Origin of the sequence: Butyrivibrio sp. ob235 (assembly GCF_900109475.1) — a bacterium.
In the GTDB taxonomy this organism is placed as follows: Bacteria; Bacillota; Clostridia; order Lachnospirales; family Lachnospiraceae; genus Butyrivibrio.
The window spans coordinates 1-55,869 of sequence record NZ_FOBE01000027.1 but is presented as its reverse complement, the minus strand read 5'-3'; the positions used below and the strand labels follow the sequence as shown (position 1 = coordinate 55,869).

Sequence of the window (55,869 nt, the reverse complement as noted above, 5' to 3'; positions counted from 1 at the left end):
TATCACTATTCCTATTGGACGTCCCCAGTTCAAAAAGCCGTACCAGCAAGCGGGACAATAAGATGAAACCAGAAGTTCGCTCCTTGATACATGGAAAAAAGCCCATAGATCGGTCCAAGAAAAAATGCTATTGTCATGAATGTAAGCCCGAGACATACACAAGCCATGAACTTTATCTTTTCTGTTTTTCATAAGCAGTCAGAGCCAAAACAACATCACACAAATTTAGTCTATAGTCTCATCATACAACTCAAGTTCTTCATCTTCTTCATGCTTTGGCACAGCGTGACTTCTAATGGTCTCCCTGAACCTGCTTTTTACGCGCTTTTTTGCCTTTTTCTTTATGATATGGATAAGGATGCCAATAACGACAGGAACAAGAACTATAGCTCCTACCTTTATTCCAAGCTTTATCTTAAGCCACATGAGCTCTTTCTTTTTCTTTTCGATGGCTTTGCTGATTCTTCCCATAAACACCTCCATCTGCATAATCTGCATATTTAACCTTAACATATTTGATCTAATGCAAAGGTTTTGGAAATATTAAATTTCTATAAATACTCATATTTGCAAAGTAATGGATTTTCAGATTCACACAAGAAATATATGCTTCTGTCTTCATACGCATAAAATCCGGATTCTAAGAGACAAGAATCCAGATTTCCTCATTATTCCATGTTTACTATATTTGTAATGTCCTTGATTATATGCAGGATCTCATTTGATATTTCAAAGGAAGCCCCTTCTGCCATGGTAACAAAATGGCGTTCATGCAAAGTAAAAAACTTCCTTTCTATGTGGGCTACTCTGTTCCCTGATGCATCATAAATATCTGTCTTATCATGGATTGAAGGGAACTGTGTCTCAGCCTGATATACCACATTCTCAGAAGAATCTGTTCATATCTATCTTGTGATGAAGTGTAAATACCTTTGATGTTGTAAAAAGAGATTTTGCCGGTTCTCCAAAGCGTTCAACATTGTTGACATTTGCAGCCTCGCCGGCTTCTTTATATCTGTGTACCTTTGAAAATACTCCCATACTTTTTTCATCCTTTCATTTATACCGTTATCATGTGAGGCATCACTTATCATCTGCTCATCTGATGTTTACAGTATATGCGAATTCCTACACGAAATATATATCAACAACGAAGAAACTGTTGCTGTTATTTTGCCAATAACGGGAACATTGTTACATTGTAGATGACATAGTAATATTCAGCTGTAATATAGTCACAATATTGCTATGTAAACCGGAGGTGTTTAAATGCAGACACTAATAAGACCTTCTGCAAAAATAAGGCAGAATTATAATGAGATATCTGCTCTGTGTAAAGAAACAAAATCCCCAGTTTTTCTGACAAAAAATGGCGAAGGAGATCTCGTTGTAATGGATATTGAAGCCTATAATGAAAGGGAACGTACCCTTGCACTCAGGGAAAAACTTGTTGAAATAGAAGAAAAAAGACTTGCCGGAAGGCCAGACTTTAATCTGTTGATATCTCGCTCGCTAAGAATGAATAATGAACCTGTATTGAGTCTTCAGGGTTACAAACGAGGAATACCGTGTTTGTAACCCTGTTTTTTGACGCTTTTCTTCACACAGAATCATTCATCCTTTACCATATCCATCAACTTATCTACTTCCTCGTGTTCCTCTGACTTCTGTTTTGCTGCCTGAGCCATCTTATCCTTCATGACAGCCTGCATGATAAGCCCCTGATCCTTGGCAGAAAACATGCCTATGCTCATGAGAAGATCATCAATGTTATCTCTGTTCACAAGCAAACTCCCGCCTTTTGACAACTTTACCCTGATGCAGTTGCGTTCATCAGAGCAGTTTCCCAGCTCAAGAGTATTATTTTTATGGTTACAGACAAAAACAGCACTCTTGTATGATATGAATCCATTTTGGTCTGCCAGATCAAAATATTCACATGGTCGCTTATCCTGAACATAGTCTTGCGCTCTGCTATTAAAAATTTCCAAAAATGTTGATCTGGAAGCCTTATTGTCTTCCGGTTTTAAACTGTGAGTATAAATATGCCGCTGAGTATCTGTATCCTTAATCCCTTCTATATTCATCCGCTTACCTCCAATACACAAAATGGTAATAAAAAGCCAGACCCTGGTGGATCCGGTCCATCACCACCAATGTCTGGCAATCCCTTGCTATTTTGTTTATCGGATATATTTTCATAATAGTTTACAGCATTCTGCTTGGCATTTTTGCCATATAGCCTAATGGTAATGGATATGTATAGCCCCTGCCACACATATACTAATCATCTTCTGTTATATGAGAGGGGTAAATATGGATAAAAAAGAATAATCCTATTCAACATTATTGCAGTGATTGCCTTTGCTCTTTGTCATGGCTCTTTCCCCGCAAATTAGAAAAAAACGCCTTCTCAAAGTCAAAAAAGATCAGGTATCTTGGCATAACCGGCTCTTGTATCAAATCAATTGATAAGAATGCATTTAAGAAAGGAACCAAGACCATTCTTAACATACGCTCAACCAATGATATGAAATATGGAAAAAAGCATCCAACGCCCCGCAATCCAGATTATTACTGAGGTTGCGGGGCATTATTGTTTTCTATTTTTGTGATAAAAATCCAATTCTACCGGTTATCAATGCTTCTATCAGCAGTATTGTTCCCACAGAGACACTGGCAGTAGAAAAATCATCTCTGATGTTAAGAAAGACGGCTATAACAACAAGAAAAATCGTGATGATCGCACATGCTATTTTTATCTTTTTCTGATGTCTCTCATCTTCAAAATCAACAGCATATATGACAAGTCCAAGGCTGATGCATAAAGCAAGCGTGCCGATGGCTGCTCCTTTTCCTGTTCCGCCGCTCTTATATAGATACAAAAGTCCGATGAACTGTATGAAAACTGAAGCAAAGAGCGATGCCACTGTTGCTATTTTGCTTCCCAGATCACTTTTTACCTCCGGTACCATTGCAGCAAGTCTGAAAATTCCCACAACATTCAGGAAAGTACCTACTACAAACAATATCCAGCCTAAAATACCCATATCATCTGGCATGGCGAAAAACAATGCGCATCCGATTATGATTAAGGAGATGCATAGCATTAACTCTGATAACGAAAAAGTGGGTTTATTCTTTGAATACTTTTCTTTAAGTTTTTCTAAATCGATTCCCATATACCGTAAGTCCATTCTCATTCTATTTTTGCGAAATCCGCCAACATATAAGATTTCCCCATCAGTATACTTCTCCCTCATCCCCCTGTATAACAGCATGTAGGGCATCGGCCAGTGGACGTACCGTCTCTATTACATCATCAATTCCAAGAAGTTCTTCCGCTAGGCCTTCAGATTGCGAACCTGACGCTCTCCCAGCTGAGCTAATGCCCCTTGAAGTCATTATATCAAAAGAAAATGTACTTGTATCAGAAATCCATAAAGCTGCTGATACACTACTGTTTTAATAGCAAAAAATAGAACCCTCCAAGTAAGGAGAGTTCCTAATATTAATACTTATAAACTTCTATCAGCTTACACTCTGGCATTGCGCCAAGTGAGATCGTCATTGCCTCATCACCGTTGAGGATACGACCGCACTTCCATTCTCCGTTATCAAAACGGCCTTCTTCATATCTGAGTATTCCAACTGTGCAATTTTCGCCGGGAAGTGGATGGAATCTAAAACTACAATTTGTACCGGCCAACAGGAATTTATCATGTTCAATTTCGAATATCATACCGCCACCTACAGGCTTTAATCTCTCCCTATGGGCATAGGAAACGTGTATATTATACTCTTTAAACGCAAGATAACTCCCGAAATCAGTATCCCTATGCTGGACAAAGCTTTGAAGCTTATCGCTTCCACGGTATTTTATAATAAGAGGTTTTAGTTCCTCAATCAGCTTATAGGTCCTTGCCAGATAATTCTTGCTCCCTGCAATATCAAACGCGGTAGGGTCAATATTCAGAGCAATCATAACCTCCATCGGCGGACTATTGATCAGCTCTGGATCCATGGCTAATTCTTCAATCCCAAACGGTGAATAGCAAATTGCATTGTGCTTTCCAAAAGCATAAAGGCAATAAGAAGCTGTTACAGCATCTTTGCGTACCTCAGGAATAAACAATGGATTCCCTTCATAATGATATTCATCCATCACATCAGGAACATAGGAAACATATATATCCGGTGCAAGTGCAAACAGCGACGGGGCTGCTGCTTTCCAGATTTTATGCATCTGTGTAACAGGTCCTCCGCTTGGATATGATCCTGCATACCAGGGATACTGTTTAAGCCAGGCATTAGCATAGCACGGCAGAGGATACTCTTCTCTGCCCGAAGCAGTTATCACTTCCACTGCTTTAGCAAAGTGATACGCCATGAATGCCTCCTCTGCATCTCTTTTGAACACATCTCTCCAGGTTCTTTTTTCTGATGTATCATCCTCACTCAGTTTTTCAAATAACGCATCAGGAATGCTTTTTTCAAAAGCAGCCTTAGCTGCATCTGAGTAGTCACAGGCTGTACCTAATAAGCCAATTTCATTTTCGACTTGCATCGTTATGACCGTGCTCTCTTCTTCGTCATAGTTCCTGAGAAATTTCATCAATTCCTTAAAGGCCCTGGCATCCTTCTGCACAGCTTCATCACAAAATGGTGAAATAGTATTTACCAGCTCTCCGTTCACCTTTTTAACGCGGAAATATTTCTCTGTGTCTTTTTTCATCCATCCGGGAACGTACATTGACTCTGCATTTTTCCATAGCCCAAACCACAGAAGTATCAGTTTCATTCCATTATCCCTGGCCTGATCAATAATTCCCCGAACCAGGCTAAAGTCAAATTTTCCTTCCTGTTCCTCGACTTTTTCCCAATATACAGGTACAATGACCGAATTCATATTCAGGTCTTTCAGATATGGCAAAACCTGCTTCTCCATATACTCAAGATCACTGGCACTGGAATTATGAATCTCACCGGCCAGTGCAAAAAAAGGCTGTCCATGAACATAGAGTGTATCAATACCATTATCTTTTCTTATTTCAGGGATCATTTTTCTTCTCCTTCATCTGTTTTGAATGTATGTATTTACAAGGTAATTATATTATTTTGGGTTGACCGGTTCATCAGATTATTATTATATTTATATAAGAATAGTCCGATATTTAAAGGAGTTTTTTATGCTTTATTCATATCCATCACATGTATCACAAAACAATCATCCACTTTCCATAAATCTTTTAGGAATGATGCATAATCAGGAACCGATAAATCGTCCAAACGGGCTTCCATTCTTCCAATGGTTCTATTGTGAATCCGGACGTGGAAATGTAATAATCGAAAACAGAAAATCCATTCTGAATCCCGGGGAGGGTATTCTTATATACCCCGGGATCAATCATTCTTATAATGCAGTCGATGATTCGTGGATCGTAAGTTTTATTGGGTTTTCAGGAGCAAATTGTCTGGAGATATTAAGATCTTTACGCATGCAGGAATCAGGCGTTTATCATTTTAATCATGAAAATCCATTTTTACGTTATGAAAAACAAATTTTGGAGATAACGCATTTGCCAAAATCCGATCAAAGACATCGACTATCTGTTATCTGCTATGATTTCCTCCTGACGCTTTCGGAAAACATAAGATTCATCAGCACATCGGAAGAAGTTGCTGATTCTGGGACTGTACGCAAAATACTAGAATTTCTGGAAGATCATTACTCTCAGACAATAACCATAGATGACTTGGCAAGAACAGTTCATCTGTCCAGGGCTTATACCCAAAGTCTGTTTAAAGCCGAAACGAAAACTACAATAATGCAGCATCTGACTTCAATACGCATTAATCATGCCAGAAATCTACTGATACGATATCCTGAACGTCCCGTCTATACTATTGCTTCAGAATGCGGTTTTAAGGATGCCAGCTATTTTGGGTATATATTTAAAAAACAGACAGGCATTACGCCTGCACAATTTAGAAAATAGAAAAGGAAATACTACTGCATAGACAATAATCTCCAGCGGAGCGTTTCGCGGGATTGAACCCGTGGCCTCCGCGACTTAGTTCACTCAGATGAAAATCGGTCTGAAGCCCAAACAAAAGGACAGATTTTGAATATATGAAGTCTGTTTTTTGTTTGGTCTTACACCGATTGTTCACGTTCCGATATAACTTACTCGTCCCCAAGCATCTTTTTATAATAATCTGACTTGGTAGTTGCATCAAATCCATCCAGTAAATACTCTGTAGGGATATATTTTTCATACTTAAGATCCATGAAGTAGTTGCAAAACAACTGCTCGCCATATATTATTCTGCCGTTACCATCAGTGAGGGCATATACAAATCCATGATAAGAATCTGCGTTTACTGCAAGAAGGTCATAGGTTTTTTCCTCTTTAACGCAGTAATATCCTACGTATTCAGTAGACTCGTACTCTCTAAGCCTCTTTACTTCTTCTGCATAGTCATCGGCTGAATAATCTACAACCAGATATCCAAGGTACTGCGCATCCCAAGGATTATAATAAACCATTTTGAAATCCGCCACATTCATATCATCTGTAATCTTATATGGCCAGATATGTTCATCCATTCCAAGCTTGGTCCATTTGTTTTCTTCATCCTTAAACGGAGCTTCATTTCTGGAAAAAGACATATATTCATTATAATGGGTGATGTCGTCATATTCTTCAATTGGCGCCAAGTGAAAGCCTACACACAAAATTCCAATGATTACATATAATACAATCACTCGCCAAAAGCCAATGATCATCCCGGCCACAGTGGCTATTTTCATGAAAAGAACCAGCCATCTTAGTGGCCACATCTCTTACTTCCTTATCCATCATCTCGCTTTTTCTTTCTCCTTCAATTATTTCTCTGACATCCACATCGTAGAAATCCGCAATCTCAACCAGTAAAGAAATGTCCGGTAGATTGGTTCCATTCTCCCATCGTGATATGGTTCTGGAGCTTACATTAAAAACCTGTGCAAGCTGTTCCTGGGTCATTTCCTTTTCATGTCTTAATTCTTTTAAAAATCTTCCTGCTTTTTGCTGATCCAATAATTGATTTCCTCCTCTCCTTGGATAATTGGAGTATATGAAACCTGTCCACGTATTACCACGACACAAAGCGAGAAATGCCGTATTTTTGCACCGGACAAGGTGTGTCTAGTCCAATATTATTAAATTCATGAGTTATTATATACATAGTAAAAGCAGCGTACAATCCATAATCCGAATCATACACTGCTAATATATTCCTACTAAAGAAATCTCACTGACTCCATGTTGATTCATTTTCAGATGTAGTCAAAGATTCCTTGGATAGCGTCTGTGATATTTATAATGTCAGGATAATGTATCCTATCAATCTTTGAATAACCCCTGATATTCAAATCAAGGAGTGCCATTTTTTCACATTGCACATAACCTTCTACGTCTTCAGTTTCGATATGTATATGTAAAGGTCCTGCTTCCCCTTTTTCAAAAATAGGGCATCCGATTATCTCATAAGTCTGATTAAAGAAATCCTTACTCACAATAAGAACCGGTTTCTTGATATGTTCAATCTTAAGTATATCCCCCTGATGCAATTCTTCCTTCATTCCCAAATCTCTCTTCCTACCGATTCACCCCAGTCAAACTCGCCATCTAAATGGAGCTGCCCACCATACTCTGCAGCACGTTCTTCCAGTGTTCTATGTCTAAATGGTTTAACAAGCATTATCATGCCATTAGATACCTTTACATCAAGAACATCATCAACTGAAATAGCCGCTTCCTGAAGTACCTCTTTTGGTATTCTAATTCCCTGACTATTTCCCCATGTTTTAACTTGAGCTTGCATAATCAGCACCTCCTTTGTATATACATTGTATATCCCTGAAACAAAAAAATCAACTTATTTGTCATCCAGATTAGTACGTTCCGAGTTAATTATCTAAGAAAATATCCACCAAAACTCATATAGTGTATAGTTGTCTCTTCTGTTATCGCACCATCAACGCGGATTGATGTTGGTATAAACTTATATCCTTCTTTGGTTGTTATCTCTTTTGGAACAATAGCTCTGAGTTCATCAATTGACGCGCCTTCTTTATCCTTTTCAATAAGAGCATACGCAACATCCTCAAGATCAAGTGTAGTCAACATCTCTTCAGTATCCGGCACATAAACAAGCAGCTTAGATGGGTCTATTACCGGTCTTTCATTATCACTGTAATAGTTTTGTCTGTTAAGATATGACTTGCCATAGTTCTGGTAGATAATGTAAAACTCGTCATAACTACTTACATCAAATGAATTAACACGACCATTCAGTCTTACATCTATCTGGAAAAAATCAATATCTTCTCTCCCGTCTCTCCCCTTAGATAAAAGAACTATCTGGTCCCGGGTCAGTTTTCCCTTTAGATAATTCTGACCAATGCTTCCGCCTTCTTTTGAGATTACTTTGTAAGCTTCTTTGGCCTGCATTTCATCGAAAACTGTAGCATTATCACCAAGCGCTACAAACTCTTCTATCTCAGATTTCCGGGAAAGAGTAACCACATTTCTTGCATTGGCAAATGGAGATATAAATATCACCATCACAAGAGAAGCAATCGCAAACAGCGCACAATAGGCGATATCTTTTTTGCCAAAAAATCTGATGGTATAAAGTGCAAAGTAAATAACCTCAAACACAATAAACATAATCTCCAGGTATCTGATTGTAGTAAAACCATAATCATCTATTCTGATGAACATGCATATTACCTGAAGAATAATAAATGGAATATACAGAAATGGCAAAAGACCTGCTATCTTCTTGAACAGTCCCTCTGCGCAGCCATAAGCCATTGTCCAGATTCCTATACCAAAAACAAAGAGTACGGCAAGAATCTCAAACACCTCATCAGAAGGCAATGACCTTTGAATAATGATCTTAATGATATAGAGATAGATTATCAAATAGGCAATTGAAATAATGAATACAAATACATAATTAAGGATTGCCTTACCTAACTTGCTGATATCATCTTCAGTATCGGATAAACCTGCAATTGCACAAGGGTAAGCAACAAAACCCAAAGGCAAAAGCTGAACTCTCATAATAGTATCAGAGTCCCAATCTTCAAAGATAAGTACACCAAAGAATACAGTAATAAAAAGTGAACCAATAGCCAGAATAACGTATAAAAGCTCAGACTTCATAATTCCGCAGAAAGCCTTGGCAACATACATTTCAAAGGTTTCACCACTCTTTTTGTAAAAGAAAAAGATAATAAGGCAAAGATAAAGAACAATGAGAGTCACAAAAAGACCACTCATAAAGCCTCTGGCTGTAAGATGAGTAATGTCATACAGGATTCTAACTAAATCAGTCTCATAATTGATAGCATCAATAAGCGCTGTCACTATGCCGGCAGCCATAATAACAACATAGAGAATTATCCTTTTTACACTCTTTTCCTGGTGATAAAGATGGATATTCTCACACAATAGAGCACTGATAGACGCTGCAACTAAAACACTACAGCAGCAATACAGAACCTTCTGCACATTAGAACTTAGATCAAAGCTATCACCATAAAAAATAACATTTAACAGCGTTGCCACCATAAATAATACGATAGACACAGGATGATGCGAAAAGATATTACAGAATCCCCTTTTTGTTTTCTCAAAAATTTTCATACAAACCTCCAAGTTATCCCCAAACTAAGCTATTTTAGTATATGTGAGTTGGGCCTCATCTGTAATACAATTCTTCATCGATATTTGTTGCATATTTTCCGGATTTTAGCTTTGCGAACTGTCAATTTCCCTTCTTCCAAACGCTTTTACTAATTTCATATACTCCGTCATGATACGGACCTTCTCCGGTAAAAAAGGTTTCGAATTCACATTTTTCAAGGACTCTGCCTGATGCTTTATTCTCCAGAAGGCGAATGCCATAAACTTCTGAAATACCAACTCGATCTGTTATCACTGGAAGGAAAGCACTTACTGCCTCTGTAGCATAACCTTTTCCGGTGTACTGTTTTGCTACATGATATCCAATTTCCCATTTTCCATCATCGATTGGGACTAGCTGCACATGACCGATATTCGTCCCTTCTTCCTTTGTAATCAGTGCATAGATAAGAGGTGCTTCAGTAGAATTATACTGTGACATTATGAACTCTATAGTTTCCTTGGCATCTTCAAGTGTCTCAAAAACTTCATCAGGGACGAATCTTCTAATGTCCTCATCCAGTGAGTTTTTATGGACATCCATCGCCATATCCATTGTCATTTCTGTTATTTTTAATCTGTCTGTTTCCAATAAAATATTCATATTTATTTCCTTGCGTAGTTATACTGAAATATTAACATCCTAAAATCCGCTTTGCGGATGATGACTCCCTCCTGCCATTCATATGCCTTTATTCCTGTTTATAGCCACTTCTTTTTCCTGAAAAATAGTAGACTGACCAGTACTATTAAAATGCTAATCGCAATAACCACAGGATATCCCCATCTCCATTCAAGCTCAGGCATATATCTAAAATTCATTCCATACCATCCAACTATAAGCGTCAAAGGAAGAAATATTGTTGTAACTACTGTAAGCACAGTCATTATCCTATTCTGTTTTATATCAAGATGGGCCTTGTAAAGATCCCTAATCTGCATGGTATAGTCCCTGATTGCTGTTGAAGTATCATGCAACCTGTCCATTCTATTAAGAAACAGCCTGAAATATCTGATATTTTCCTGCTTGAAAAAGCTGTTCTCATTTTCTTCAAACTCCTGCCCTAAATCCATAAGTTGCTCGTAATGAATCCGAAGATCCCTGATATTACTCCTTATCTCATTAACTCTGCCGGACGCAATTTTTTCATCTTCATTAAGTATGGCATTTTCCATGGCATCAAGCTCTTTGTCATAACGTTCCATGAGTCGTAGATCATCCTTCACAATCTGGTCAAGAAAATCGTAAAGAAATCTCTCAAGCGAAGGCATACGCCATTTCTTAGTGTTTTTAATCCTTTTTATCAGTTTTGCTGCAGCACCGGAATCATCGATAAATACGATTCCCTTTTCATCAAGAGCAAAGGCAAATCTGCTACTCTCTCCTGACATGTTGGTTCTGTCAGGAATTACAAATGAACCTGTAAGTGAGTCATAATTCACCTCTGCCTTTGTAGTCAGGATATCTTTATCTTCTATATCCATATCAATTCCCATATCAAATATGCCACTACAATTCCTCCATTCCTCAAATGTAAGAATTGCAACATACTGATCTTTTGCGTTCTTTATCTCTTCTGCTGTAACTTCTTCCAGCATTTCCTTAATCAAATAAAACATCGGTTTTCCTTCAACATTATGTTTTTAACTATTTTGTTCTTTATACTTTAAGATAATTTTGAACTTTCAATCTCTATTATACATAAATTGAGCTCTAAAGCATTACTGCTTCAGAGCCCGAATAATTCTATTTGTCCTTATTGTATCGCTCCTGCCACACACATGCCTCCCCACATAATAACTGCATTCTTTGGTTCATTAAATTTCTATTAAAACATCTGGTATTCGTTTAACAAGAAAAGTATAAACCGTATAATCAGATATATACTAATCATTTTCTGTTATATGAGAGGGATAAATATGGACAAAAAAAGAATGATCCTATTCAGCATTATTGCAGTGATTGCCTTTGCTCTTTGTCATGGCTCTTTCCCCGCAAATGCAAAAACCATGATGGATACCGGCACTCCGCTTTATGACCAAGCCGGTGATACATTTGAATTTGGTGGCGTGCTATATGAAATCACGTCTATCGGCTCATCCGGAGAGTATTATGGGACAACAAAAGCAATCGGAAGGGCAAAAGAAAATGACACTTCCCAAACAGTAATAGGTATTTCCAATGCTAGTTTGCGCGTATCTGAAGGAAAAGACGGATTCAAGGACTTCCAGTGCACGGAAATAGCAAAGAACGCTTTCAAGGACGATAAGCTGATATATGTACTCATTATTGACGAAAAAACCGGGGTACAGAAGATCCCGCAAGGTGCATTTTCAAACTGCCGTAAACTCACCTATGTGCATATTCATGGAAATAAGCTTCAGAAGATAGAAAAAAATGCCTTCTCAAAGTCAAAAAAGATCAGGTATCTTGGCATAACCGGCTCTTGCATCAAATCAATTGATAAGAATGCATTTAAGAAAGGAACCAAGACCATTCTTAACATACGCTCAACCAATGATATGAAATATGGAAAAAAGGTTAAGAAACTTCTTAATAAAGCAGGCATAAAAGTAAAAAAAATCTATACCTACTAGACTTTAACATCAACTAAAAAAGCATCAAACGCAGCAATGCCCCGTACCCCAGATTATTACTGAGGTTGCGTGGCATTATTGTTTTCTATTTTTGTGATAAAAATCCAATTCTACCGGTTATCACCGCTTCTATCAGAAGTATTGTTCCCACGGAGACACTGGCAGTAGAAAAATCATCCCTGAAATTAAGAAAGATAGCTATAGCAGTAAGAAAAATCGTGATGATCGCACATGCTATTTTTATCTTTTTCTGATGTCTCTCATCTTCAAAATCAACAGCATATATGACCAGTCCAAGGCTGATACATAGTGCAAGCGTGCCGATGGCAGCTCCTTTCCCTGTTCCGCCGCTCTTATATAAATACAAAAGTCCGATGAACTGTATGAAAACTGAAGCTCTGAAAGTACCCACAACGTTCAAGAAAGTGCCTGCTACAAACAATATCCAGCCTAAAATACCCATACTATCAGGCATGGCAAAAAACAATGCGCAGCCTATTATGATTAGTGATATGCATAGCATTAACTCTGATAACGAAAAAGTGGGTTTATTCTTTGAATACTTTTCTTTAAGTTTTTCTAAATCGATTCCCATATACCGTAACTATTTTAATTAGTTTGCAACATCAATCCACCACATCTCATAGCTGCTGGATACGTCCTTATACTGCTCGACATTTGCGTTAGCGTCGTTACTACCGTAGGCGATGTTAAGGCACTTCCCACTGTTGTGATTTATGATCTTGTAGGTGTTATTTACAGCCGGGTAAATCTCCCACTTCTGGCTGTTGCTGCCATAATAATCCCACTGACATACGTTTCCCCCGTCCCATGTTGCTGAATCCTGGACTGTGAGAACTTTACCTGTTGAAGCAGATTTAATGATGTAATAATCGCCTTCTTTTACGAAGTACCACTTCTGATTAGCATTTCCCCTGAAGGGATACTGAAGGATATTGGTGCCGTTGTCCCTTCTGTTGCCCTGAACATCCAGTGAAAGGCAGCTTCCGGAGTTTATGAGCTTGTATGCCTTAGAACTGTCAAACATTGCACTTGATCCGGCATTATTACCGGTATTGGATGACTGTGAAGGTGCAGGCTGATAACTACTGTTATTATTGCTGTTATTGTTGTTACTATTATTGTTATTGCTGCTACTGTTGTTCGAACTTCCTGTGTGAGCATCATAGGAAGCCCAGTCATAGTAAGCACTTATCCCGGTTCTTCCATCGTAGTGTCTAAGCCAGTTGTCCACTCCTGTTCCTGGCCATACGTTCATCATGATTTTTCCGGGAGTGTTCGGGATATCCCTTGTTGCAGTGAATACAGCCTTGCCATCCACATACCAGGTGATGCTTCCGGCATTCCAGTCAAAACCATAGGTATGGAAACTCTGTGATGCATCAAATCCAAGGTTGTACAAGTATTCGTGGTTACCCTGTCCGTTTGTGTAATAGTTAAACTGGACTTTCGTGGTGTCATATCCAAGAAATTCTATATCGATCTCATCCCATTTTGTACCATCACTCTCACCTGTGTAGGTAAAGAAAGAAGATACAACGCCTGAGTTCTTAATGGGTTTCATATTAACCTGGAACAGCCCGTATCCGTAGTATTTCTTTGTTCTGTACTCTCCTCCCGTGTATCCTTGCCAGTTTCTGTCGATAGTAAGCTTCATCTGGCCGTTTGCAAAGGATACATTATTTGGTGACCAGGTGCAGTCAAACATCCCGCCGTTGCTCCAGCTTGACATCTCAAACTGGCTGCTGTCGTGATAATCAAATGCCATCCCGTCGTGAGTGCCTCCCCAGGCACTTGCAGCTGTGACCGGCATTGCAGAAGCAAGAAGTCCTCCGATTGTCAGCACAGTCCCCAAAACAAGTGAAACTAGTTTCTTTCCCATAAAAACAAACACCTCCTTTTTTGATAATAATAGGCATTATCAAAAAAGGAGGATATTATATTCATGTCCAAAATATCAGAATGCTGATGTTGGATGACGGAATAATGATGATAATTTTGTGCAATAATACTAAAAATCACAAGATATTTATTCCTGCATCCTCAAGCTTTTTAAGTGTTTTCTCATACACTTTTTCATTTCGTGCTCCTACGCACTTTCTTACTATTTCCGTCTTATATCCGAGTTTTGCGGCATCCATCGCCGTTTTAGCGACGCAGGAGGTGCCGTCAACTCCTACAATCTCAAGCTCCGTTGCTTTGAGCCCTTTCAGTTTTTGTGAAAAGGCTTTTGATGAAAATGCACTCGGACTCTTCTTTTCAAAAACCAGATCCGAAACCATGAGAAGCTCATCCGAGAGGTCGTATCCGTCTCTGTTCCCGGTGAGGCCTACGTTTTTCACATAGAAGATTGGAACGTCTTCCTCTTCATGAGCCAGTTTTATCTCGTAGTTAATGTTCGATAAAAGCTTCTCATCGTATCCGCTAAGATACTTTTTCTGCATGTCAATTACAACTAATACCCTCATAAGATCCCCCTCTTATCCGGTCTTTGTACTTAATTGATACACATATTATTTATCATTGTAAAACTGTCGGGGGGAATTTACAAATTAAAAGTTCATGAATCTTTGCAACGAAACCACGGTATAAACTGTATATAATATATAATGATAAACGGAGGAAATGCTGTGAAAACGTGGATGAAGAGACATATTTTGCTAGATACTTTGATTTTAAGTGCCGCCTTTAAGATACTAAATGACTTGCTGCAGGCTCATAAGCTGCGATTCAGATTCTTTGTGATCCAGGTAGTTGTAACCCTGGCTGTTATAGGTATTATCGTTGGAATCATTCAGCTTATCAGACGACAGAATAATAAAAAGGCCCGGAGGCTTGCCTATATAGCAACTACTGCAACAATTGTTTTAGTCATGTTTTATGCGTTTCTGCCCATCACTATATTCTATTTGGGTGAGCGCGAAACTACTGCATATATAGACGGGGTGAAGTATTCTGCTAACACTTCAGAGTTCCTGGACCGATTTGTGTATTACTATGAGTACAAGAACTTTTTTATCTCAGGAAATGTGCTGAAAATAATGGATGAATATCCGGGATTCACCGGCCCCACTCCCATCAGAAGAGTTTATGACGAAGACGGAAACGGAACGGTTGTTATGGGACAGGGAGGCTGAATTTCATATTAATGCAGAAAAGAGCTGAACGATCAGCTCTTTTTGTAATGCAATCAGGGTCTGAGTATAGCCATAAGCCACTCTGAATCCGGGGTATCAAGCGCTCTGTCCATGGTCATCTCTTCCATTATTCCCTGAAATGCAGACCAGAAGCAAAGCGCCAGCAGTTTAGGATCGCCCTTTCTGAATATCCCGGCTTTTTGGCCGTTTTTTATAATCTTTGCCGTATTGTCGATGGCTTCCACCGAATTCGCCAATTTGCGCACGTCTTCCGGCATTCCGGCACGTCTGGCCTGTGCCATCAGGACAAACATATTTGCTACGTATGCATCCTTTTTAGCATAGAGAAATAGTTCATCCAGCATCCCTTTTAGGAATATGTCTGCAGGGATTCCCTCTACAGGAGCTGTTGCCCCTGTAAACTCTTTCCCCATTACGACGAGAGCCATTACGAGCTCTTCTTTTGATTTGAAATAGTGAAACATCAGGCCGGTGCTCATTGGAACCGCAGCCGCAATATCCGCAACTTTGGTCTCATGATACCCTTTTTCCACGAAGAGCGTCAGAGCTGTCATAAGTATTGCTTTCCTGCGTTCTTCCTTCTGTTCTTCTCTTGTCATTGGCTTCCCCTTTAAAATATCCCTTGTTTTTACAAATTCTCTGAATAGCAAACTTGCCGTTTGTCACAGCTATCGGGAGTCCTCCCGGTGAACTGTTCCACTGACCTGCAAAACAGAGATTCTTTATGCCCTTTATGTCTCCTTTTACTCTAAACGGTATTCCGTTACCTGTCGAGATAAAGCTCATGTAACTTCCATGATATGCATTGCAGTATCTCTCATAAGTGAGCGGAGTCCAGGAATCAAGGACGTGGAGATTGCCTTTGAGCTCGGGATATCCGGCCTCTAATCTCTCAGTTACCTCTTTCACCAAAGCTTCCTTAACTTCTTTATATTCCTCTTTGGGAAGTCTCTTCCAGTATTCAAAATCGGCATCGCTCTGGAAAAAGCTGGTCTGAAGTACCTGTTTTCCATCCTTCACAAACTTCGGATCATAACCATACACTTTGACATACATACGGTCTAACGTTCTTGCGCCAATCTTAAGAGGCTCAATATCGATAAATACGGTTTCTCCGGGATTAAAATCCTTATTTACGGTATACGCAACCTGGAATCCGCTTGTGACAGGAAATGCTTCGCGGTTATCGTATGCTTTTTTCATAGCCTTGGGCATATACTTGCTGTCGATCATTTTGCCAAACAGAAGATTTGTATCAACGGTTGCTATGAAATAATCGCCGGTTACCTTCATTCCGTCGTCAAGAATCATAGCAGCGGCGCGCCTTTTCTCAACCAGAATCCTGTCTACAGCCTTGTTATAGTAGATCTTGCCGCCAAGCTCCTTGTATCTCTTCTCCATTCGAATCGACATCTCCAGAGATGCCCCCATTGGTATGTCACCGTTACCATCAGCGATGGATGCATAGGATACAAACAGTGATTCTGCACTGTATTCCTTGGGAAGATAATCACACATAAGCTTCTGAATCAAGGGAGACTTGAAGCGTTTGCTGTAGTCTTCCAGAGATTCCTGCCCAAGATCCTTGATAACCTTCATAAAATCGCCCATGGATTTTCCAAGTCTGATGTAATCTCCGATGCTGAACATGTCCATCGGTTTATCTGCCGGAACCTGACATTGCTTGGAGTATTCCACATATTCGATAAATTTATTTATTTCATCAGCATCTTCCGGAGAAAGCTCTGTGAGCTCTTTTCTTGTTCTCTCAAGATCTGCCCAGAGTGTCGCCTTTTTACCATCAAGACATGAGGTATAAAAGGACTCAAGATGAACGTACTTAGTATTATCCGAAATGGCTCCAACAGTCTCCCATACGTCGTACAACTCTGTTCCCTTCTTGGTTCCTGTGAGCCAGTGAATACAGTTATCTATATGAAAGCCTTCTCTGTTCCATCCTGTGCATTCTCCTCCGGGTGTGGAATTCTTCTCATATATTTCTGCTTCAAAACCTGCAAGTCTTGCATAAATACCTGCAGAAAGTCCTGCAATTCCCCCACCGATTATTACTACTTTTTTCTGCATACCCATAATTGATCTCCTGTTTTATTGAATTAATATTCATTGAATGTATATTCAATATAAATCTTTCAATCATATTTGTCAACTTGTTTTTTACATAAAATAACACATAAAAAAACAAGCCTCACATATGCACTGATATTGGCTTGTTTTACACGATATTGACTTTACTAATTGTTATGCGCCTTTTTATCGCATTTTTGTAAGTTCATCAAGAATGCAGTTTGCTGCGCTATCCTTGCTCATAAGAGGAAGCTCTGTCTCGCTGTCCTTGGTGATAAGCGTAATAACGTTGGTATCAACGCCAAAGCCTGCGCCGGCAACCTTGAGATTATTTGCACAGATCATGTCGAGATTCTTTTTTGCAAGCTTTTTCCTGGAATTCTCGAGCATATTCTCGGTTTCCATTGAAAAGCCACATAGAATCTGACGCTCACCTTTGTGCTCTCCGAGCCATTTTAAGATATCTTCCGTTCTTTTAAGCGGTATGGAGAGATCACTGTCATTATCATTTTTCTTAATCTTGTTATCTGCTACCGTTTCGGGTGTGTAGTCCGCAACTGCAGCCGCTTTTATAATGATATCCTGTTCCTTTGCCCTGGAAGTTACTTCGTCAAACATATCCTTAGCGGAAGTTATCGGAACCACATTTACATAGGCCGGAACCTGAATATCCGTAGGTCCCAGAACAAGTGTGACATCGGCGCCTCTGCCTGCCGCAGCCTTTGCAAGAGCAATTCCCATCTTGCCTGTTGAATGATTGGTTATATATCTGACGGGATCTATTGCTTCTCTTGTGGGGCCTGCAGTCACAAGGACCTTGATTCCTTCCATATCCTTAGGCGCTGCAATTTCATGAATGATGGCATCCACAATATTTGCAGGCTCTTCCATTCTTCCTTTTCCCACAGCGCCGCAGGCAAGGTAACCCTCGTCGGGTTCTACAATAATATATCCGAAGTCCTTAAGAGTTTGAAGATTGCGCTGTGTCACAGGATTTTCGTACATATGTGTATTCATAGCAGGTGCTATTATTTTCTTACAGGTGCAGGCAAGGGCTGTGGTTGTGAGCATATCGTCTGCTATTCCGGCAGCAAGCTTTGCTATGCAGTTTGCTGTAGCGGGCGCGATAACAAGAATATCTGCCTTGTCTGCCAGGGCGATATGTTCCACCTCCCACGGATGATTCCTGTCAAAGGTGTCCGTGACGCATCTGTTGTGTGTCAAAGCTTCAAAAGTAAGCGGCGCAATAAATTCCGTGGCGTTTTTGGTCATTACAACATCCACGTTTGCGTGCTGCTTTATGAGCTTTGATGCCAGATCAGCCGACTTGTAAGCCGCGATCCCCCCTGTAACTCCTAATAGAATATTTTTTCCTGATAGCATGATCTACTTCACTTTCATAACTGCTTGCATTAAGTTCAAATATGGCATTAAGTCCCCGTAAAAGAAGGTCCTTTTCATAGCAGACTTCCCGATTTATCCAGGGAATAACAAGGCTTCCAAGGCCTCCCGTGATTACAAGTGCCATATTATCCAGTTTGTAATCGGCGCTGATTCGCTCTGCTGCGCCCGAAATCATCATTCCGGCTCCGGCTACAGCTCCGCTCATCATGTTTGAGGCGGTGTCTGTTCCCAGAATCTCGGTCACTTCTCCCGCAGACAGCTGTGGAAGCTGCGCAGTCCGCATAGCCTCTGCATCTAGTGACAGCTGCACTCCGGGAGCTATCATTCCGCCGATAAGTTTTCCATTTTCATCTGCTACGGTGATTGTGGAGCAGGTTCCAAGGTCGCAGACCATGACCGGTCTATCCTTAAACATCGACTTTGCTGCGGATAAATCCACGATTCTGTCTGCACCGATTTTACCCTTGCTGTAATTCGAGATATCTATTCCGGTTATGAGTTTGTCACTCATAAGAAGCGGCTTCGTTCCGGTTATCTCCTCCATTGCATAAAGAGTGACTTCGTTTATCTCGGGCACCACCGAAGAGAGAATCGCCCCCCTGAAGGGAGCTTCCTCATACTCTGCTTCTATTTGGTCAAGATAATCCTGTAAAAGGCCGCCAAGAGCCTTCGTTATCTCTTTTTTGCCATAGTCTCTCATAGTCGCGATTCTTCCGGTAAATTCCGGCTCGCCATTATTCAAAACTCCGGCAACTATGCTTGAATTACCTATATCAACAGTCAAAATCCTGCTCATAATAATTACACCTGCTATTTATGTGCTTATGCTCTGTGAAGAACCTTTGAGAGCACCATTCCTACAGTACCTGCAAGGATGCAGCCAATGCATGCTTCCACTGTTGCCTGAACACCAACCATTGCAATTACAAATGCGAAAGGATTGGTTGCATTGTAGTTACTTACAAGACCCTGTACATAGTCTGTGTTGTAGAAGAACAGGCAGAGTGATGTCATGAAAAATACTGTGTTGAATAAGGGCATAAGTGCGCCTGTAATATAATATGATGCGTTTGTGAGTTTTCCTCTGTGGATAAGCTTGTAAATGCCGCTTACAACAGCTGCATCAAGAAATCTTGCTACTATAGCTGTGAAAAATACACCGAAGGGATTAATAGTAAAAAGTGTTGAGAGCATTCCGCTTGCACCTGTGAGTGCGCCAACAAAGCTGTTAATACCGAAAGCAAGACCGCAGATCATGCCTGCAGCAGGTCCGATAAGCATTGTTGCCAGTGCAACGGGAACGGTAACAATAGAAATCTTAAGAAGCGGTGTAGGAATTGTCCCTAAAAATGTGTTGCCCATAATAAGAACAACTGCGATCATAAGGGCAGTCTCCACCATGTAACGTGTTGCGTGACTCAGTCCGAATGACTCCTCTGCGGTCTTACGGCCAAGTGTCCTTGTGTTTTCCATATTTAATTCTCCTTTTGACAAAAAAGCTACCGTTTCGGATCATTCCGAATACAGTGCAACTGTAATATATCAGCTTGCCAGACGGATTGCAACACATATTTTTATGCCTGTTTTAAAGGCGTTTTATCCCCCATATACTGCACTGCTATCCTGTTCTCCGGATGGACATCAACCATGTATATTACTATAAGGAAAAACCACTCCAAGGGTTTCATGATAAAGTAAACGGCGTCTGCAATCCATCTGCTTTTAATAAGCCTTGCAACAGGGAATCCGTACTTATCATAAAAAGCGCGGACAGCCCTGTGAAGGTGCGGAGTTTTTTCCTCCAAAATCTGTTCGAAGGCATTGGCTATGCAAAGCTGTCTGTTTACCGTAACCTCATGTCCGTGGCGGATTCCCTTGCGGATAGGCTTTACAACCCTGCGGTGTCCTCCGGCAGCTACTGTACACAGATAATGTTCGTCGTAATAGATGTTCTGCGGCGATATTTTCGTTGAAAGATTCCACTGACTGGTCTCTGTCCAGGCTTTAATTACGGAATCCGGCGCCTGGCCGAATAAATACAGTATCGCTATCAGGATTCCGAGGAGCGGAATCATAAGGAAAATTGCGAAAAACGGCCATAAGATAACATTCTTCAGGATAGTATCAGAAGTTTTCAAAACAGGATTTTGCTCCAATTTACTTGTATCGAAACGGTTGTCATTCCATTCATAAATCTTCTCAACTATCGTGCGGGCTGTGATAAGTATACAGCAGGCAGGAAGCGGAAAGAGATACACATCCATCTCGTCACCAACACCGAATACCTGCACAGTCAGGATGATAAGCTGAATTATACCAAGGTACATGGCAGCCATTGACAATACCGCAACAAGGGGCGGTAATTCGTTAAGAGGCGTATATTGAAGGATAATATAGCCCAAAATTGCAAGAAGAAAAATAATCATAACGGTTGCTACTGCGCCTGTATAAATAGGTGTATGACGCTGAGCGTTGTAAAGTTGCTCCGGCCAATCATACCAGGTTGCATTTTTTATCTCCCCTATATAGAGCCACTCGTAAGTTGGCCCAATGATGAGAACAAAGGCGTCAAATACCCTGGAAGCAATAATTTTCACTTTATTAATTGAAATAATAAAGCAGATAAATTCATCAATAACCAAAAATACAGGGAATATGAAAATCGGCCCTAACAGTATTCCACCTCTCCTCGCAAAAACTACTCCTATCAGCACGGGTGCAATCAGTGTTATCCATATTGAATGCTTATTAAATAAAGAAAACGGCTTATTTTCCATGACAACTCCTCCAAGTTCACTTTGGGGCTATTATCCTATTTAATGGCCCCGTCTAAATATAATACAGCTGAAAGGGCTTAAAAGTTGCATATTTTTTGAGTTTTTTTAAAAACATGTGTTATAATCTCATGCGTGGTATGAAAAATTATTAAAGGGGAACTAATAATATGAAAAGAAAAAAGCATCTTTTGGTCATCACAGTCATACTGTGTCTATTTTTTAATGCATTCGCAGGAATTACTTCCAGAGCAGAATCAGAACTCTTAACCGGAGAAGAACTCTCGCCTGAAGCGACTTTTAGTGCTGAAGATGAAGTCAGTGCCGGAAATGCGGAAGAAACACAGCAGGAATCATCAGAGGAACCAAATCCCGATGCCGATAATCCATCCGAATCCGAATCAGGTGAAACACGTATCGAAGAAAATGCTGATTCCATACCGGATGATACCGGGGTTTCGGCTGAAGACCCTGAAGCAGGGATTGAAATGCTGCTTCCTGTGGAAACCGAGGAGTTAACCGCACTTGGCAGTGCTCTTTCATCAGAGTACGACAGCTTAAATGACCTTCTTGCAGCTGATATTCCCGTGGGAACAGTTGTAAGCGTCAAAGGCTACGCTTCCGCAGGAGATGGCGGTGCTGCATCATATCAGATAACAGATAGCGCTCCGGATAAAAACATTTTTTATACAAAAATGAAGAACAAAAAATATGCACAGCTCATATTGACCGATACGATCAATGTGGCGCAGGTGGGAATTTTCCCGACTACCGACATATCGGAGCGTCTGAACTTACTTATTACATCATCGGTTGCAAGCAGCGTGGTTTCGACCATCCAGTTCAATGACGGCGTTTATACTCTTGATAAAACTATATACTTGAAATCCTTGAATTACAAAGGAACAGGGAATACCACTTTGAGTGTCAGCAAATCCTATAGATCCGGGTCCAACAGGATAATGTACACGGTTCCGGGTGAGACTAGTCCGACCTTTTCTCTTACATTTTCGGACATCAATTTTTACATGGAAACCACCAAAGATCATCCGCTCAAAGATAAACAGGTAGTCATTCTCAGCCTTTCCGAAATTGACGGTTGTAAGATCACAAACTGCAATTTCTATGCCGCTCCCGCCAAGAAAAACGGGGGATTCATGCAAGTGGATCTGGTGTGGTTCAAGCACAGCAGAAAGCTGAATGACGTTGAGGTAAGCAACTGCTCTTTCCGAAACCTTACCGGCATGGGCTATGAGGGTAACATAACAGATACTTTGGTCGGCGGTTGTCTGTGGTTCTGTGGTAAAGAAAATACGCTGGATTCAACTCTTGAGAATTTAAGTGTGCACGACTGCGATTTTGAAACTACGCTCACTGATGAAATACTGGCTTTTTGGCGCGGTAACTACAGAAATATCAGTGTATACAATTGTAACTTCAAAAACCATACTCATGACTGCCACAACATTTTTACATTATTTAATGGTTCCTTTAAGGACACCAGCATAAAGAACTGCACATTTAATCTGTCAGCAGCCTGCGTCAGAGTTTGTAAGGTTATGCGACTTGCAGGTGAAACGGAAGTTGTTTTTGACGGAATTACTTTCGATCTCGACTCCGGAGTAACTGACACAAAAAGAAATTCCAGCATTTTCTTCACAGGCCCCGATTCAGAGGAGACTACGGGTGAATATCCCGCAAATGTGACAGTTAAGAACTGCATCACTAACAGCAAAAACGGTACAGTATACAGAACCTTCCTGGATGTTCCGGAGACATCACTCAAAACCTATAATGTATCGGATTGCACACTCGAAATGCCCTTTACGACAGGTGTTCTCTCCATGAAAAAGGGCAAAAAGAACACCGTAAATATATCGTCATGTGTTATAAATACCAACGATTATCTTACAAGCTTAACTCAGACAGAGGCATGTAGGGTTTCATTTTGTAATAACACCATCAAAAACAAAATAAACGCAGGCATTTATAATTCCGCAAGCCTTTTCTACAAGTTTTCGGGCAATACCTGCACATATGCTGAAAAAGGAACCGTGTTGTCCTGTAAGAATCTATCCAAAGAGGATTTTGTAGTGCTTTACAATGAAGGCAACAACTATCCTTCCGGCACAAAAATAAATGAGTTTTATATAAACAATAAGCTCAAAGCTGATGATATCGTAGTAAGAACGCAGGATCCTGACGGCGCTGAGTTCTACACATTGACAAATACTAAGCCTGAGGATTTCGTTGCTCCTAATACAAATCAGCCCGCTCCTTCTGAGAATCCCGCAAATCAGGCTACTCCCGAAGATCCGGCAACCCAGACTGCACCCGAGGATAACGGCTCAGGTCAGACTTCCTCCGCTCAGGTGAATTCAGAGCCTGCTCAGCCCTCTGAGTTTACGGTTACAGTGGATGATATCACTTACACCATCGGAAGCGATGGAAATGCTACAGTCGATAAGATCGGCAAGAGAAAGAAGGCTTCCCTCAACAATGTTACTGTTGACGGAATCACCTATCCGGTAACCAAGATTGCAGCTAAAGCCTGCAAAGGAAACGACACGATTAAGAAGGTTGTTATCGGAAAAAATGTCAGATCTATAGGCAAGAATGCATTTAAAGGATGCTCAAACCTTAAGAAGATTACGATTAAAGCCAATAAGCATCTTAAGATCGGCGCCGGTGCATTTAAGAAGCTTCCGGAAGCTTCAAAGATAAAAATAAAAGGTGTATCCGGTAAGACAAAGAGCAGAATTACAAAGGCTGTCGCTAAGAGAACAAACGCAGAAGTGGAATAAAAGAAGTAGAAAGAACAACCCGTGTCAAAAGGCACGGGTTGTATTTTCATAGCAAATATTTAATTTACAATACTAATTCTATCTGCCTCAACATGGCAGCTGTGGCATACGACTTCCACGCCTGCCTTTTTTGCGGCTTCCAGCGCTTTTTCAAATTCAGGCTGAGTCTTGTCGTTTGGAAGCACAGTATATATGCCGTTCATTTGAATAACAAATGCTATTGTGCAATGATATCCCTTCTTTACCGCTTCTGCCAGCTCCTGAAGATGCTTGATTCCGCGCTCTGTCGGCGCATCCGGGAAATAACCCACTCCGCTTTTTTGATCATAGGAAAGTGTACAGCCCTTAACTTCCGTAAGGTATTTCTCGCCATCTTTTTCCATATAAAAATCAAATCTGGAATTCCCGTAAGTATATTCAGCTTTCACATAGTCATATCGCGGCTCAAGGTACTGCTTCATAAGCTTGTTCGGAACAAGACTGTCGACGTTAATCCACTCGAACTCCGGTCTGTAGACGGAAATCAGGTCATACTTCGTCTTCCTTCCGGGATCATCGGATTTTTGAAGCGTCACCTCGGCATTTTCCAGGAGGAGCTCTCCGAGGCGACCGGTATTCTTAACATGTACCGTCTCCCTGTGTCCATCAACCAGGACTTCTGCCGTGAAGCGGTTATTTCGTTTTATAAAAAGTGCGGACACGGTATTTTCATATATAATCATAAAATCAATTAAACTCCAAACACAGCATAGTCAGATCATCAAACTGCTCTGCTTCTCCGACAAATTCACTTATATCGGCTCTTACAGTCTTAACTATCTGCTGCGGAGAAACGTCCGGATCCTTGTTAAGTGCCTCTATCATGCGGGATGTTCCATACATCTTGTTATTTATATCTGTGGCCTCTGCCACACCGTCAGTGTACAGGAACAGCTTATCTCCGTGGCCGATTTCTATCTGATATTCTTTGTATTTGATTCCTTCCATTCCACCGATTACAAATCCGTGCTTATCCTTGAAAAGCTCGAATTTACCGTCCTTTCGCATAATGGCGGGATATTCGTGCCCGGCATTTGCACAGGAAATTATTCCAGTAGAAATCTCCAGAATACCGAACCAGACTGTGACAAACATATCCGTCTTATTGTTGCTGGTGAGGGCTTCGTTCATCTTATTCAGAGCTTCCGCGGCCGATTTTCCAAGCATAGCGCAGCTCTGAAGAATTACCTTGGAAATCATCATGTACAGTGCGGCCGGTATACCTTTACCGGAAACATCTGCCATAACCAATCCCAAATGGTCATCATCTATCAGGAAAAAGTCGTAGAAATCACCACCGACCTCCCTTGCGGGTTCCATCATTGCATAAATATCGAATTCCCTTCGGTCCGGGAAGGGCGGGAAATCATGGGGCAATATACTTGCCTGAATCTCGGTAGCAAGGGCAAGCTCTACTCCTATTCTCTCCTTCTCAGCTGTCGCCGCCTGAATATCGACAATATATTTCTTCATCCTCTCAGTCATAAACCCAAAAGATGTGGCCAGCTCCTGTATCTCATCGCCAGTGTCCTCGGTCCATTCGAAATCGAGCTGATCTCCTTCAATTGCCCGAACCTTAGCCGTAAGCTCCTCTACAGGCTTCACCAGCTGTCTGCTGAGCATATTTGAAATAACTACCGTTATTAGTGCAATGACAACAATGAAGGCAAGAACAGTGGTTAACGCCGTTCTGAGAACCTTTTGCACTTCCGTAAGTTCCATGATTCGATTAATATTCAAAGAATTCAAAAGACTTTCTTTGGGTGCAAGGACGGTGCTTTCCGGAACAATGGATATCAGTGACCATCCTACAACTTTAATGGGGGAATACGCCAGATAGCATTTTTTCCCGTTGATCTCCAATAGTTCGAGACCTCTCTCTCCGGAAATTGCTTTCTCTGAGAGCTTTTTGAGAGAGCTGTCTTTTTTCCCTTCTCCAAGAATTGTCTGTGTCTTGAGATCCCCTTCGTCTTGGGAGGAAAAGATGATCATCCCATGTTCGTCAATAATGCAGGAATTTCCCTGATCACTTATACGGGCATTCATCATTACCGATTCTATTCCCTCAAGATAAATACCTGCGCCGGCAACTCCCACAAATTCACCGTCTCTGTAGATCGGTGAACCGCACATTATTGCCAGCTTTTTGGTATCATAGTCCTCTTTTATCTCGGAAAAGCTGGTTCTCCGTGCATTTTTTGCCGCCAGGTACCAGGGCCTTTGTCTGGGGTCAAAGCTGGCATAATTGCCGTCTTTATCCCATCTCTCAGGAAGTACGGGTCCTGCAAGCAGCATTAAACCTGTCTCCGTACCTATATTGGTTGCTCCAAGTTCTGGAAATTGTCCGTACATGGCAAGAAGACTTCCCTGCATATTAGCCAAAAGGGAAATCTCTTCTTTTACGCTCGGACTGTTCGGGTCAACTTCCTCTGAAAAGAGAAACTGCCCCATGCTTTTTCCGATATCTGACTTTTCGGGTATTTTAACTACAGATGAACCGTATCTTTCAGGATGAGAGTACATATCAGTAGCGGCATCCGCCATGATGGTTACGGTTCCTGCGAAATTTTCAAGATTATCATTAACAATATAGGAACACCCACGAGTAGTGGCACTGAGCTGCTGCAAAAGCTGATCACGCATCGCCTTATCGGAGTATTCATCAACCTGATTCCCTGATTTCTCTGCGTTCTGTATCAGTATAGTTCTGACTCTGAAAATCATTTGTACTGTCAAAAGTACAACTAATGCCAATAATAATGAAGAAACTATCATCATTATTCTCATTATCTTTTTTTTCATAAAATCTTATCTCCCCCCAAGAAGTCAGACTTTCTTATATAATCCGAATATTGTCCTATTGTAGCTTCCCAGCTCCTTTGTAGCCGCTGCAAGATCCTTGGTGACAGCTGTCAGGTCTTTCTGGGTGGAAAGCAGCACTTCCTGCGTCTTTTTAAGCTCAGTCTGCATGGATTCAAGCTGATCGTGCTCCTTATCCGCAAGCAGTAAAAGAGCCTGTGAACGTGCGCGGTCCTCAAGCAGCGTTGAATTCTGCTTCGTCATATCCTGAAGCTCCTTCTGAAGCAAAATAATAGCATCCTTAAGGCGCTCTTTCTCCTCGCGAACCTTCTCCAGCTCCTGCTTCATATCATTATTATCATATTTTACAACGACATTTCTCTTTAGCCTGTGCTGATCAAGAAAATCACAGGCAAACTCATCAAGAACTTTGCGTTTGTCCTCGGTCTTGATATGTCCCTTAAGCTCTTCCTTATATCTGGTGGTCTGAACGCGAACAGTCTCGTAGCTCACGGATCTGCTCTCGGCGTATTCTTTTAAAGTCATCATTTTTAAAATCTCCCCCACACAATATTGGAACAAGTTGTTCAAGTATATTGTGTGTATTTTTTATTTTTCCACTACTTATAGTAGTAGACTATGCAATTATATCAATCAAAACGGTGTCCTTTCAAGAGTTTGAAGGCCTATTTCTATAGCGGATTTACAAAATAAAAGAGCCCCTTCGCCGCCCCGATATTGAGCCGGCAAAGGAACTCCTCGTAATATATATATAACCATAGGTGAAGCAAATTTAATCAGGCATTTTTCTCGCTTTTTTCCTGATTGTCTACTGTAGAAAAAGCTGTATCAATGGTGGATTTCATATCCACATAAAGTGTATTCTTTTTACCACGAATAAGTCTTAAGCCCAAAACAATAATAACAACTGCAATTATTAATCTGGGAAGTGAATATACACAACCGGCCACAGCGTCATATATGAAATTCAGCCCGGTCATATCCGCCAGAGCTTCAACACCACTTAAAATAGGCTCAACAACTATATTCCAGATTATGGAAACGCCTGCAATTATCAGTACCCATGCGGATATTTTCTTCGCTGTTTCGGATTTTAAGTTTATTCCTTTTCCATCAAAGAATTCATTCCAGAAATAATCATCCTGCAGTCCCGCAAATACATCAATTCTGCAGGTAGCCATATTTCTTGCATGGAAAAAGCTGTAAAACCACAGTACAATCGGTATCATCATGAAGGCATCGCTAAGCCCGAGAAATGCAATCAGACCCATCAGTCCGAAAAAAGCTCCCATAAGACTGATTCCCATTTTCATGAAACCCATATACATCTCTGCCGCACCGGGCACAAATGCAAATATAAAATTAAAAAATCCTCTTTTCTGCGCTCTCATAATTAATTCTCCTTATCTGTCGAACTGTTTAAAGTTCCTATTTCAAAATGATTACTTCCGATAGATTCACTTAGCGTGTGATTTCCCAAAAAATCCGAGACATACGTTGTTGTTTCTCTGGGAACTGTCTGTCCAACCGCAGCTTGTGCCTTCCATGCATTATAGTCGTCGTTTGCTGAAAGGAACGGTGAAACGATCAAAAATAGAATTGCAGCAGCCATCGCCAGACAAACTTGAAATCGGAACCTTGAAAACTGTTTCTTTCTCTCTTCAAAAGAAATGACCGTTGATTTTGTCTCCGCCTCTTGGATTCTCTTTAGAACCTCTGCTTCAAAACTGATAGGAGCTTCAAGCAGTCCTGACTCTTCGGTGGAATCAATGAGCTTTTGCAGTTCATCGTCGCTTAAATATTTAAATTCATCATTCATGCTTCCAGCCACTCCTTTCTATAGGATTTTTTCAGCATTTCCTTTGCCCTGAAAATTCTTGTCTGTATAGTCTTAAGATTGTCGCCTTTTTCTTCCGCAATCTCTTTTGCTGTACGCCCTTCAATAAAATGTTGCATCGCTATGTCGCTGTAGGCTTCCGGAAGCTCCTCACAACATTTTGAAAAGCTGTTCATAACATCTTCTGCTTCATATATATCCGCCGGATTGTTGCTGGCTGTCATCCCCATTACCGCGGCGCCTTCTGCAGGCTCCGGCATCTCATCCTCTGCCGTGGGAAGCGTCTTTGCGGCTGAACTTCTGAGGTAATCAGTGCACTTGTTTGCCGCAATTCTGCAGAGCCAAGCCTTTTCATTATTTCCATCGAACTGATCCATGTGCATATATGCCGAGAGGAAGGTCTCCTGTGCAATATCCTCCGCGGTGAAGTAATTGCCGGTCATCCTAAGGCAGATGGAAAAAACAAGGTTCTTGTACTCACTCATCCAACGTATTAAGTTTTCATTCGCCTCTATTTTTCCCACCTCCTTTCAGCTTTTTCCTGCTCTCATTACATATAACGAGTGTAACACAGATAAGTCTTCATAATTTTCTAAGAAAATATTTTTGTCTTATGCAAAATATTAACAAATGCAGATATCAGCATAATTGAATAGATAATCCAGATTAGTGACATCATCAGATTTCCCTGTCCATTAATCAGGCGAATGATATTTAAAATCAATTGGATTAGCGGAAATATCACCATGATAATCACAATTCCAACCGCCAAAAGACGCCTGCAGAGCGCATTTTTCATTAGATTGAAAAATATGGGATATCCAACGAGAGACTCAAATCCGGAATTCAGGCTGATCTCATCAAGAACAGGCAGAATGTCGGGGAATCTCTGTCCCCGGCTCTCTGCCTCTGCAACATATGAAATATATTTATCGGTATCGCTCTCTTCGTAGCCATCTTCGAGCATCTTTTTGCACAGTTGTATTGACCCTTCAACTTTAAGTCTGTCCTCTTCGAGTCTCTGCATCTGTAATCCCAAGAGTTCCCCGATATCCTGCTCATTATCGAGCATTTTCCTGATATCCTCCACCGGCATATCTATTTTTCTGAAAAGAACGATCTTTTTTAATCTTTCTATATCTTCGGGTGTATAGTCCCGATAGTTGCTGTCTTCTCCCCTTTCAGGATTTATGAGCCCCTTTCTCTCATAAAACCTGACGCTGCTTACATCAAGCCCAGCGGCGCTTGCAGCTTCACTTATTTTCATACCTGATCCTCACGCAATATTCTGATCCTTTAATGTTTTTCTGGCGGTTTCCACCACTTCCTTCGGAAAATCATAGCATGAAAGCAGATCAATTGCATTAGTGCCTTCGCCAAATCCTGATTTTATCCTGTAATCGAAGTGGATTCCTTTGTCGGTAAGCCTGCTGTCAAAATGGTAGCCCTCGTATTCATCACTAAGTCTCTCTGCAAGCTCACTGTCATGTGTTGATACGATAACCATTCCGCTTTTTTTACATAAATAGCGAAGTACGGCCTCTGATGCGGCAAGTCGCTCTTTGTTATTCGTCCCTTTCAGGATTTCATCTATAAAATACAGAACGCATCCCTTTTTCTGCGATTCATCCAACATTCTTTTAAGGTATTTCACTTCTCTTACATAGTAGCTTTCTCCGGTGGTAACATCATCACGAACAGCCATTGAGGTCATAACGGTGCTTTTGGGAAACTCCGCTCTCGCACCGCAGCAGGTGAATATTGACTGGGCAAGAATTGCATTGACTGCAAGTGCCTTCATAAAGGTACTCTTACCCGAAGCATTTGCTCCCATTATCATGGAGCCGCTGTGTAAGCTTACGTCATTGGGGACGGCATTCTCTATAAGAGGATGATAAATATCATCTGCTATAATTGTGCCGGTATCTATAAAGTTCGGATAACAGTGTATCGGAAGACTTTTCCTGAAGGATGCCACCGATATCCCGGAATCTACCGCTCCGGCGAAGGCATAGAGGTCCATCACTGCCTTCTCGTTCCCTCTGATGGTTCTCACAATCTTATTAAAAGAGACCAGGTCAAACAGAGTAATTCCCATAATATACATCGCCAGTGCTCCCTGCGGATCCACTGTCGCATAATTTCTTTTTGAAATCAGCGATCCCGACATCCTCCTGATAGAGTGAAGCCTACTAATATCCTCTCTTATGACCTCATTTCCCGGGAAATCCGGAGTACATTTACAATTCAAAAGCTTTTCACATACATTGATAAGACTGCAGATTCCGTACAAGCAATCCATCATATGCTCAGACTGAGATTTTTCCCTCATATATATGAACATATTTATGCCGGCAACTCCTAAAAATGCCAGCATAAATTCACTACTATGCAGTACAATTCCCAAAATTAAAAACAAAAATAACAATGCCTGCAAGATGCGATATGCCCATGCAAATTTGAATTCATAACCTGCCAAAATATGTATAAGCTGTGGCATATAATAACAATCGTTTCTTTTACCGAGTCCCATTAGAAGCTCTTCCGCTTTTACTCTTTCTGTCTCGTTGTTTTCATAGAAACTGACCGTATCCCCAAAGCCTTCAGCCTCCTCCGCATCAGTACAATGCAGTCTGTGGTGCAAAACCTGCTCCCCGACGTAGGATCTTGTGTGATTTATCCTGAAAAAAACGTCATCCATCTCAAGGTCATTCCAGGTAATATCATCAACAGTGCCTTCCCCCACCTCGTCATGGTACTTGGCAATTAGTTTGATTCTATCCTTTCTCATATAGTGATAAGAATCGTGAAGAGGGTTTCTTCCGAACTGCTTTTTAATTAATTCCTGCTGTTTTCTTTTGTTTATGAACATGACTTTTTCCTCCTGATATGCGAAAAATACACCCTTCACCAAGTGCAGAGTCAACAAAATCCTGAAAAAAATTTAAAAATTACAGTTATTATTTTATGAATAAGATTTTGGGGGCAAAAAGAAGGCTCCGATGATTCATTCATCAGAGCCTCAGTTAGATTTGTAAAAATCTCATGTTTTTATCAGCACATCAGTATTACAATTTTATGCTGTGAAGTTGATTGAGTCGATTATGCTTGCCAGTGCATCGGATACTTCCATATCCAAAAACTCATTGCCACTCTTGTGCTCGGTGCATTCAAACATAAGTGTTCCACCCATGTAATCTCTTACAATTGCTGTCATGTAGAGTCCTGAGCCCTCTTCTGTAATAGGAAGCGTTACCCAATAGCCTGTGACATCGTCTGTGCCGGGGAAATTTCCTTCAGATACTGTTGCGTCTGCGCCCCATGTCTTAGCAAGGTCTTCAGCGGTTTCTTTTGCATTCTTTTCCACAGAGTAAGTAGCAGTAATCATGTTTGTTCCGGCACTGACTCCGGTGTATATGAAAGTGGTTACAGGGCCGCCGCCATTTACTTCGAAGGAAGCGGGATCATACTTTACGCTCCAGCCGTTTGCATCATTATAAACATAGTCATTATCGATTGCCTTACCTACATAATTCTCTGCATCAAAGCTTTCAGGATCAACATCTGCCTGAGGTACAAATACAAGCTCTAAGCCGTCATCATAGTGACCTTTTACTGCGCCGTTCTCAACAGCGTCTACTGTGAAGATCTCTTCTCCCATTGCATCCATTCCACCAAAGGAGAACTTTACGATACCGCCTTCCTGCTCGCAGCAGAAGGGTAATCCGATGCCTTCATGCTCTCCGTCTGCTGTATAACCTGCTCCCTCATCATCAAAAACGTAGAAATATGTAAGATCGGGATCCTCAGCTTCTTCTGCATAATTTACATACACACCTCTTTCGAAGTACGGTGCCTCGAGCTCTGTGCTGCTCACCGCTATAACTTCCTTTGTATCTTCCTCTGAATCAGTCACTGCAACTGTATCTTCTGTAGCAGTCTCATCACCACCTATACCAACAAAAGCTGCATCTGCGCTTCCACATCCTGCAAGTATAAAGAGTGCCATTGCTGTTCCAAATGTTACTGACAATACCATTTCTACAAGATTCCTTTTCATTTCTATTTCCTCCGTATGAGATATTTAGCTGTTCTATGTCGTTTTCGTTGTTTTCTTTATCTGTAACACATCTTATCAGGAGAAATATCACACAATTATCACAGCACTTTTCATTCTGCAAAAAATACCACGTAAAGGCATGAAATGAGGGACATTTGTAGCACATTATTTGGTAATATATGTATTGATTACTTATATTAATACGTTATAAAAAATATAAGAGTTCTAAAACTGTGATGTTTTAGAACTCTTATTTTTTCATTATATATAGCGCTGACAGTGCAGTCTTATATCAGATTTCTGAAGAATGCTGTCTCATCGTCATTGCACTGTGTTGCTTCCGGAAGCCTCATATTGCAGTGGAATACATGTCCAAGTTCTCCATTGGGACTTGTATAGTACTTGCAAGTAAAAGGCACGGAATTATTTATCATAACAGCTGCCATCTTGGGAAGCTCATTATTTAAGAAGTCTCCTGTTGCAGACATAAGGAATGACGGAGGATACGCATTTGTTATATATTTTCCCGCATTCATAACATCAAGATCTTCCTCTGTTACCCTCTTACCGAAAAGATCATCCATGAGATTTCCCATGTTTTCATCTGTTTCGCTTACAGATTTAATCTCAAATGCTGCACAGTTAAATGCAATACCCTTGAAATTAAACTTATCGGATACTGTAAAGTCGAATTTCTTCGAATATTCCTTATTTGTAAGGAAAGCAGCTGTTATGCCTATAAGCGTACCGCCTGCTGAATCGCCTACACCAAAAACATTGTTAAGATCAAATCCGTATTTATCCTCGTTCTCTACAATCCAGTTTGCAACTGCGCAAGTATCCTCCAGACTTGAAGGGAATGTGTATTCCGGTGCAAGTCTATATGAATAACAAACTACTGCGAAACCTCTCTGGCAAAGAGATGCAGAATAGTATTTGTAAACTTCCTTATCCCCATATACCCAGCCACCGCCGTGAATAACTACAATCACGGGGAGTTTTTTATCTTCCGGAACATCTGCCGGTCTGTATACATCAAGCATCTGCCACTTGGGATGTTCACCCTTATCACCGTATGTGATATCAGTATATCTTTTTACATCGGAAGGAATTTCAAGTCCTTCATCTCTTATGGCATCGCCTTTAGCAAAATTTGTTCTAATAAATTCGCTTGCTTTTGACATTTCTTTACCTCTTATGATACTAAAATTCTAATTTCTTTACTCTTAATATTCTGCTACTGCTCTCTTAGCTTCTAGATCTCTCTGGATCTGGCCGATGTGCTTATCAATGTTCATGATGATGCACAGTACCAGAACGACAAGTGAAAGGATTGCTCCGAAGTATCCATAACCGAAACGGATAGATGCAAGAGCTGCCTCTGTCTGAACCTCTGCTGTTCCAACATAACCACCGAAAGCGATGATCCATGTGCAGATAGCAGAACCAAGACCAATACCAACCTTCATACCAAAGCTTGTGCAGCTGTTTACAAGACCTTCTGAACGAACGCCTGTCTTCCATTCGCCATAGTCAACTACGTCAGCTGTTGTAGCAAAGATACCTGACATGATGGGGCCTGTACCAAATCCCTTAACAATAAGTCCGACAACTACAAGAGGAAGATTTGATCCTGCAGCACCGATGAGTACTGAACCCAGAGCCATGATAAGAGCACCTGTTATCATAAGTTTTCTCTTACCAAACTTAGCTACGAGTTTAGGCATTGCAAGGTTTACGATCATTGCAGGTATTGTTCCCGCAACAGATGTCCATGAAAGGAATGCGATGTTACCAAGTACGCTGTTGCAGAAGTAGTATGTCATTGAACCTGTTGCAACTACATTGATGTATAAGAACATGAACATAAGTGCCTGAATGAAGAAGTATTTATTCTTTAAAAGTGCAGGAAGTGCCTTGGAAAAAGGTACCTGCTCTACTTTAACATTTCCGTCCTCTCCTGCGTCTACATGCTCTCTGACTCCAAGGAAGCAAAGAATGCACATTACGCAAGCGATTGTTCCATATATAGCTGAGATTGATCTCCAGCCCATGCTTGCAATAAGGTTAGCTGTGATAACGTTTGTAATAAGTGATGTAACCTGAGTCATTACAAATCTGATAGATGCTGTCTGAGCTCTGTCCTGTACATCAAGTGTCATACGGCTGAGAAGTGCATTATAAGGCAGGTTGTTTGCTGTATAGATAATGCAGTTCTGGAAAATGTAAGTAAGGTAGATATATACCAGTTTACCGCTGGCACCAAGCGATGCCGGCACATTGAATATCATGAAAAGCGATATTCCCATAAGCGGTGCTGTCCACAAGAGCCAAGGTCTTGCTTTACCATATTTTGTATTGGTCTTATCAACAAGTGCACCCATGATAAGATCTGTTATACCGTCGAACACTCTGCAAAGGAGCATCATTGTTCCGATGGCTGCAGCAGCGATTCCAACTGTATCTGTATAATATCCTGTCAAAAAGGATGAGGCCAGAGCAACTATTACATTAGCTCCGCAATCTCCGATACCATATGAGAACTTCTCACTGAATGAGAGACGCCCCTGTTTTTCCTGTTGTTGTTCTTCATAAATTATTGCTTCCATTGTAACCTCCAATCTTATATTTGGAAACCATATCCCGTTCAACGAATCTTAATATATAAAAAAATGGCAGGTTACTCTTTACATTCCTTGTCATAAAAATTACGTTTTCTTGACATTAATCAAAAATACACTATAATGACAAATATTGCGATTTTAATTATTTAAAACATATATAAAAAGGAAAAATCATGTCAGATATGCAAAGCAAGGACATATCCTACGAGGTTGTCCATTACCACACAGAGCTGCCCTTCAAAATACTAAATGTTCATAAAAAGGACTTATACCCGAATAAAGATCTCTCTGCGGTCAGCGATGTCCTCGACCACTGGCACAACGAGCTCGAAATAGTCTATTCTTATTCAGATGATGGCGAATATTTTACAGACGGAATCGCCCATCCCCTGAAAAAAGGTCTTTTTATCATCGTCAACACTCGTAGTATCCATAAGGTAATCTCAAACAGGACAACACCTTATGATAAACTGCCACCGACACTTACGACTGTACTTCAGATAAGTGACTCATTCCTTCGCAATTACATCCCAAACTTCGACGAACTTTACTTTATTCCTGTTTTTAAACCCGGCGAAGAAAGACCCGCCGAAATAATGAAGGATCTCGCACAATATGCAGATGGCAAACCGCTTACCAAGTATGAAAACATGCGTCTTTTAGGCCTCGTTCATGAGCTTTTATATTTCATCTGCAAAGATGATCTGAGTCTTAAAGACACCGAATTGCCCGAAAAGAGCAGGAAGAACGCTGATATCCTGCGAAAAATCATTTCATATACTGAAGAAAACTATGACGGTGCCATAAATGAAATGTCTGTTGCAGAGACTTTCGGTTATTCCGCCAGCTATTTTTCCAGATTTTTCAAGTCAAATATGGGAATAACCTATAAAGAATTCCTGACACGAATGCGCGTCAATGCTGCAAAGGACAGTCTGGTACAAACTCAGAAGTCAGTTCTGGAGATTGCCATGGACTGCGGCTTCTCAGACTCCAGAGGCCTTATAAATATGTTCAATAAACTCGAAGGCATAACGCCTCTTCAGTACAGAAAAAAATATGCGGAAACTGTGTAGAGAAAATATCACGCACTGGCATCCCTGTAGTATTTTGCCTGTGCCTCAAATTATGCGCAACTGCTTAGATTGATTTTCCCATAGCATAAGCTTCATCCAACGCCTTATGCCCTTCAATCTCACCACGCTCATTTACGCCGCCGGCAAAAACTTTTCCCTTAAACTCAGCCTTTTCAAAGCAATCAATCCAGCCGTTAACACCACTGACCGCTTTTTCATCTGTATAAGCTTCATCCTCTGCCGCTGTAGATAACAGATAAACCTCTCTGAACTTGTAATCCCTTGGATACAGGGAATTAGCCCTGTCGATCATTGTCTTCATTTGCCCGCTCATCTCGTAATAATAGATTGGTGTAGCCCATACGACAACCTCTGCTTCTAGAATCTTTTCAGTTATCACATTGGCATCATCAGGGATAACGCATTTTCCCAACTTCTGGCAAGCAAAGCAGCCGGTGCAGAAGCTAATCTTCTTGTCCTTTAGCGAAACAATCTCCACATCATTTCCGGCATCCTTAGCGCCTTCTGCAAAGCTCTCAGCCAGGATATCCGAATTGCTTCCCGTTCTAAGGCTTGTTTCAATTATCAGAACCTTCTTTGCCATATCTCCTCCTATTCAACACTGAGTGTGATCGTAACATCACCGTTGCTCAGTAGTTCTTTTAATTCATTTTCAGACAAGTTTACCCTTCCGAGCCTTGTATATGCCCAGGAATTGGAACCGTAAAAGACTACCAGCTGATTTCCGGAATACAAAACAATATCTCCCGCTGTTGTAGTTGTCTGTTTATCATCTCTCGTGATACTCTTTCCGATAGATCCCACCTGCTCAAAGTCGCCGTACATCGACATTGATATTGTCAGTCCTGATGCAGCAAGACCCTTAAGCTCCTCCACGGAAGCATTTTCTTCCCAGGCAACATCTACACTTGTATCTCCAATCTTCATCAGCAAAGTCTTCATGTCATTCACCTCCATTTCATATGGATAGCTATAGGCATCAACTGTACCACACGCCGTTGCTCCCGGCATAAGAAATACAAAAACGAACAGTATAAATGCTATTCTTATCTTCATACATATTTCCTTACAAACTCTTCGATATGGTTAAATGGGATCACATCAAGATTATCATACAAATCAGTATGAACAGCATCCGGAATGATCATGAGTTCCTTATTATCCGTATACTTGCTGTCCTTTATCATATTTGCATAGGCATCCTTCGAGAAATCCCAGCAGTTCTTCATTCTGACCCACCTTTTTATATTTCCCTGCCTGTATGCACTTTTCATCTTCAATGCCAAGATGCCTGAGGCATTCAACAATATCTTCTGTACTCATCTCTTTATTCCCTGTTTGTGTTGTGTTTTCATCTGACATCCTCACTATAATCCATGTACAATCTCTTTGCTAATGGTTATAATGAATATCATGATATTCATTTTGGGCATATCATTTTATTTAAGGGGATTCTTATGGAAATAAGGAATTTAAGATATTTTCTTGCCGTCGCAAGAGAAGAGAACATGTCACGAGCCGCAGAATTACTTCATGTCACACAGCCTACTCTTTCCAAGGCATTAAAAAATCTTGAAGAAGAACTAGGAAAAAAGCTTTTCACCAGACATAGTTTTTCCATCAAACTCACAGATGAAGGAATGCTTCTACGTGACCGTGCTGAGGATCTTGTGTTAATGGCAGATAAAATCGAGCAGGAATTTGTCTCCTTGGATGATATCACAGGTGGAGACATATACTTTGGTCTGGCGGAATCCTATCAGATCTGTCATCTTGCCCGAGAGATTAAAAAGCTAAAAGACAGATATCCTTCCTTCACCTACCACATCACCAGCGGTGATACTGAGCAGGTAACAGAAAAGCTTGATAAGGGGTTACTGGATTTTGGCGTAATCTGCGAAACACCTAACAAAGATAAATATGACTATGTCGCATTCCCTGATACTGACCGCTGGGGTGCTATTATCTTAAAGAGTCATCCCCTGGCAAAGAAAAAGAGCATAAAAGTAGCCGACCTTATAGGACAGCCACTCTTCTGCTCTGAACAAAGCTGGAATATCGAGATACCGGAATGGGCCGGGGAGAATTTTTCCAAGCTCCACCTGGAAGGTTCCTTCCGTCTTTCTTATAATGCATCAATGTTTGCCAAGGAAGGCCTGGGTATACTTCTGACCTTTGAGCATCTGATAGACTGCTCCGAAGAAAGCGACCTTGTATTCCGTCCACTTTCTCCCAAGCAGGAAACAACGCTATATCTGATCTGGAACAAGTACCAGACCTTCACACCTATTGCAGAAAAATTCCTGGCACAGGTAAGGGAGACGTTTTAAATTCGGGGTTATCCTTGCACATGTAACAGATAAAAATCATCCGCATATATTCGCTCTCCCTGCACATATGGGATCAGGTTTTCCTTATTCCACCGTTGCATTCTCGATGCAAACCACTCTTGCTTACTCCACTGTTCATAATGAATTCCGAGACAATCTAACAAGGTAAGTACAAAACAGGCATCTAACACATCGTAACGGATCGTACCGCCTGTATTCCGATATCCTTCTGCCATTTGTTGCCTACGCGCCAATGATCCGCCGATATTTCCAAACAGAACAGCAAGATCATACATCGGATGTCCCATACCGAAAAAAGAAAAATCAATAGGCACAAGCCCATCCGGTGTTTGCAAGATATTCGATGCAGACAGATCCCCATAGATCATCTGAAATTCATCCTGCACGTTTTCCAATACAGCTCCGGCATGATCACAGCACTTTTGCATGATCAAAGAATACTCGTTGCTTAACCCCAGATTTTCCAGTGCCTGAAATCTCCTTTTCGTGCATTCGCAATGTTGCTTTCCATAGGTTTTTACCGGTGATACCCGGAATCCCTTTGCCTTCTGATGCAAACGCGCAAGCATATCACCTATCTGATAGCAGATTGCATCATTCAACTCAAGCTTGTCTAACGATTCGCCATCCAACCATTTCGAAACCGTAACATATGTACCATTCTGTAACTTTGTAATGAGTTCACCATAACGGTTTTCAACAGCTTCGCGTATCTGCATGCTCTGTTTCTTTAAGTAGGCTTGAAAATCAAGTTCTGACTTATATATCTCGACACGATCAACACCGTCGTAAAAAAACTCTGCTGAAAACCCCTCTGTCGGCTCATGTATTTGCAGCAAATACTCGTTTCCCACGCGATAGGTCAGATTCTCATTGTGTCTCAGCAATTCTATTTCTGTCGCTGTTATATTGTAATGAGCTAACGCTTCTAAAGCTTTTTGTCTGTATTCTATCGTCATAAGTATTACCTTAAACCGAATACCCCAAGTTAATATCAAATGGAGAAATCAGCATTTTTTGCAAATCTTTATAGAATCTCTTGAAATACTTGAGTGATATGCAGCCTTCACATTTAAACTGATTTGCGGTCATTTCCTCAATCTTAGCTTCGAATTGCTCGAGTTTATCGGGCTTTACCTGAAAGAGTTTCATCTCAATAAATGTCTTTTTCATTATGCATTCCTCTGATTATTTTTTCATTTATATTCCGATAGAACTAAGTCGCTGCGCGACGGCCTGCCAAGGCTGTGGCGCAGCGTTTCTTTTACTCAAAAAGCAGTAGATAGTGAAACTATGATGATGTATGTTTAAGTTACCACACAAAAACCGAACATTACCAAGACCACTACTACTGCCATGAAAAGCGTATCATTTATCATTACTTCATACAAGCACTTTCATTGTTAAGTTGAATTGCCCCAAGTTCGAGTTCCATACGCGTTCCCTCCTGGTCTAGTCAGACTAAACTACATTTCCGGTCTAGCCTGACTAGACCGGAAATATCAAGAAAAAAATTTATATTGAACAACTCGCCACCAAATCATAATGTTTTAACATGCATTTGGGGGCGAGTCATCCAGCACTCATCGAAATAGATCTTCTAACAGCACTTGGTTATCAACTATATCACTATAGCTATTTTCCTTGACTCCGTAGGTGGTAACAAATGTGCATCGAAGAGCTTTTTTAGTATTCATCTGTTTTTTAAACAAGCTTGTACGTTCCCTAATAGTATCTGAATACTTTCCAGTTATTGTGTATTCATCCTGAGCAAACTTCATCTCACATAAATTCATAACCTTATCACTTCTGTCGATTATTAAATCAATCTGTCCGCCTTTCCATTTAGTCCCATCTGAATCAACAAATGCCTTCTCGCTCCAAGCGTACACATTGCTTAATATTCCAGATATTCCAAGCTTCATCTTTATCTGATCAATATGATGTAGACAAACCTGCTCGAACGCATACCCTGCCCATGCATTAACTTCTCCGGTTCCAGCAATATTCGTCCAATAGTTTTTATCCTGTCCATTACTTCTTTTAACAAATCTAAGATGAAACAAAGTGAACATATCTGTTAACTGGTAGATTTTGCCCTTCTCTTTTTTATTAGGGCAGTAATAAACTCTAATAAAGTCGCAGGAATTAAGGTTGTTTAAAATTGTAGTTAAATCTCCACCTTCAAGCTTGCATCCAGCAGAAATCTCTTCACGTGTTAGCCCAGATAATTTCTTAGATAGCAACGTTACAACTTTCTGATAGCTTACACTCTTTTTAAACAGCGAACGGAATAAGAAATCATACTCCTTTCGCAGTGGAGCATCACTGCCATAGAATAATCTGTCAACATTTACAGTAAATGGCAGTTCGTTATCAAGCATATCAAGGTAAAATGGAATGCCTCCGAAAATCATGTATGCATCAAGTACCTGTGCTTTGTTGTAATGCATCTTTTTTATCTTGTTCAGATATTGCTCAGTTTCTGCCAGTGTAAAAGGTGCCAAATAAACTGGGCGACTAACACGACCATATAGTCCCCCCTGATCACCAATCAGTTTATCTACCATCCATGTAGTAGCTGATCCACATACGTATAGTTTTAATAAAGCTTTTGCACTATCCCATGTATTCCAGAAATAAGAAAAGGCGCTCAAGAAATTACTATTTACAGTATCCATCCAAGGAAGTTCGTCCAAAAAAACCACAACTCTTTTCTTATTCAAAGACAATAAGTAGTCTTTCAAGTTGCTAAATGCTACAAACCAATCCTTGGGGATCTTACCGGTACTGTGAGACCACTTATCAATTTCGTTCTGGAATTGTTCACGTTGAACCTTGGCTGGAGTTTTGTGACTACCAACAAATTCAAAATCAAACTTCTTCCCCATGGTCTTTTTTATCAGATATGTCTTCCCAACTCTTCTTCGTCCATAAACAGCCACCATTTCTGATTTTGAAGAATTATAGTATTTTTCTATTATGTCGACTTCTTGTTCTCTGCCGATGAAATCCTTTTTATTCATATGCAAACCTTTCTAAACATCCTTTTATGTAATTGTAACAGACCACATATTTTGAATCAACAACTTCCCCCCATAACACCAAATTTTAATAGTGTTATGGGGGGAAGTCAATTTTGAATTTATCGACAGCCTAAGGGAAGATACTTCCGTTTCCAATGAGCACTCTGATAATTCCAATTGCAAACAGATGCGCCGGATAATAGAGATAGAAAAACCATTTCATGCCTTTCCATTTTCCCCTCTCACCGTTATACTGCTTCAAAATCGGTAATGATAACAGCGTACACATCTGAAGGATTCCATACGCTTTGTCCATAAAGATAAAATATACGACTGCATAAATTGTTGTCCATATGAGCATAGTAAGCGATTGTTTCTTGAAATCGCCGCGATTCATGTATAAGTATACCGGACACATAGCCGCCACAGTTGACCAATCCGATGGGAAGGTAATAAAGCAGATAATCAGGGTCAAAACAATTTTACCCCACTGCGGCAACTGATCCGTTGTAAATATGACCATCAAAACTACCGACCAGGCAAGCGACCACATCACACTGGTCATATTGAAAAACCCGTTGGGAATAAATGGTATTCCTCCTGCAAAGTTATAGGCAAAATGCGATATTACAGCGAAAACGAACAGTCGGGCAATATACTTTTTTACGTTTCGAGTGTAATGAAATCCCTCAGCAATAAAGAACCACATAATAGGCGCTGTCAATCTTCCTATCGCGTGAAGAAGCATGACCCACCATATCATTTGGCATCCAGGAAACAGTAACCATGTTACATGGTCGATTGTCATCGCAATAATAGCAATCAGTTTTACTTCATTGGAGTTTAGTCCTATTTTCTTAATTGTATCCATTCCGGTTTTCCTACAATTCCGATTTGTCGTAACCAGTTATACTACTGAAATATAATCATTCCAGTTAAATCGAACTTTTTGAATCTTCATATCATACTAATCTTTCCATCTTCACATGTGGGATACCATCTTCCATAAACGGCTCTGACACAACTTCAAAACCTTCTTTTGCATAGTATCCAATAGCATATTTCTGTGCCTCAAGGTATATCTTTTTAGCCTTAAGCTGCTCTATAGCGACACTGACTCCCTCATGGAGCATCTGACCGCCTATTCCTTTACCATGCTCCAGTGTTACCACTCTACCTATCTGAGCCACGCCTGACAACTCGTCAAAATCCTTCCAAAACACGCGAAGGCATCCAGCAACTCTACCAGAATCATTCCAGTAAAATACATGGATAGCATCCTGATCCTTATCATCCAGATCTTGATATAAGCACTCCTGCTCCGTAACAAAGATTTCAAACCTCGTTTTTAATATCTCATAGAGTTCTGTGGTACTGAGCTCATTAAAATGTTTTATTACAAATTCCAATATCAACACCCTTTCCTACCACTCTTGTGATCTTCTATAGAACATGCATCCGGTGTTCCATATTCTATAAGGCCCGCATCTGCAGGATCAATGGATACTCTGCCATCCTCAAATACAAATGCCGGTATTCCGACATCACCAATTTTCTTACAGCGGTCAAACTCTGGATTATTGTCGCGGAGCCTTGTAAATGCACTCATGTTTCTTATATTCTCACCGATGTTGATGTACTCAAACTCGTCTTCCCTTCCTGCTATCTGCTCATGTACAAAGTCGCAGTACGGGCATGTTGGCATTCCATAGATCTTGATCATTATGCACCTCCTTATTCAACTAAGTGTTCGAAAGAATCCTTTTTACATTAGCATCCTCCCACTTCTCAACAAGAAGCAGCTCATCACTATCCGCATCTGATATGTAGTAGTCATATTTAATGTTTCCTATCTCAGCGCGGCTGCAAACATCAATGCCTTCCTTCTTTATTATTTCCAGAAAATCCTTCCTCTTATCCGGTTTGCATTTGTATGTCACATTCAAAACGATCATATCCAAGCCTCCTTTCCCTAATCTATTTCACAATCTCTATACTCTTTTTTTGTTTTCTCGTTAAGCAAAAGTGTTTTAGACAATTATAGAATATAAAAAAATAGCGCACAATCTATTCTTTAGACTGTGCGTTCATTTCGTATTTCATGACCTGTTTACTTTATCTTAAAACAAGCCTCATCTGATTCCATGCTACGCCACCATGCTGGGACTTGTCGCTATGCCCTTCATTCATGAAGCCAAACTTTGCATAGTAACATACCAGCTCATCCTTGCAGGTTAGAACAAGGCCGGCACGGTTCTGCTCTTTTGCCGTATCTATTGCTCTTTGAATCAGCTCTCCGGCATATCCGTGCCTGCGGTAACTGGGAAGCGTGTTCACACCGAATATCATCTGCCAACGTCCGGAAGCATTGTGCATATTTGCTTTTGCATACATTTCGTCAGTCAAATCCGGCTCATTAGTCACAAAGCCATCCACAAAGGCAATTAGCTTATCTTCATCAAACATTAGCCAGAAGTAATCCGCGTAATGTACAAGGCGATCTGCAAATTCATCTTTTGATGCTGCTTCTGCAGCAGGGAAACACTCCGCTTCAACCGCAGCTATCGCATCCAGATCTTCTATTGTTGCCGTTCTTATCATCATGTTCTGATTCTCCAACTCAAATACATTATTACTAACATTATTTATTCGATAATCAGATTAATATAGGTCTGTCCATCTATTTCTTCCCTACTGTTATAAACATGTTTTCCGACTATCTGAAGCAAATTTTCTATATCTTCCATGCTGCTACCCGTAAATTCCAAATAACAAGTATTGTCACTGCCGTCATTTAGATTCTCATAGAAATCCTCGACTGCAACATAGTATTTGTCCAAAATGTCTTCAAGTGGATACTGAGAAATATCACTCGAGTCAGTTCCTTCTCCATATTCCGGTTCTTGTTCAAAAGAAATCGAAGTAACATAAGCATCCTGATCCAAAAAGGAATCATGTGTCTTATATATATTTGCTTTTACCTTAGTATATTCATCTGTGGCATACTTTTCAGTCGTGAAAATTCGGATATTCTTCATTATTTCAAAGCCTTTCATACTATTTCAATTAATTAAAAATCTAGCTGAAGAACTATCTCTTCATCATTCATTTCTCCTGTATCTCGGAATCCAGCCTTCCGATACATGGATAATGCATTGGTGTTTGTATCCTTTGTTGATAGACGTATATTGTTTGCTCCGTGAAACTTAAAATACTGTATGATTTCCTTAATTGCCGCAGTTCCGTATCCTTTTCCCTGCAAACTTTCGTCAATCATTAATCTCCATAACCAATATCTGTCATTCGGATCCTCATTTGAAGCAATATATTGCATCTGATCCTTAGCAACTCTAAGGCCAAAGCATTGCCCCATATTTTCTTCTGTCAGATTTCTTAGCTCAACCTTCATTCTAGCAATCCACCTATCATCCTCGGTAAAACAGAACTATCATAATCATTTCTCTATAAGGAATATTTTTGTCACCACATACCTGAAAGAAATCATACCGGTCAGACCTCAATCTGGTTCATTATCTTCCCAATGCTCTCATGAAAAACAAGGTCAGCTTTACCTTCGAGTTTGGTTTTTCCCTTGTTTATTATCACAAGGTATTTTCCGTGGTACATATGAGCAAGCTGTGCTGCCGATCCTACTTCCAGCGAAGTCCCGCCAATTATAAGAAGGTCAGCATACCTTACCAGTGCTACTGCTTCTTCATAGTCCCTCTGTGGAAGGAATTCTCCGTACAGTGTCACGTCCGGCCTTACCATCTTGCCGCACTTTGGGCAGTGCGGTATCTCTTCTGTGTTTTCAAATATGAAATCCTCACCATAATCTGTCCTGCAGCTTACGCAGTAGCTCCTAAGGGCACTTCCGTGGATCTCGCACACTTTCTTGCTCCCTGCCTTCTGGTGAAGCCCGTCTATGTTCTGTGTTATCACGCCGTCCAGCTTTCCGCGTCTATCCATCTCGGAGAGCTTTTTATGCGCATCATTTGGCAATATATTCCTGCAGTCCAGGTTTTTCCTGAAATAATCAAAGAAAACAGCCGGTTTCTTATTAAGGCAGTCATAGCTTAGAAGGTATTCCGGCTTGTATTTACCAAACTTCTTGTCTTTTTTGTTATATAGGCCATCCTTACTCCTGAAATCCGGGATCCCGCTTTCTGTAGACACTCCTGCACCGCCAAGAAACACGATGTGTTCGCAGTCCGAGACCATTTCGTTCAGGGCATCAATCTTCTGCTCTTCGTTCAAGGAGTGGAAATATTTTTCTTTTTCCCTTTGTGAAGAAAAATCAGGTAACAGCATGCGCTTTCCTCATGAATGTAAGATTAACCGTGTCAATATTTATGATAGCACAATCGGTTTGGGATAAAAATTGGGATTAATGAGGGCTGGCCGGCTTTTCGTCAAAAGCCGGCCATATGTTAGACGAAAGAGTATATATCTATTTCCAAAAGGATTTCTCCTCTCGATGATTTTACTATACACTCTCTTCCTAAATTGAACCTAAAGGGGGTCAGAAGTTTTTAAGTATATTTTGGGGCATTATTATTTTATAGAATTTGATATTTTGTATCCGATAAATGACACCAAAACCATATGTTGTTGCTGTGGATCTGACGTATCCCCCATTACTACTAATTTGTACTGGAATTTAATGAAATGAGCCACTAGCTCCGTCCCCAACCTTAGTACACTTATACTTATCACAGAGAATGCCGTTTGATGTCCGTACAATTTCCTAGCTCATCAAAACTAAACTCCACAATCCATGGCATCAGAAATCTAATATTCTCAAAATCATCATAGCCAAAAGATTTATCATAATAATTTATAATGGTACTTAATGCTGTGCCATGACTTCCAACTACTATATTTTTTCCTGGATACTTCTTCAGAACATTATCAAGGGCTGCTATATTTCTATCTTGAACTTCCCTAAGACATTCGCCATCTGATAACTTGAAAGAGTAATCGCTCCATTGCTTTTTGGAAAAAGAGGCAAAGTCTTCTATCCAACCACTATCAACTTTTCTTTCTCTAAAGTCCTCAACTATTTCAACAGTCAGTCCATTCTTATCTGCAAAATCCTGAACAGTATCAACGGCTCTCTTAAATGGACTCGAAATAACTATATCTATATTTTTATCAGCCAAAAAAGCAGTAACCTTTTTCCTATCTTCCATTCCACGAGGACTCAACTCACGAATTCTGTCATCATGATTATCATAATTAGGTTCTGCATGCCTTACAAAGAATACTTTTGTCATACTCACCTCTTCATTAAAACTTCTTCAATGGTAAGTTTTACTGCAATTTTATATCTCTACCTCAAAAGGTGATTCGTTATCAAAAATATCACTGTAGAAGCCAAACCAGCTAAGCCCCTCCACAAGGCACTTCACATTGTAGCTTTCTTCCTCATCGAAAACGAATTCTTCGCCGGAAGCCTTCTTTACCTCAAAGACATCAATGATATTTTCCATCAATACTGTATTGACCATCATTTCCAGATGCTCAAGTTCTTCATCGGTTATGGTACACTCAGTCCGGTATCCATTAATGACTGTCTGCATATATTTTTCCATATATGCCCGTCTTTCATCTGCGTCTTCATTCCAGGCAATCCACCCAAGACCATGGGACCATAAATTGGCAATATCATATAAATACCAGCAAGTACGGCAGTTATCAAAATCAAATACATTGATTTTCCCTGTATCATACTCAATGTTATAGTTTCCATCGCTATAGTCAAAGTGAACCATTCCATAGTTTTCGGAGTTCCGTGGAAGTTTGCGCAGTTCCTCCAGAATTTCATGCAGCCTGTCTTTAATCCGACGTCCCATCTTCATATGTAAACAAAAGAAATCATCCGGGATAAGGCTCTCGAAATAGTCTTCATTGTACTTCTCGAAGAAATCAAAACGCTTATAAATCGGGCTGTAGTTCTTTGAAAGAGCATGTATTTTCCCTAAAACCTTGCCGGTAAGATAGAAGTACTCATCTATCGGAACTCCATCAATATACTGGTAACCATGATCGGCTATCTGATCACCTTTTGCAGTCTCGAACATGGCCACTACCTTCTCATCAATAATTTCAATTCGATTCCCTTTCCTTGAAGGAATCGAATCTGCCACGCTGGCTCCACCTTCAGAAAGATAATGTACATACTCGATTTCCGCCTCATAATCCTCAATGCTTCTATCTGAAAGAGAAGACACTCTGAGAACCAAATCATTTCCAATCAAAAATACCAGATTCCTTCCGCCTTCATGCCCGGGGACCTCCTTGGCAGAGGCAGTGTCGAATCCGTAAAGCTGTGCCGCTTTGAATAAAAGATCTTTTTTCATCATATGGCTATTTTTAATCCTTTTCTTCTTGGTCGATTATCCTACTGGAATATAGATAAATCAAAAACAATACAAGCTACTATAATCTCTTTTTTCATCGTCAAAATATATTGTAGTAAATCCCATTTCAGAAGGTATCTTCAAATGTTGTTTATCCATATCCAATCTTTCACCATTGTATTTGATAGATGTCACCTGTCCCACAGACAAAGGCCACAAATTGGTCTGAGTGCACTATTTCCATCGGCATACTATAACTGCGAAACTGGTCTTCCAAGTTCTTGTGCATTTTTGGAATGTCTTGGGCCGCAATGAGTTCTCCGGTCTTTTTATCTATCTGTACAAATTCATAATCACCGTTATCGGACTTTAGGAATCCTGCCATAGATTTGGAATCAATATCGGTAATTCCCCATATTTCGGCTTCTTTATCCCACAGCTTTTTACCGTCACTGATCCGCAAAGCAGTAATATGTTTGTTGTTAATATTTTCGCAACTATAGATGATTCCCTTATCGGCATCAATCACTTGAGAGGGTTCCGAACCGGCCTTCTTTTTCTTTTGCCATAATGGTTCACCTGTATTCTTATCAAAGCAAATCACATACTGCGAATATGAAGAGCCCACGATTCTGTCACCAACTATTCCCGCAGGCACGCCCACGCTCCAAGTTCCGGGGTACTTATAATTAAGCGTCTCCGTTAAATCGTCGTTGCTGATTCTGAGAATCTTGGAATTCGACGTGGCAACATACAGCTTTCCGTCATCTTCCAGAACCGGTCCCACAAGCCACTTGACCCTATATTTCTTCCTTTTTATTATTTTGCCCTTAACAAGGTCAATCTTGATTATCTCATTACCACTTGTAACAAAAAGATTGTTTCCCACAACAGATAGGTCTGGTTTATCTGTCAAAACTTTCATTTCTGATTGTTCAGTGCCGGTCTCAAGATCAAGCGACAAAATCATCCGCTCGGTTGCAAATATAATTCTATTCTGCCACACAATTCCACCGTACAGCTGCTGGACGCACCTGCTCGTAAAAGCATCATTAACAAAATACTCCCAGACAACACCGCCTTCGACTACGTCCTCGCACCTGATGAATGCGGAATCATTATTCAAAACAAAATATATTAGTCTGTCACCGACAAAAACAGGGCAGAAATAATTGTAAGTTCTCGCGCCCGTCTCTATCTTTCTATACAGTTTCAAAGCTAACCTCCAGCCTATGTATTATTTGTTCACACTTTTGTTCCCATATTCCCTTCAATCCCTATTATACATAAACCAAAAGATGTAGCGAAAAACATTTGTTTTATGAGACACCTTAAAGGTAATAAAATAGCCAATTCTGCAGTATTTAATTACAGAATTGGCTATAACCACATAGAACTTACTATCACATTATCCCGACAAACGGGAATTTGTCCAGAAATAACACTCTTATGAGATTATATCAGAGAAGCTCTCTGCATAATCCGCTCATCTATCCTGCGCACAACGCCGTTGGTATAGGCATGAAAAAACTTGAGCCAAAACCCGCTGCCCGACGGATTGATGCTTTCAAAATCCACGCCAAGTCTGGTATATCCCTCAGTTTTCAAGGTATTGATAACATAATTTAACAGGTTTTTGTATACACCCCTGCCCCTGTGTTCCGGCATACAATATGCCCCCATGATATGACGATAAAGATTCCCTGATGCAATGAAGGTTTCACCCTGATCTGACACTTCCAAATAAGCGCATAATTCTCCGCCTATCTTCGCCGCAAAGTAACGTTCCTTATTCCTTTCCGAAAAATCCAAAAACTCTTCCAGTGTGTCTGGTTTTCGGTTCATAAAAAAGGGGCTGGAGCAGTAATGCTCGTTCAGTGCCAAATGCAACGGATAAACATATGCGTAATCTTCCTTGGGCAATTCCAAAAACTCATATCCGCCACATACAACGCAATCAATTGTTTCCATCGGACGAATGGCATCTACGCACCTCATGCCAAATCCATACTGAAAGAGCTGCCGTTTTGCTTCCTCATCATGTTCATATAAACAAATTGCATGTGACATCGCTCCGGCTTTTACCCACTTTTTTGCAACCGCCTGATACAATGCCGCATAAATCCTGCCGTGATTTTCCATAACCGCGCCATTCGCACCCATGGGCGAAAAAACGCCTCTCACATCAGTGGAACGAAAAACATTCTCAAATGGTTCCACACTGCAAAGAAATCCGACCATTTTTCCGCCTTCAAATGCTGCGACGCCGAAGCCATTTCCGGATAATTGTTTCAGTATTGGAATGCTTGATACCTCCGGAAGTTCCTGTGTAAATGCTCTCTCATAATTATATATGTCAAGGGCAATTTCCGCTGCTTCCTCTGTATGTATCGGTTCAAAATCTCGAATTATCATTTTTTCCCTTTCTACAAATCTCGATTTGTCATCGTCTATAAAAATTCAACTGGAAGTTAATATCCCATTGCCTTTGCAACAATCTGTGCCCTTTCACTTCCCACAAGCATGCCTAATAAGGCAATTGCAACATGAGAAGCTGTTTCAGGACAAAAACTGGTTATTACATTTTCATCAATCACAACACTCTGATCGGGTATCACCTCTGCTCCGAATTCTGCAAGCTGCTTCTGCCTTCTACCATCTCCCAAATGATATGTTGTAGCTTTTCTTCCCTTAAGTATTCCACTTGCTCCAATCGGAAGAGCTCCTACACAGATAGAAGCGATAAATTTATGAGAATGGTCAAACTCTTGTATGAGATTTAAAAATCTTTCATCATACGCATCTTCATAAAAACCGAATTCTTCAAATCCACCGGGGATAGCCAGGGCATCATATTCGGAAACATCTATCTCATCATAGGTCTTATCAACCAAAATCGGAATTCCGAATGTAGATACAACAGTCTTAGAAAAACCGGCAGTAATGACTTCAGTCGCTAAACCATAATCATTTCTCGCCCATCCCATCACATCGACAAACGGTGCAAACTCCATGGTTTCAAATCCCTTACAACAAAAAAGCAATACTTTCATACATTTATTTGCTCCTGTTCTACACTAATATTTTTCTTCATGGCTACAACAAGTTTTTCCGGAAAATGCCCGGAAGCCCAATCTACCGAAAGAAATTGTTAGTCCAGCATCTTAGCCATACATATAGCTCCATCCAACTTATCATATGGAGGATAATTATCTATTAATGTATAGCCACGACTTTCATATAGTTTTACAGCATCCTGCATGATTGGTCTTGTTTGTAGAATAATTTTCCTAAAACCACGTTCTTTAGTTCTTTCTTCCAATAAATCCATCATTTGAGCAGCAATATGCTTCCCTCGATATGTAGGTTCTACCCAAACGCGCTTTATTTCCACTGCATCATCCGAATAACTTTTTAAGCCTGCACATCCTACCGCAACAACATCATCATAAACTATTAAAACATCCTCTATACTTTGCGACAAATTATATGGAATGAACGCTTTTCTTTTTTCTTTTCCGCCAACAATTTTGCTGTAATACTCTTCAGTCTTTACATAAAAAATTTGAAATGCTTCGTTATTTCCATCTGTCCAAATGCATCTAAACTCCGACATAATATTTCCCCTACAAGCTACGATTTTATGTATCAAAACAGATGTTAACAATACCCGTTACATCCCTTACCTGAATTCCCAGTATGAATAGTACTTAACGCACTTTACAATCTTGGTTAACTCCCTAGGAGGTTCGCCAAGCTCGATTCCATCTATAGTGTAGAATCTCTTGAAATACTTAAGTGATATGCAGCCTTCACATTTAAGCTGATTTGTGGCCATTTCCTCAATCATAGATTCAAATTGCTCAAGTTTATCAGGTTTTACCTGAAAGAATTTCATCTCGATAAAGGTATTGTTCATCACGCATCCCTCAAAGTTTCTTATCTTCAAAAACGAAAATTTATATGTTACTGTACAAAATCTCCAATCTTTCCAAGCGTTTTACCAATGCTATGATACTTTCCAGAATAGATGACTGGATCCAGTACCGTAAGATCAATGTCAAATATATCTTCACATTCAAGTCTTTCATCCATCTGTATATTGCGGATATGACAAAAGAAAGTAGTTGAATCTCCAGTCTCGACAGTTCTTGCAACCTCACATTCATACACCCATCGGCTTTCATTCAATACAGGAACATCCAACACCTCTCCCCTCACAACCTCATAGGAAATATCATTTTTAGCGCCATCTTTGGCATGTTTAGAACCAAAATAATCCATAAGCGACAGCATATCTATGCTGACAAGGTTTGCACTAAAAACTCCGGTTCTTAGAACGTTTTTCTTAGTCATCTTAGTTCCTGCCATACTTATAACAAATAAATATTGGTCGCCATCTTCATGAGTTGCACTTGCCCAGGTGATAGGAGCAAAGTTTTCAGAACCATCCTCGTTATTCGTGCCAATAATAAAAGAAGGCTGAACACACATAGAATATTTAGGATCAACAGATCGTCTTTTTGCCATTTTTTCTCCTTAGATAGTAATTTTATACTGGAATATCTTCACAGTAGTTCCCTTTTTCCGTTCAATCCTCTAAGTCTTATCTCTTCCAACTGCTCCGCCGATAGAGTTCCTGCCTTGTAAAGCTTGAGATATTCATTCTCTATAGAGCTATTGAAAATCAGAAGATCATCGGTATTGATTGTCACCTCAACGCCATTTTCAACCAGCGTCTTTATTGGATGATGCTCATAATCTTTGGCATAGCGAAGCATCACATTGCTCGACGGACAAACATTGAGCTGTATGTGATTATCCGCCAAAAATCGCATGGTATCTTTTGATGTGGCAGCGCCAATCCCGTGATGAACTTCATCAAGTCCCAGCACTTCAACTGCTTTCCTTACATCATCTGCAGATCCCGACTCACCAACATGTATTATCTTAGTAAGTCCGTAATGTTCAGCTTTTCGATACAGGGGAATAAAAGCTTCAAATGGTCGAATATTCTCGCCGCCGCAGACATCGAGTGACTTAAAGAATCCGGTCTTTATATACTCATCAATTGAATCTGTCGCAGAATCGATATCGCAGGCTGATATATAGGTAAGTTCCGGTTCAAAAACTGTTTCCGGACAGTATTTCATGTGAAAACCCTGAATCAGTTCCCTGAATTTATCAATTCCTCCTACAAGTTCAATCTCCGTAGCCCCGAAATTCATTGCAAGCCTTTTAATATTGTTGCGCCCGGCTTCAGCAAACGCCCCCTCCCATCTAAAGACTATGCCTTCATCTCCTGAGCAAAAGGGTTTGACATAGGTAGTGAACCAGTTCTGCATACCCTCAAGACCATCAAAGGTTTCCGGAGGGGCGGGAAAAGAATGGCCCGTCCGCTCTTCAACCCACTTAAGAGTGCATCCCTTAGTTGAATGGTTATGCAGATCACTCTTAGGAGCTTCTATAAGTTTGCCTGTGTTATTCTCTATCAATCCCTCTACAAATAAACTATTTGCCATAATCCTCCCAAATCTTTCCCTATATATTTTTCAAAAATAGCATACAGAGATACTATCTTTTATTTTTTGAAATAGCATACTTGTGCAAGTTGTACCGCATCATCAATCATTTCGTTGCCTGCACGATCAGAATACTTAAGATAATCTTTTACCCTGTCAGCAGCCACCAGCTCTCTCCCATATATTTTTCCTGTAGCCGGATCAATATGACTCTCATAAATATCTTTTATCTTCGCTATCATTCTTACCTGAGCATACTTATCCGAATTATCCTCCACCAATAAATACCCAAGATAATGGATATCTTCCAGTTCAATATTCAATTCTTCAATATATTCCCGTTTCAATGTCTCTTCAAAAGTTTCAGCATTTTCAGGCTTTCCACCGGTCAATTTGTATTTTCCGTCCTCAATCCTCAAGACAACCAGGTTATCTGCTGAAAATGCTATTCCATAAACCTGTTTTACCGGTAACTGGTCAGGAACAGAATCCTTAAACCATGTAAAGTCAGCCATAATGCAATCCCCATAGTATGATTTCCATGTTAAGAAAAAGACGGCAAGTCTTTAAACTTACCGCCTATAATTGTCTGAAGTCACAATGAGTATTATACTAAATTCTGAAAATTATTTCAAAGACATCACATATATCTGACAGGGATTTGCCTCATCCCATAGGAGAGGGAATACTTCCAATTCCTTGAAGCCACAGCTTATGTAAAAGAGATTAGTCCTGTCATAGTCCTCATACATTCCCATCTTCACAGTCTTGACCTGCATGAATTCATACCCCTGTAATCTTGCGGTTTCTTTAGCCCTTTCTACGAGCTGCCTGCCAAGGCCGCTTCTGTGATGATCCTGTAAAACTCCCATAACAGCCAGTTCGACAGTGGCCTTTCCTGTTTCTTTTAGGCAAAGAAATCCCACATATTCATCATCTTCCTTTGCTGCAAAAAACGTCCAATCGGCACTTCCGGAAATATATTCCTCTCTGCTCTCTTCTATGCCAAACCAGTCAGTAAGAGCCTCCAGAACTTTCCTTGCGATAGCTTGTTTTTCATTTGGATCTTTTATCTCCACAATCATTATTATCTTATCCTTTCCCCCTTTATTTTAGCGTTTCATCCGGGTAGTCATGAACTACCTCCACCGACTCTGCGTCGGAAGAGGTTACTGCTATGCCGCAAAGCGGCATGAACCTTTGGGATGCTTAACGCATCCCAAAGAACAGGGCATGTCCACTATGCCCCTATCCCATTGGGTTACCTTTGGGAATACTTTTCTTAAGATATTTGCAGCTCCGTTTATGTCTGCATTTGTTATTGTTCCATCGTAGTGCCTGTACAGTCCTCTTTTTATCCTTCTTCCTGAAAAAGAGTATTCTTTATTCTTCCCTTTTTCATACATGGGGATCGGATCCATGGCAAGAAAATCAGCCTTCGATGTATAGCTCTCCTCGGTCAGGGCAAATCTTATCCCGTATTCAGCAAGCTTATATCTTAGCATATCTGCAAATATCAGCATTGGTATCTGCACAAAATTCTGGTT

General features: G+C 40.4%; 66 protein-coding genes and 1 tRNA gene. 7 read left to right on the top strand and 60 right to left on the bottom strand.

The features are described from left to right. Nucleotides 1-225: 225 nt before the first annotated feature. The 3 genes from BMW61_RS16415 to BMW61_RS22075 form a co-directional block, all read right to left on the bottom strand. The gene (locus tag BMW61_RS16415) at nt 226-471 is read right to left on the bottom strand and encodes a hypothetical protein (RefSeq protein ID WP_091824076.1); all 246 of its coding nucleotides are present in this window, start codon (nt 469-471) and stop codon (nt 226-228) included. Between the two features lie 197 nt (nt 472-668). Beyond that, nucleotides 669-881: an LURP-one-related/scramblase family protein gene (locus BMW61_RS23100; protein WP_091824073.1), complete on the bottom strand. Its 213-nt coding sequence runs from the start codon at nt 879-881 to the stop codon at nt 669-671. Nucleotides 882-885: 4 nt separating this feature from the next. Then, nucleotides 886-1,041, bottom strand: coding sequence for a hypothetical protein (locus tag BMW61_RS22075; protein WP_175475258.1), 156 nt, complete (start codon nt 1,039-1,041; stop codon nt 886-888). A gap of 228 nt (nt 1,042-1,269) precedes the next feature. Here BMW61_RS22075 and BMW61_RS16405 point away from each other — a divergent pair, with 228 nt between their 5' ends. Further along, nucleotides 1,270-1,578, top strand: coding sequence for a type II toxin-antitoxin system Phd/YefM family antitoxin (locus BMW61_RS16405; protein ID WP_091824070.1), 309 nt, complete (start codon nt 1,270-1,272; stop codon nt 1,576-1,578). A 32-nt stretch (nt 1,579-1,610) separates the two neighbouring features. Here BMW61_RS16405 and BMW61_RS16400 read toward each other — a convergent pair whose 3' ends face one another. From BMW61_RS16400 to BMW61_RS16390, 4 genes are all read right to left on the bottom strand, one after another. Then, nucleotides 1,611-2,087: a hypothetical protein gene (locus BMW61_RS16400; protein WP_091824068.1), complete on the bottom strand. Its 477-nt coding sequence runs from the start codon at nt 2,085-2,087 to the stop codon at nt 1,611-1,613. A gap of 516 nt (nt 2,088-2,603) precedes the next feature. Further along, nucleotides 2,604-3,182 carry a hypothetical protein gene (locus BMW61_RS16395; protein WP_026498805.1) on the bottom strand — a complete coding sequence of 193 codons (579 nt, stop codon included), beginning with the start codon at nt 3,180-3,182 and terminating at the stop codon, nt 2,604-2,606. A 100-nt stretch (nt 3,183-3,282) separates the two neighbouring features. Beyond that, nucleotides 3,283-3,395: transfer RNA gene (locus tag BMW61_RS22070), tRNA-Ala, on the bottom strand. Between the two features lie 116 nt (nt 3,396-3,511). After that, on the bottom strand, nt 3,512-5,062 hold the full coding sequence (locus tag BMW61_RS16390; RefSeq protein ID WP_091824062.1) for a GH35 family beta-galactosidase: 1,551 nt from the start codon (nt 5,060-5,062) through the stop codon (nt 3,512-3,514). A gap of 127 nt (nt 5,063-5,189) precedes the next feature. Between BMW61_RS16390 and BMW61_RS16385 the strand changes: the two genes are divergently transcribed. After that, a complete protein-coding gene (locus tag BMW61_RS16385) occupies nt 5,190-5,999 on the top strand; it encodes a helix-turn-helix transcriptional regulator (RefSeq protein ID WP_026498807.1) in 810 nt (269 codons plus the stop codon). A gap of 188 nt (nt 6,000-6,187) precedes the next feature. Here the strand turns inward: BMW61_RS16385 and BMW61_RS16380 are convergent, their stop codons facing one another. The 7 genes from BMW61_RS16380 to BMW61_RS16350 all read right to left on the bottom strand — a co-directional run bounded on the left by BMW61_RS16380 (nt 6,188) and on the right by BMW61_RS16350 (nt 11,360). Continuing rightward, nucleotides 6,188-6,721, bottom strand: coding sequence for a hypothetical protein (locus BMW61_RS16380; protein WP_091824059.1), 534 nt, complete (start codon nt 6,719-6,721; stop codon nt 6,188-6,190). Next, nucleotides 6,708-7,082, bottom strand: coding sequence for a helix-turn-helix domain-containing protein (locus BMW61_RS22860; protein ID WP_091824055.1), 375 nt, complete (start codon nt 7,080-7,082; stop codon nt 6,708-6,710). The genes BMW61_RS16380 and BMW61_RS22860 overlap by 14 nt, the downstream gene beginning before the upstream one ends. Nucleotides 7,083-7,321: 239 nt before the next feature. Further along, entirely contained in the window at nt 7,322-7,627 is a 306-nt protein-coding gene (locus tag BMW61_RS16370; protein ID WP_022762945.1) for a type II toxin-antitoxin system PemK/MazF family toxin, read from the bottom strand. Continuing rightward, nucleotides 7,624-7,869, bottom strand: coding sequence for an AbrB/MazE/SpoVT family DNA-binding domain-containing protein (locus BMW61_RS16365; RefSeq protein WP_026498253.1), 246 nt, complete (start codon nt 7,867-7,869; stop codon nt 7,624-7,626). Before BMW61_RS16365 ends, BMW61_RS16370 begins: the two co-directional genes overlap by 4 nt. An 89-nt stretch (nt 7,870-7,958) precedes the next feature. Further along, entirely contained in the window at nt 7,959-9,701 is a 1,743-nt protein-coding gene (locus BMW61_RS16360; protein WP_091824052.1) for a DUF4153 domain-containing protein, read from the bottom strand. A gap of 121 nt (nt 9,702-9,822) precedes the next feature. Next, nucleotides 9,823-10,344, bottom strand: a complete 522-nt coding sequence (locus BMW61_RS16355; RefSeq protein WP_091824051.1) for a GNAT family N-acetyltransferase — start codon at nt 10,342-10,344, stop codon at nt 9,823-9,825. Nucleotides 10,345-10,442: 98 nt separating this feature from the next. Further along, nucleotides 10,443-11,360 carry a magnesium transporter CorA family protein gene (locus tag BMW61_RS16350; RefSeq protein ID WP_026498250.1) on the bottom strand — a complete coding sequence of 306 codons (918 nt, stop codon included), beginning with the start codon at nt 11,358-11,360 and terminating at the stop codon, nt 10,443-10,445. 300 nt (nt 11,361-11,660) lie between these two features. Between BMW61_RS16350 and BMW61_RS16345 the strand changes: the two genes are divergently transcribed. Further along, entirely contained in the window at nt 11,661-12,338 is a 678-nt protein-coding gene (locus BMW61_RS16345) for a leucine-rich repeat protein (RefSeq protein WP_175475257.1), read from the top strand. An 85-nt stretch (nt 12,339-12,423) separates the two neighbouring features. On the opposite strand, the gene BMW61_RS16340 is transcribed toward BMW61_RS16345, so the two are convergent. The 3 genes from BMW61_RS16340 to BMW61_RS16330 all read right to left on the bottom strand — a co-directional run bounded on the left by BMW61_RS16340 (nt 12,424) and on the right by BMW61_RS16330 (nt 14,827). Next, a complete protein-coding gene (locus tag BMW61_RS16340) occupies nt 12,424-12,933 on the bottom strand; it encodes a hypothetical protein (RefSeq protein ID WP_091824045.1) in 510 nt (169 codons plus the stop codon). An 18-nt stretch (nt 12,934-12,951) separates the two neighbouring features. Next, a complete protein-coding gene (bglS, locus tag BMW61_RS22855; protein WP_091824042.1) occupies nt 12,952-14,241 on the bottom strand; it encodes a beta-glucanase in 1,290 nt (429 codons plus the stop codon). A 136-nt stretch (nt 14,242-14,377) separates the two neighbouring features. Beyond that, the gene (locus BMW61_RS16330) at nt 14,378-14,827 is read right to left on the bottom strand and encodes a cysteine hydrolase family protein (protein WP_022762949.1); all 450 of its coding nucleotides are present in this window, start codon (nt 14,825-14,827) and stop codon (nt 14,378-14,380) included. Between the two features lie 162 nt (nt 14,828-14,989). Between BMW61_RS16330 and BMW61_RS16325 the strand changes: the two genes are divergently transcribed. Then, nucleotides 14,990-15,496, top strand: a complete 507-nt coding sequence (locus tag BMW61_RS16325) for a hypothetical protein (RefSeq protein ID WP_139176387.1) — start codon at nt 14,990-14,992, stop codon at nt 15,494-15,496. A gap of 53 nt (nt 15,497-15,549) precedes the next feature. Here the strand turns inward: BMW61_RS16325 and BMW61_RS16320 are convergent, their stop codons facing one another. From BMW61_RS16320 to BMW61_RS16295, 6 genes are all read right to left on the bottom strand, one after another. Next, nucleotides 15,550-16,116 (bottom strand): TetR/AcrR family transcriptional regulator, encoded by a 567-nt coding sequence (locus BMW61_RS16320; RefSeq protein WP_091824036.1) that lies wholly within the window; start codon nt 16,114-16,116, stop codon nt 15,550-15,552. Beyond that, entirely contained in the window at nt 16,031-17,602 is a 1,572-nt protein-coding gene (locus BMW61_RS16315) for a phytoene desaturase family protein (protein ID WP_091824103.1), read from the bottom strand. Before BMW61_RS16315 ends, BMW61_RS16320 begins: the two co-directional genes overlap by 86 nt. A gap of 186 nt (nt 17,603-17,788) precedes the next feature. Next, nucleotides 17,789-18,985 (bottom strand): bifunctional phosphopantothenoylcysteine decarboxylase/phosphopantothenate--cysteine ligase CoaBC, encoded by a 1,197-nt coding sequence (gene coaBC / locus BMW61_RS16310; RefSeq protein WP_091824033.1) that lies wholly within the window; start codon nt 18,983-18,985, stop codon nt 17,789-17,791. Then, entirely contained in the window at nt 18,921-19,802 is an 882-nt protein-coding gene (locus tag BMW61_RS16305) for a type III pantothenate kinase (RefSeq protein WP_091824031.1), read from the bottom strand. Before BMW61_RS16305 ends, coaBC begins: the two co-directional genes overlap by 65 nt. Before the next feature lie 26 nt (nt 19,803-19,828). After that, a complete protein-coding gene (locus tag BMW61_RS16300) occupies nt 19,829-20,479 on the bottom strand; it encodes an ECF transporter S component (protein WP_091824028.1) in 651 nt (216 codons plus the stop codon). 101 nt (nt 20,480-20,580) lie between these two features. Further along, on the bottom strand, nt 20,581-21,783 hold the full coding sequence (locus BMW61_RS16295; RefSeq protein WP_091824026.1) for a DUF6688 domain-containing protein: 1,203 nt from the start codon (nt 21,781-21,783) through the stop codon (nt 20,581-20,583). A 167-nt stretch (nt 21,784-21,950) separates the two neighbouring features. Here BMW61_RS16295 and BMW61_RS22590 point away from each other — a divergent pair, with 167 nt between their 5' ends. Next, a complete protein-coding gene (locus BMW61_RS22590) occupies nt 21,951-24,584 on the top strand; it encodes a leucine-rich repeat protein (protein WP_242876778.1) in 2,634 nt (877 codons plus the stop codon). 59 nt (nt 24,585-24,643) lie between these two features. On the opposite strand, the gene sfsA is transcribed toward BMW61_RS22590, so the two are convergent. The 11 genes from sfsA to BMW61_RS16235 form a co-directional block, all read right to left on the bottom strand. After that, nucleotides 24,644-25,306 carry a DNA/RNA nuclease SfsA gene (sfsA, locus tag BMW61_RS16285; RefSeq protein WP_022762958.1) on the bottom strand — a complete coding sequence of 221 codons (663 nt, stop codon included), beginning with the start codon at nt 25,304-25,306 and terminating at the stop codon, nt 24,644-24,646. 4 nt (nt 25,307-25,310) lie between these two features. Next, complete coding sequence (locus BMW61_RS16280; RefSeq protein WP_091824023.1) at nt 25,311-27,425, bottom strand: SpoIIE family protein phosphatase; 2,115 nt, start codon at nt 27,423-27,425, stop codon at nt 25,311-25,313. A gap of 24 nt (nt 27,426-27,449) precedes the next feature. Continuing rightward, entirely contained in the window at nt 27,450-27,971 is a 522-nt protein-coding gene (locus BMW61_RS16275) for a hypothetical protein (protein ID WP_091824020.1), read from the bottom strand. Between the two features lie 248 nt (nt 27,972-28,219). Continuing rightward, the gene (locus BMW61_RS16270) at nt 28,220-28,834 is read right to left on the bottom strand and encodes a hypothetical protein (protein WP_091824018.1); all 615 of its coding nucleotides are present in this window, start codon (nt 28,832-28,834) and stop codon (nt 28,220-28,222) included. Nucleotides 28,835-28,836: 2 nt separating this feature from the next. Next, complete coding sequence (locus BMW61_RS16265; protein WP_026498239.1) at nt 28,837-29,262, bottom strand: hypothetical protein; 426 nt, start codon at nt 29,260-29,262, stop codon at nt 28,837-28,839. Beyond that, the gene (locus BMW61_RS16260; protein ID WP_022762963.1) at nt 29,259-29,804 is read right to left on the bottom strand and encodes an RNA polymerase sigma factor; all 546 of its coding nucleotides are present in this window, start codon (nt 29,802-29,804) and stop codon (nt 29,259-29,261) included. The genes BMW61_RS16265 and BMW61_RS16260 overlap by 4 nt, the downstream gene beginning before the upstream one ends. 68 nt (nt 29,805-29,872) lie before the next feature. Then, nucleotides 29,873-30,547: a MerR family transcriptional regulator gene (locus BMW61_RS16255; protein ID WP_022762964.1), complete on the bottom strand. Its 675-nt coding sequence runs from the start codon at nt 30,545-30,547 to the stop codon at nt 29,873-29,875. Nucleotides 30,548-30,556: 9 nt separating this feature from the next. Then, the gene (locus tag BMW61_RS16250; protein WP_091824015.1) at nt 30,557-32,152 is read right to left on the bottom strand and encodes a MutS-related protein; all 1,596 of its coding nucleotides are present in this window, start codon (nt 32,150-32,152) and stop codon (nt 30,557-30,559) included. A 204-nt stretch (nt 32,153-32,356) separates the two neighbouring features. Beyond that, nucleotides 32,357-33,340, bottom strand: a complete 984-nt coding sequence (locus BMW61_RS16245) for a hypothetical protein (protein ID WP_091824012.1) — start codon at nt 33,338-33,340, stop codon at nt 32,357-32,359. Nucleotides 33,341-33,627: 287 nt separating this feature from the next. Then, entirely contained in the window at nt 33,628-34,524 is an 897-nt protein-coding gene (locus tag BMW61_RS16240; protein WP_091824009.1) for an alpha/beta hydrolase, read from the bottom strand. A gap of 42 nt (nt 34,525-34,566) precedes the next feature. Then, complete coding sequence (locus tag BMW61_RS16235) at nt 34,567-35,949, bottom strand: MFS transporter (protein WP_091824007.1); 1,383 nt, start codon at nt 35,947-35,949, stop codon at nt 34,567-34,569. 188 nt (nt 35,950-36,137) lie between these two features. Between BMW61_RS16235 and BMW61_RS16230 the strand changes: the two genes are divergently transcribed. Further along, a complete protein-coding gene (locus tag BMW61_RS16230) occupies nt 36,138-37,040 on the top strand; it encodes a helix-turn-helix transcriptional regulator (RefSeq protein WP_091824004.1) in 903 nt (300 codons plus the stop codon). Between the two features lie 64 nt (nt 37,041-37,104). Here BMW61_RS16230 and BMW61_RS16225 read toward each other — a convergent pair whose 3' ends face one another. From BMW61_RS16225 to BMW61_RS16215, 3 genes are read right to left on the bottom strand one after another with little or no spacing between them, the layout of a single operon-like run. Beyond that, nucleotides 37,105-37,644 carry a flavodoxin family protein gene (locus BMW61_RS16225; protein ID WP_026498233.1) on the bottom strand — a complete coding sequence of 180 codons (540 nt, stop codon included), beginning with the start codon at nt 37,642-37,644 and terminating at the stop codon, nt 37,105-37,107. A gap of 8 nt (nt 37,645-37,652) precedes the next feature. Beyond that, nucleotides 37,653-38,117 carry a cyclophilin-like fold protein gene (locus BMW61_RS16220; protein ID WP_242876777.1) on the bottom strand — a complete coding sequence of 155 codons (465 nt, stop codon included), beginning with the start codon at nt 38,115-38,117 and terminating at the stop codon, nt 37,653-37,655. Beyond that, nucleotides 38,114-38,290 (bottom strand): hypothetical protein, encoded by a 177-nt coding sequence (locus BMW61_RS16215; RefSeq protein ID WP_330388540.1) that lies wholly within the window; start codon nt 38,288-38,290, stop codon nt 38,114-38,116. The genes BMW61_RS16220 and BMW61_RS16215 overlap by 4 nt, the downstream gene beginning before the upstream one ends. A gap of 228 nt (nt 38,291-38,518) precedes the next feature. On the opposite strand from BMW61_RS16215, the gene BMW61_RS16210 reads away from it, so the two are divergent. Continuing rightward, a complete protein-coding gene (locus BMW61_RS16210; RefSeq protein ID WP_091823999.1) occupies nt 38,519-39,391 on the top strand; it encodes a LysR family transcriptional regulator in 873 nt (290 codons plus the stop codon). 8 nt (nt 39,392-39,399) lie between these two features. Here the strand turns inward: BMW61_RS16210 and BMW61_RS16205 are convergent, their stop codons facing one another. The 23 genes from BMW61_RS16205 to BMW61_RS16095 form a co-directional block, all read right to left on the bottom strand. Then, entirely contained in the window at nt 39,400-40,371 is a 972-nt protein-coding gene (locus BMW61_RS16205; protein WP_091823996.1) for a phosphotransferase enzyme family protein, read from the bottom strand. A 10-nt stretch (nt 40,372-40,381) separates the two neighbouring features. Then, a complete protein-coding gene (locus BMW61_RS16200; protein WP_044958919.1) occupies nt 40,382-40,585 on the bottom strand; it encodes an antibiotic biosynthesis monooxygenase family protein in 204 nt (67 codons plus the stop codon). 410 nt (nt 40,586-40,995) lie between these two features. After that, nucleotides 40,996-42,438 carry an AAA family ATPase gene (locus tag BMW61_RS16195; protein ID WP_091823993.1) on the bottom strand — a complete coding sequence of 481 codons (1,443 nt, stop codon included), beginning with the start codon at nt 42,436-42,438 and terminating at the stop codon, nt 40,996-40,998. A gap of 130 nt (nt 42,439-42,568) precedes the next feature. Further along, complete coding sequence (locus BMW61_RS16190; RefSeq protein ID WP_091823990.1) at nt 42,569-43,309, bottom strand: TraX family protein; 741 nt, start codon at nt 43,307-43,309, stop codon at nt 42,569-42,571. A gap of 91 nt (nt 43,310-43,400) precedes the next feature. Then, nucleotides 43,401-43,847, bottom strand: coding sequence for a GNAT family N-acetyltransferase (locus BMW61_RS16185; RefSeq protein ID WP_091824098.1), 447 nt, complete (start codon nt 43,845-43,847; stop codon nt 43,401-43,403). Nucleotides 43,848-43,849: 2 nt separating this feature from the next. Then, complete coding sequence (locus BMW61_RS16180) at nt 43,850-44,161, bottom strand: glutaredoxin-related protein (RefSeq protein WP_091823986.1); 312 nt, start codon at nt 44,159-44,161, stop codon at nt 43,850-43,852. Between the two features lie 19 nt (nt 44,162-44,180). Then, nucleotides 44,181-44,393 (bottom strand): putative quinol monooxygenase, encoded by a 213-nt coding sequence (locus tag BMW61_RS16175; protein ID WP_091823983.1) that lies wholly within the window; start codon nt 44,391-44,393, stop codon nt 44,181-44,183. A gap of 160 nt (nt 44,394-44,553) precedes the next feature. Continuing rightward, complete coding sequence (locus BMW61_RS16170; RefSeq protein ID WP_091823980.1) at nt 44,554-45,042, bottom strand: GNAT family N-acetyltransferase; 489 nt, start codon at nt 45,040-45,042, stop codon at nt 44,554-44,556. 41 nt (nt 45,043-45,083) lie between these two features. After that, nucleotides 45,084-45,476: a hypothetical protein gene (locus BMW61_RS16165; RefSeq protein ID WP_091824095.1), complete on the bottom strand. Its 393-nt coding sequence runs from the start codon at nt 45,474-45,476 to the stop codon at nt 45,084-45,086. 32 nt (nt 45,477-45,508) lie between these two features. Then, the gene (locus BMW61_RS16160) at nt 45,509-45,856 is read right to left on the bottom strand and encodes a GNAT family N-acetyltransferase (protein ID WP_278296595.1); all 348 of its coding nucleotides are present in this window, start codon (nt 45,854-45,856) and stop codon (nt 45,509-45,511) included. A gap of 92 nt (nt 45,857-45,948) precedes the next feature. Next, on the bottom strand, nt 45,949-46,749 hold the full coding sequence (locus BMW61_RS16155; RefSeq protein WP_091823974.1) for an NAD-dependent protein deacylase: 801 nt from the start codon (nt 46,747-46,749) through the stop codon (nt 45,949-45,951). Between the two features lie 401 nt (nt 46,750-47,150). Next, nucleotides 47,151-47,714 carry a histidine phosphatase family protein gene (locus BMW61_RS16150; RefSeq protein WP_091823972.1) on the bottom strand — a complete coding sequence of 188 codons (564 nt, stop codon included), beginning with the start codon at nt 47,712-47,714 and terminating at the stop codon, nt 47,151-47,153. A gap of 48 nt (nt 47,715-47,762) precedes the next feature. After that, nucleotides 47,763-48,803: a phosphotransferase enzyme family protein gene (locus BMW61_RS16145; protein ID WP_091823969.1), complete on the bottom strand. Its 1,041-nt coding sequence runs from the start codon at nt 48,801-48,803 to the stop codon at nt 47,763-47,765. A 166-nt stretch (nt 48,804-48,969) separates the two neighbouring features. Beyond that, nucleotides 48,970-50,016, bottom strand: coding sequence for an outer membrane protein assembly factor BamB family protein (locus tag BMW61_RS16140; RefSeq protein ID WP_091823965.1), 1,047 nt, complete (start codon nt 50,014-50,016; stop codon nt 48,970-48,972). Nucleotides 50,017-50,255: 239 nt separating this feature from the next. Continuing rightward, nucleotides 50,256-51,215 (bottom strand): GNAT family N-acetyltransferase, encoded by a 960-nt coding sequence (locus BMW61_RS16135; RefSeq protein ID WP_091823962.1) that lies wholly within the window; start codon nt 51,213-51,215, stop codon nt 50,256-50,258. A gap of 56 nt (nt 51,216-51,271) precedes the next feature. After that, a complete protein-coding gene (locus tag BMW61_RS16130) occupies nt 51,272-51,853 on the bottom strand; it encodes a DJ-1/PfpI family protein (protein WP_091823959.1) in 582 nt (193 codons plus the stop codon). 98 nt (nt 51,854-51,951) lie between these two features. After that, nucleotides 51,952-52,416 carry a GNAT family N-acetyltransferase gene (locus BMW61_RS16125; RefSeq protein WP_091823956.1) on the bottom strand — a complete coding sequence of 155 codons (465 nt, stop codon included), beginning with the start codon at nt 52,414-52,416 and terminating at the stop codon, nt 51,952-51,954. A gap of 66 nt (nt 52,417-52,482) precedes the next feature. Next, nucleotides 52,483-52,719 (bottom strand): hypothetical protein, encoded by a 237-nt coding sequence (locus BMW61_RS16120; protein WP_091823953.1) that lies wholly within the window; start codon nt 52,717-52,719, stop codon nt 52,483-52,485. 47 nt (nt 52,720-52,766) lie between these two features. Continuing rightward, entirely contained in the window at nt 52,767-53,330 is a 564-nt protein-coding gene (locus tag BMW61_RS16115) for a flavin reductase family protein (protein WP_022762984.1), read from the bottom strand. 38 nt (nt 53,331-53,368) lie between these two features. Further along, nucleotides 53,369-54,322, bottom strand: a complete 954-nt coding sequence (locus BMW61_RS16110) for an amidohydrolase family protein (protein WP_091823950.1) — start codon at nt 54,320-54,322, stop codon at nt 53,369-53,371. Between the two features lie 59 nt (nt 54,323-54,381). Next, entirely contained in the window at nt 54,382-54,837 is a 456-nt protein-coding gene (locus BMW61_RS16105) for an NUDIX domain-containing protein (protein ID WP_022763599.1), read from the bottom strand. A 111-nt stretch (nt 54,838-54,948) separates the two neighbouring features. Then, nucleotides 54,949-55,407, bottom strand: a complete 459-nt coding sequence (locus BMW61_RS16100) for a GNAT family N-acetyltransferase (RefSeq protein WP_091823947.1) — start codon at nt 55,405-55,407, stop codon at nt 54,949-54,951. A 90-nt stretch (nt 55,408-55,497) separates the two neighbouring features. Continuing rightward, nucleotides 55,498-55,869 (bottom strand): transposase (locus BMW61_RS16095; protein WP_242876776.1); only part of this gene is annotated, 372 nt, incomplete at its 5' end.

What these genes read in the sequence shown, in the direction of transcription:
- BMW61_RS16415 (WP_091824076.1), bottom strand. Translation starts at nt 471, where the DNA reads ATGGGAAGAATCAGCAAAGCCATCGAAAAGAAAAAGAAAGAGCTCATG.
- BMW61_RS22075 (WP_175475258.1), bottom strand. Translation starts at nt 1,041, where the DNA reads ATGGGAGTATTTTCAAAGGTACACAGATATAAAGAAGCCGGCGAGGCT.
- BMW61_RS16405 (WP_091824070.1), top strand. Translation starts at nt 1,270, where the DNA reads ATGCAGACACTAATAAGACCTTCTGCAAAAATAAGGCAGAATTATAAT.
- BMW61_RS16400 (WP_091824068.1), bottom strand. Translation starts at nt 2,087, where the DNA reads ATGAATATAGAAGGGATTAAGGATACAGATACTCAGCGGCATATTTAT.
- BMW61_RS16395 (WP_026498805.1), bottom strand. Translation starts at nt 3,182, where the DNA reads ATGGGAATCGATTTAGAAAAACTTAAAGAAAAGTATTCAAAGAATAAA.
- BMW61_RS16390 (WP_091824062.1), bottom strand. Translation starts at nt 5,062, where the DNA reads ATGATCCCTGAAATAAGAAAAGATAATGGTATTGATACACTCTATGTT.
- BMW61_RS16385 (WP_026498807.1), top strand. Translation starts at nt 5,190, where the DNA reads ATGCTTTATTCATATCCATCACATGTATCACAAAACAATCATCCACTT.
- BMW61_RS16370 (WP_022762945.1), bottom strand. Translation starts at nt 7,627, where the DNA reads ATGAAGGAAGAATTGCATCAGGGGGATATACTTAAGATTGAACATATC.
- BMW61_RS16365 (WP_026498253.1), bottom strand. Translation starts at nt 7,869, where the DNA reads ATGCAAGCTCAAGTTAAAACATGGGGAAATAGTCAGGGAATTAGAATA.
- BMW61_RS16360 (WP_091824052.1), bottom strand. Translation starts at nt 9,701, where the DNA reads ATGAAAATTTTTGAGAAAACAAAAAGGGGATTCTGTAATATCTTTTCG.
- BMW61_RS16355 (WP_091824051.1), bottom strand. Translation starts at nt 10,344, where the DNA reads ATGAATATTTTATTGGAAACAGACAGATTAAAAATAACAGAAATGACA.
- BMW61_RS16350 (WP_026498250.1), bottom strand. Translation starts at nt 11,360, where the DNA reads ATGTTTTATTTGATTAAGGAAATGCTGGAAGAAGTTACAGCAGAAGAG.
- BMW61_RS16345 (WP_175475257.1), top strand. Translation starts at nt 11,661, where the DNA reads ATGGACAAAAAAAGAATGATCCTATTCAGCATTATTGCAGTGATTGCC.
- BMW61_RS16340 (WP_091824045.1), bottom strand. Translation starts at nt 12,933, where the DNA reads ATGGGAATCGATTTAGAAAAACTTAAAGAAAAGTATTCAAAGAATAAA.
- bglS (WP_091824042.1), bottom strand. Translation starts at nt 14,241, where the DNA reads ATGGGAAAGAAACTAGTTTCACTTGTTTTGGGGACTGTGCTGACAATC.
- BMW61_RS16330 (WP_022762949.1), bottom strand. Translation starts at nt 14,827, where the DNA reads ATGAGGGTATTAGTTGTAATTGACATGCAGAAAAAGTATCTTAGCGGA.
- BMW61_RS16320 (WP_091824036.1), bottom strand. Translation starts at nt 16,116, where the DNA reads ATGACAAGAGAAGAACAGAAGGAAGAACGCAGGAAAGCAATACTTATG.
- BMW61_RS16315 (WP_091824103.1), bottom strand. Translation starts at nt 17,602, where the DNA reads ATGCAGAAAAAAGTAGTAATAATCGGTGGGGGAATTGCAGGACTTTCT.
- coaBC (WP_091824033.1), bottom strand. Translation starts at nt 18,985, where the DNA reads ATGCTATCAGGAAAAAATATTCTATTAGGAGTTACAGGGGGGATCGCG.
- BMW61_RS16305 (WP_091824031.1), bottom strand. Translation starts at nt 19,802, where the DNA reads ATGAGCAGGATTTTGACTGTTGATATAGGTAATTCAAGCATAGTTGCC.
- BMW61_RS16300 (WP_091824028.1), bottom strand. Translation starts at nt 20,479, where the DNA reads ATGGAAAACACAAGGACACTTGGCCGTAAGACCGCAGAGGAGTCATTC.
- BMW61_RS16295 (WP_091824026.1), bottom strand. Translation starts at nt 21,783, where the DNA reads ATGGAAAATAAGCCGTTTTCTTTATTTAATAAGCATTCAATATGGATA.
- BMW61_RS22590 (WP_242876778.1), top strand. Translation starts at nt 21,951, where the DNA reads ATGAAAAGAAAAAAGCATCTTTTGGTCATCACAGTCATACTGTGTCTA.
- sfsA (WP_022762958.1), bottom strand. Translation starts at nt 25,306, where the DNA reads ATGATTATATATGAAAATACCGTGTCCGCACTTTTTATAAAACGAAAT.
- BMW61_RS16280 (WP_091824023.1), bottom strand. Translation starts at nt 27,425, where the DNA reads ATGAAAAAAAAGATAATGAGAATAATGATGATAGTTTCTTCATTATTA.
- BMW61_RS16275 (WP_091824020.1), bottom strand. Translation starts at nt 27,971, where the DNA reads ATGATGACTTTAAAAGAATACGCCGAGAGCAGATCCGTGAGCTACGAG.
- BMW61_RS16270 (WP_091824018.1), bottom strand. Translation starts at nt 28,834, where the DNA reads ATGAGAGCGCAGAAAAGAGGATTTTTTAATTTTATATTTGCATTTGTG.
- BMW61_RS16265 (WP_026498239.1), bottom strand. Translation starts at nt 29,262, where the DNA reads ATGAATGATGAATTTAAATATTTAAGCGACGATGAACTGCAAAAGCTC.
- BMW61_RS16255 (WP_022762964.1), bottom strand. Translation starts at nt 30,547, where the DNA reads ATGAAAATAAGTGAAGCTGCAAGCGCCGCTGGGCTTGATGTAAGCAGC.
- BMW61_RS16250 (WP_091824015.1), bottom strand. Translation starts at nt 32,152, where the DNA reads ATGTTCATAAACAAAAGAAAACAGCAGGAATTAATTAAAAAGCAGTTC.
- BMW61_RS16245 (WP_091824012.1), bottom strand. Translation starts at nt 33,340, where the DNA reads ATGAAAAGGAATCTTGTAGAAATGGTATTGTCAGTAACATTTGGAACA.
- BMW61_RS16240 (WP_091824009.1), bottom strand. Translation starts at nt 34,524, where the DNA reads ATGTCAAAAGCAAGCGAATTTATTAGAACAAATTTTGCTAAAGGCGAT.
- BMW61_RS16235 (WP_091824007.1), bottom strand. Translation starts at nt 35,949, where the DNA reads ATGGAAGCAATAATTTATGAAGAACAACAACAGGAAAAACAGGGGCGT.
- BMW61_RS16230 (WP_091824004.1), top strand. Translation starts at nt 36,138, where the DNA reads ATGTCAGATATGCAAAGCAAGGACATATCCTACGAGGTTGTCCATTAC.
- BMW61_RS16225 (WP_026498233.1), bottom strand. Translation starts at nt 37,644, where the DNA reads ATGGCAAAGAAGGTTCTGATAATTGAAACAAGCCTTAGAACGGGAAGC.
- BMW61_RS16220 (WP_242876777.1), bottom strand. Translation starts at nt 38,117, where the DNA reads ATGAAGATAAGAATAGCATTTATACTGTTCGTTTTTGTATTTCTTATG.
- BMW61_RS16215 (WP_330388540.1), bottom strand. Translation starts at nt 38,290, where the DNA reads ATGAAGAACTGCTGGGATTTCTCGAAGGATGCCTATGCAAATATGATA.
- BMW61_RS16210 (WP_091823999.1), top strand. Translation starts at nt 38,519, where the DNA reads ATGGAAATAAGGAATTTAAGATATTTTCTTGCCGTCGCAAGAGAAGAG.
- BMW61_RS16205 (WP_091823996.1), bottom strand. Translation starts at nt 40,371, where the DNA reads ATGACGATAGAATACAGACAAAAAGCTTTAGAAGCGTTAGCTCATTAC.
- BMW61_RS16200 (WP_044958919.1), bottom strand. Translation starts at nt 40,585, where the DNA reads ATGAAAAAGACATTTATTGAGATGAAACTCTTTCAGGTAAAGCCCGAT.
- BMW61_RS16195 (WP_091823993.1), bottom strand. Translation starts at nt 42,438, where the DNA reads ATGAATAAAAAGGATTTCATCGGCAGAGAACAAGAAGTCGACATAATA.
- BMW61_RS16190 (WP_091823990.1), bottom strand. Translation starts at nt 43,309, where the DNA reads ATGGATACAATTAAGAAAATAGGACTAAACTCCAATGAAGTAAAACTG.
- BMW61_RS16180 (WP_091823986.1), bottom strand. Translation starts at nt 44,161, where the DNA reads ATGATCAAGATCTATGGAATGCCAACATGCCCGTACTGCGACTTTGTA.
- BMW61_RS16175 (WP_091823983.1), bottom strand. Translation starts at nt 44,393, where the DNA reads ATGATCGTTTTGAATGTGACATACAAATGCAAACCGGATAAGAGGAAG.
- BMW61_RS16170 (WP_091823980.1), bottom strand. Translation starts at nt 45,042, where the DNA reads ATGATGATAAGAACGGCAACAATAGAAGATCTGGATGCGATAGCTGCG.
- BMW61_RS16165 (WP_091824095.1), bottom strand. Translation starts at nt 45,476, where the DNA reads ATGAAGAATATCCGAATTTTCACGACTGAAAAGTATGCCACAGATGAA.
- BMW61_RS16155 (WP_091823974.1), bottom strand. Translation starts at nt 46,749, where the DNA reads ATGCTGTTACCTGATTTTTCTTCACAAAGGGAAAAAGAAAAATATTTC.
- BMW61_RS16150 (WP_091823972.1), bottom strand. Translation starts at nt 47,714, where the DNA reads ATGACAAAAGTATTCTTTGTAAGGCATGCAGAACCTAATTATGATAAT.
- BMW61_RS16145 (WP_091823969.1), bottom strand. Translation starts at nt 48,803, where the DNA reads ATGATGAAAAAAGATCTTTTATTCAAAGCGGCACAGCTTTACGGATTC.
- BMW61_RS16135 (WP_091823962.1), bottom strand. Translation starts at nt 51,215, where the DNA reads ATGATAATTCGAGATTTTGAACCGATACATACAGAGGAAGCAGCGGAA.
- BMW61_RS16130 (WP_091823959.1), bottom strand. Translation starts at nt 51,853, where the DNA reads ATGAAAGTATTGCTTTTTTGTTGTAAGGGATTTGAAACCATGGAGTTT.
- BMW61_RS16125 (WP_091823956.1), bottom strand. Translation starts at nt 52,416, where the DNA reads ATGTCGGAGTTTAGATGCATTTGGACAGATGGAAATAACGAAGCATTT.
- BMW61_RS16120 (WP_091823953.1), bottom strand. Translation starts at nt 52,719, where the DNA reads ATGAACAATACCTTTATCGAGATGAAATTCTTTCAGGTAAAACCTGAT.
- BMW61_RS16115 (WP_022762984.1), bottom strand. Translation starts at nt 53,330, where the DNA reads ATGGCAAAAAGACGATCTGTTGATCCTAAATATTCTATGTGTGTTCAG.
- BMW61_RS16110 (WP_091823950.1), bottom strand. Translation starts at nt 54,322, where the DNA reads ATGGCAAATAGTTTATTTGTAGAGGGATTGATAGAGAATAACACAGGC.
- BMW61_RS16105 (WP_022763599.1), bottom strand. Translation starts at nt 54,837, where the DNA reads ATGGCTGACTTTACATGGTTTAAGGATTCTGTTCCTGACCAGTTACCG.
- BMW61_RS16100 (WP_091823947.1), bottom strand. Translation starts at nt 55,407, where the DNA reads ATGATTGTGGAGATAAAAGATCCAAATGAAAAACAAGCTATCGCAAGG.